We start from the raw sequence: 45,038 nt of genomic DNA, 5'->3' as shown, positions 1-45,038 counted from the left end.
TTGATCAAGCCCGTTTTGAAGGCCGCGCCGCGCCATCTCCATTTGATAACTTAGTCAAGATCCGCTCCGAAAATGTTCTCACAATAAATAAAACAAATGACGTCGCTCATTTGTCACTGACAAAAGATGCAGGCTTCATAAACCCAAAATCAAACAGCACTTTCAAAGAATTTTGGAAGGATGAAATGGGATTTGAAGAAGATGCAGATCCAATCATCTCTGCTCTTTCAAAAGAATTGCCTGATAAAACGTTTAAAAGCACACACAAAATACGCATGAATTACGCAGGCGGGCCGAATGCAGATATACCGGATGTCATCAGTATTTATGACGATAGCCAACATCTTATAACAATTGCACGCGCTGACAGCGGTGATTTTGTACCTACAAATGAACCGGCACTTGCTAACGAGCTTGAAGATCAACTGCAGCCAAGATTATTTGCAGCAGGAAATACGAGTGTCTACCAAGGGATTTATCAAACAGCCCTCAAACACAATATACCGACAGAACTCGCGCGCGAGCTTATCCGCATCTATGCCTTTGATGTCGACTTTAAGAGCTCCGTTAAACAAACTGACAAAATGGAAGTCTTTTATTCTCTCGATCCTGAGCAGGAAAAAGCGACAAAAGAGTCAGAGATTTTATACACATCACTCCAGCTGGGCGACTTAAAACGGCGCTATTATCGATTTAAAACCACGGATGATAATGAAGTCGATTATTATGATGAGAATGGTCGCAGTGCGAAAAAATTCTTGATGCGTCAGCCGGTTCCTCGTGCAAAATTTCGTTCAAGCTATGGCTGGCGCCGCCATCCTATTTTGCGCACATCTCGCCTACACAAGGGCGTTGACTGGTCTGCCCCACGCGGAACCCCTATTTTTGCAGCCGGCAACGGCGTCATAGAAGATGCCAAATGGTTTTCTGGTTATGGCCGCTGGATCAAAATTCGCCATGCAAACGGTTACAAAACCGGCTACGCTCATATGAGTCGATTTGCCAAAGGTATGAAATCCGGTGTTCGTGTGCGACAAGGCCAAATTATCGGCTATGTTGGCTCAACTGGTTTATCCACTGGTCCACACCTTCATTACGAAGTAATCGTCAATGGGCGCCACGTAGATCCAATGCGTATTCGCCTACCACGTGGGCGCATTTTATCAGGTGATCAGTTGGCCGCCTTTGAGCGTGAACGCAACCGTATCGACCAACTTTTAGATAAGCCGGACGCGCAAAAAGAGCAGGATTTTGCACTCAGCAATTAAAAGAAAAGGAAAACCAGATTGGCTTCCTCCCTTTTTATCGTTAAGCGGCAACCACGCGCAGTTTTGACTTGAATAATAGTCGATCACTTCCTGCCGTCACCTCAACCTGCGCCCCATCCAAAACATCCCCATTCAGAATTTGATCGGCCAATGGATCTTGGACATAGCGCTGAATAGCGCGCTTTAAAGGCCGTGCGCCGTAAATGGGATCATAGCCTTTATCGGCAAGCAACATTTTAGCATCATCATCGAGGTTCAGTGTAATCTTGCGATCAGACAAAAGCCTCATCAAACGCTCGAGTTGAATATCGATGATTTTAGCCATATGCACCCGCTTCAATCGCTCAAACAAAACGATATCATCAAGCCGGTTCAAAAATTCTGGCCTGAAATGCCCTCGCACGACGTTCATCACCTCATCACGCACGCCATCCACCTCATCGTCCTCGCTCTGATTAACAAGAAATTCAGCGCCAAGGTTCGAGGTCATAATGATCAGCGTATTTCTAAAATCGACAGTGCGGCCCTGCCCGTCGGTCAAACGACCCTCATCGAGAACCTGCAAGAGCACATTGAAAACATCTGGATGCGCTTTTTCAATCTCGTCAAACAAAATCACCTGATAAGGCCTGCGGCGCACAGCTTCTGTAATCACGCCGCCTTCCTCATAACCCACATAGCCTGGAGGCGCACCGATGAGACGAGCGACCGAGTGCTTTTCCATAAATTCAGACATATCAATGCGCACCATGGCCTGTTCATCATCAAACAGAAATCCGGCAAGCGATTTGGTAAGCTCGGTTTTACCAACACCTGTTGGGCCTAGAAACATAAAGGAGCCAATTGGACGATTAGGGTCTTGCAACCCTGCGCGTGCGCGGCGCACAGCTGTCGACACCGCATGGACCGCCTCACTCTGGCCAACAACCGTGCGACCAAGCTCGTCTTCCATCCGCAACAGTTTATCGCGTTCGCCTTCTAGCATTCGATCGATCGGAATACCCGTCCAGCGCGAAATCACATGCGCTATATTTTCTGGCGTAACAGCTTCATGCACCAGCTCATTCTCGCTCGCATCACCGGCCGCTTCAACATCTTCAAGCTTCTTTTCAAGCTCAGGAATAAGCCCATATGAAAGCTCGCCGGCTTTCGCAAGGTTCGCCTGCCGTTGCGCCTTTTCTAAATCAATGCGCGCCTGATCAAGCTCTTCCTTGATTTTTTGCGCATCAGAAAGAGAGGCTTTTTCCCTCTCCCACTTTGTGGTGATGGCGGCTGATTCTTCTTCCAAGCCGGTCAATTCATTTTCAAGCGATAAAAGCCGGTCTTGAGAGGCTGCATCGGTTTCTTTTTTCAACGCTTCGCGCTCGATTTTTAATTGAATGATTTTGCGGTCCAATTCATCCAGTACTTCAGGTTTAGAATCGACCTGCATACGCAGCCGCGAACCCGCCTCATCCATCAAATCAATCGCCTTATCAGGCAAAAACCGATCTGAAATATAACGATTCGATAAAGTTGCCGCCGCAACCAGCGCGCTATCGGTTATGCGCACACCATGATGCAGCTCATATTTTTCCTTGATGCCGCGCAAAATAGAAATTGTATCTTCCACGCTCGGCTCGGTCACAAAAACAGGCTGAAAACGCCGCGCAAGTGCTGCATCCTTCTCGACATATTTTTGATATTCATCAAGTGTCGTTGCGCCAACACAATGTAGTTCACCGCGCGCTAAAGCTGGCTTCAAAAGATTTGAGGCATCCATCGCACCGTCTGATTTGCCCGCGCCAACAAGCGTGTGCATTTCATCGATGAACAGCACAATTTCGCCATTGGCATCCATCACTTCATTGAGGACCGATTTCAAGCGCTCTTCAAATTCCCCGCGATATTTAGCGCCAGCAATCAGTGCGCCCATATCCAGCGCCTGCAATGTCTTATCGCGCAAGCTCTCCGGCACATCGCCATTAACAATGCGCAGCGCCAAGCCTTCCGCAATCGCGGTTTTACCCACACCAGGTTCACCAATAAGCACCGGATTATTTTTCGTGCGGCGTGATAAAACCTGAATAGCGCGGCGAATTTCTTCATCGCGCCCAATCACTGGATCAAGCTTGCCATCGCGCGCGTCTTGCGTCAGATCACGCGCATATTTCTTCAACGCCTCATAAGCATTTTCCGCCGTCGCACTGTCTGCCGTGCGACCTTTACGTAAATCATTGATGATCTGATTAATCGCCTTTGGCGATGTCCCACTATCTGAAATCATCTTTGATGTTGCAGCCGATTTTTCCATAGCAAGAGCCAGAAAAAGCCGCTCAACTGTTACAAAACTATCGCCCGTTTTTTTCGCAATATCTTCTGCCGTGGTAAAAACTTTAGCAAGCGGGGCTGCAAGATAAACCTGTCCGTTCCCACCGCTGACTTTCGGGTTTTTTTTCAAAGCCGCCTCAAGCGCCAACCGTAAAGCCTGCGCATCACCACCCGCTTTTTCAAGCAAGCTTGAAGCAAAGCCTTCTTTATCATCCAGCAAAACTTTTAGAATATGTTCCGGCAAAAATTGCTGATGGTCATTAGACACAGCATATGTCTGGGCTGATTGAATAAAGCCCCGTGCGCGTTCTGAATATTGTTCAATGTTCATTTTACTAACCTTCAAGCCTGTCGCTTCACCTCTCAAGTTGAGCAAATAAACCGGACCAAACCAACAGCCTCTTAAAAGACGACTGCATATCCTCCATCACGGCAGGATACTCCCCTTATATGGGAATAACACAAGCCCTATTCAATGCATTAAAAGACAGTTACTAAGCAGCGGAGCCGGCAATGAGTTTAATGAATACATGCGCTTCCTCATCCATCGCAATTGGCTCAAAAGCTCGCACAATATCTTGATCAAGCTTATCGCCCATAGCCACCAACGTGTCATATGCTTCGCGTGGCTCCATTGATAATTTGTAAGACCGAGCCTCCAGCAAGGCGGAATAGATATCAATGACCGTGATAAGTCGCACAATATCAGGGATTTCATCCGCTTTAAGTCCATCAGGGTATCCAGAACCATCAAGATATTCATGGTGACTGCGAGCAATCGCGATTAATTCTTTGCTCATCCGGCTGTCTTTAACCAAAATGGCCGCACCATCAGCAGGATGGCGCTGCATCTTTACAAGCTCTTCAGGGTCAAGCTTACCCGGTTTATCAAGAATTTTTTGTGGTACTTTTACCTTGCCAATATCATGAACAAGCGCACCAAGTGTCAGACGTTCTTTTTCAGCAGGAGCTAAATTATATTTATTACTGAATGCCGCTGCAAAACCGGCCACGATCATAGCATGACGATAAGTATATGAAGAATGAGAGCGTACAGCTTTCATCCAATTGTCCATATCCACATTCTGAATCGCATCAATGATTTGGCGGCTGCTCTCTTGCATTTCTTGAACAGGAAGTTTGCCGCCTTTACGAATTGAAATCGCAATACTATCCATTAAGTCAGAAACCGTAAGGCAGGCTTCAGAGGATTTTTTTATTTGGCTGCTGTCGTCATGCTTGATTGTTTTAGTGGCTATATTTTCATTACATAATTTGACAATAACATTAGTCAACTGGTCAGAATTTAGCGGCCGTGCAACACTAATATTAGCGCCTAGAGCATTTGCTTGCACGACAAGGGAACGGTTACCGCTATCAAAAGAGAAAACAGTTTCTTTAAGCTTTTCATTCTTACTTTGTATTGTCTTCAACCACGCAACATTCTTTGAAACCTGGATATCTATGTCAAAAACAGGAATGTCATATTTATTGACGTCGTCCGCCTTAAATGACTTCCAATTAAACAATTCAATAGACACGATACCCGCCATTTTTCTGGCGACCTTCGTAGCATTTGCCAGATCGTCGGTTATGATAACAACGGTCTGTGGAAAATGGTATGCTTGTGTCATGATTCTCAAACTGAATTAATTATATTCTCAAGCGGAATTAATTATTGAGTAACCTTAGACTGAAAATGGAAAAACTAAGTTAACGCTATAATTATGACACCCATCAACTCTAAGTGCCACGAGATATAGCCTCCCTAAAGTAATCGGATTGACGCATATGAGTAAATATACTCGAAAACATTAGCTTCTTGTATGGTTTAATCCGACATCAAAAATGCAGGTGGATTATCCATAATATTATCAGGTTTTTCCTTGATCGGATCAGGCTTCTCTTTCGCTGATGATTTATTTTCATCAGAGGCAACAGATGCATTAGCTTGAACTTCAGTTTGGCGCGATGGGCGATTTGATCCACGCCCTCTGCGAGGCTTAGGCTGTTCCTTATCCCGCGCATTATCAGCAGACTTTTCCGCCCTAGGACCTTCAGCAACAACAGGTTGCGGACCATCTTGTGCGACAGGCGTCGCGTCCTTATTCGATTGCTCTCTATTTTCTTGCGCTTGAGCTGCATTACGGCGCTCTTCTTCACGGGCCGCATTTTGCTGTGTTTGTGCTGTCATGATGATGCGATTGTAATGTTCTGCGTACTGATAATAAGCTTCAGCAGAAATGCCATCGCCAGCAGAAAGTGCATCCCGCGCAAGTGTTTGATATTTCTCAGCAACATGCTGTGCAGTGCCGCGCACCTTTACATCAGGTCCATTGCTTTCATAAGAACGGGTAAGTGGATTTGGTCCTTTACGACCACCACGACCGCGTGAACGGTTGTTATTATTGTTCTTATTATTATGTTGCCTCATTAATGGCTCTCTTCTATTCGCTTATCAAATTCGACTCACAACACCAGTGCGAGCACTTCATCGATATCGATTGCGGTCATTTAATTGTTAGAATTATGCTTTGATCACTATTTTCGTACCAAGGTGAAATTCACACTCAATGCTAAAATCATTTTTCACGATCGTTCAAATTTAGAACTGTTCAAGAAACTGATTTTTGAGCTGTGACGAAGATATCTTCTTAAATCCATTTTGATTTAGATGTAACTTCAATAGAGCAATGATAGACATTTATACCGTCATTTCCAAGTTATTTCTGTAAAATATATACATATTCATTGTTTTATCGGTTAATTTTTCACTATTTTCACAAAGCGTGGCAAATTAGCCATATCAAAAACACAACGACAGCCCTCAAATCCACAATCACCGGCAATCTCAATGACGGCTTCACTTTGCGTAGAGCCGTGTTCCATCATGCAAAACCCATCAAAAGCAAGATGGTCACGAGACCATGGCATGATCTGTCTAAATGCATCCAGCCCATCTTTACCCGCGAAAAGAGCAACGGATGGATCATAGTGCGTCACATCAACGACCAAATCGTCACACTCATGCAAAGCAATATAGGGAGGATTAGAAACCACCACATCAAATAGCCCATCCATTGCCGCGCCATAATTCGATAAAACGGGTTGAAATCGATCTGCCACACCATGTCTGACAGCATTTTGCGCAGCGATATCAAGCGCCGGTTTACTGATATCAATGCCAAAGCCAATTGCATGCGGCAACTCGCTCAAAAGAGAAACCAAAATAGCACCACTGCCCGTGCCAATATCCACAATGCGTAAAGCCTCATCTCGGCGACCAGAACTCATCGCCCAGTTGAGAACTTCTTCCACAATCCCTTCTGTTTCCGGTCGTGGCACAAGGGTGTGTTCACTGATGATAAAATCGAGACCCCAAAAGGCCTTCACACCCAAAATGCGCGCAACCGGCTCACCGGCGCAACGACGACTAATATAGCCGTCTATTTTTTTAGCTTGATCGCGCGTGATTCCTTCACCGCCCTCGGTAAGAGGCGCATGGTCAGCCACATCACAAGCTGCCCCCACCAAAAGGCGGGCATCAAGGTCTGGCGTTGCATAGGACTTTTCATGGAAAACTTCGCGCAGAGCGCCCTTCGCTTTAAGATAGGCGCCACCCAGTGTCTGATCTTCAGATGCCTTACCCAATAAGACTATTCCTCTTCGACCGCAGCAAGCAAAGTTGCTTGATGGTCTGTAATCAAGGCATCAAGCAATTCATCCACCGCCTCCCCCATCAGCACTTTATCCAATTTATAAAGAGTAAGGTTGATACGATGGTCAGAAACACGACCTTGAGGGAAATTATAAGTACGAATACGCTCAGAGCGATCACCCGATCCCACTTGCCCTTTTCGACTGTCGGCGCGTTCTTTATCTGCTTTCTGGCGCTCCATATCATAAAGTCGAGCCCGCAATTCTTTCATCGCATTAGCACGGTTTTGGTGCTGTGATTTTTCACTTGATGTTACCACAATACCTGATGGCTCATGGGTAATGCGCACAGCACTATCCGTGGTATTAACATGCTGCCCACCCGCACCAGATGCACGCATAGTATCAATACGAATATCTTCATTTCGAATTTCGATATCCACCTCTTCCGCTTCCGGCAACACGGCAACTGTGGCCGCAGATGTATGAACGCGCCCGCCCGATTCTGTCTCTGGTACGCGTTGCACCCGATGAACACCTGATTCAAACTTTAGCCGCGCAAAAACGCCTTCGCCTGAAATATTCGCAACAGCCTCTTTGAACCCACCGACGTCGCCCTCATTCATAGTCATGACATTAAACTTCCAGCCGCGCGTGGACGCATAGCGCTCATACATCCGAAACAAATCACCGGCGAATAACGCCGCCTCATCGCCGCCAGTGCCAGCGCGAACCTCAACAATCGCATTTTTATTGTCGGCAATATCTTTTGGCAAAAGCTGAATTTTAATTTCCGCTTCAAGCTCTTCAATTTTGACTTTCAAATCAGGCACTTCAGACTCAGCCATTTCCCGCATTTCATCATCGGTTTCAGGATCAGCTACCATGCCCAAAAGATCAGCCACTTCATTCTGCGCTTCTCTAAGAGCATTAATATTAGCAACCACAGGTTCCAAATCTGAAAACTCCCGCGCAAGCTTCACATAAGTCTCACGATCAGGATTCTCAGCCATTTGCGCCGTCACATCATCGGCTCGGGCGAGAATAGAATCAATTTTTGCATCAGAAAGCATAAGAAAGTTGGCCTTAAAGAAGAAGAGATGACGAATTCAGCGTCGTAAAAATGATATTGAGCATCGCTATAAAGGTATATTGTGAGCTTCTGCGAAAGACGTCAATCGTTCGCGTAATGATCGGCGATCACTGCTCGCAAGAAAGCCTTCCACTTCAGTGGTTAAAGCAGCAAGATCCGTCTCCAAGATCATCGCTTTAATAGGACCGATCGACGACGGGTTCATAGATAGTGAACGATAACCAATGCCAAGAAGAGCCAATACCTCAAGCGGTCGACCACCCATCTCACCACAAAGTGTCACAGAAGTATTCGATCGCTCGCCTGCATCAATAATCGATTTCAACGCATTGAGATTGGCCTTAGATAAAGCATCATAACGACCAGAAAGTTTGGTATTGCTGCGGTCACACGCGGTCATGAATTGGAATAAATCATTTGAGCCCACAGAAACAAAATCCACGGCTTGCATCAACTCATCAAGCTGCCACAAAAGGGCCGGCACCTCGACCATAACACCGTAGGAAATTTTTGACGGCAATCCTCGACCATGAAGCGATGCACGTTTAATTTCAAGCTGAATAAGTTCTTTTGCGGCATATGCCTCACTGACTTCGGTGACCATCGGAATCATGATCTGTAATTCGCGCCCCCTTGCGGCTCCCATCAGTGCTCGCACCTGAACCCGCAGCAGTCCTGGCCGATCAAGCCCCAGCCTGATCGCGCGCCAACCCATAGCAGGATTTTCTTCACTGCCCATGCGCATATAAGGCAGTATTTTATCGCCACCAATATCCAAAATACGGAAGGTTACGGGTTTATCATCTGCCTTCTTTAGTATTGCTTCATAAAAATCCTGCTGCTGTTTTAGACGAGGCAAAGATGAGGCAATCATGAATTGTAGTTCTGTTCGAAAAAGCCCGATACCATCAGCATTAGTTTTTTCAAGATTATCGACATCAATACCAAGACCGGCATTGAGTTTGAGCTGAATGCGGATGCCGTCTCTCGTAACTGGTTTAACATTAAGAAGTTCCAGATAGCGCTCTTGGCGCTTGGCACGCATGCGCACTTTATCCGCATAAGCCGCTTCCACATTTGGAGCAGGCCGCAAGTGCACTTCGCCGCTGTCACCATCAACAACAATCGCATCACCCACTTCAACATACATCAAAAAATCGGATAATTGCCCAACGGTCGCAATGCCCATAGCACGGGCAACAATTGTCACATGGCTAGTCGGCGCGCCTTCTTCCAATACGAGACCACGTATTTTGCTTGGATCATAATCCAAAAGATCGGCAGCACCCATTGTACGGGCAACAATGATCGCATCATTGATATCTTCTGTATTTTGGCCATCCGCCTTGCCCATTAATTGACGCAATAAACGATAAGCCAAATCGTCAAAGTCGTGCATACGCTCACGCAGATAGGGGTCTGATTGGCGCAACATACGCGCGCGCGTATCACTTTGAACTTTTTCTACTGCCGCCTCAGCCGTCAAACCATTATTGACTGCTTCTTCCATCTTGCGCACCCAGCCACGGTCATGGGCAAACATACGGTAAGCTTCAAGTATATCACGATGCTCTCCCTTTACTGCAATATCGCGGCGGGAAAGCATGTTGTCGACAGAGAGTCGTAATTCACTAATAGCCGCATCCAGACGGCTCAATTCCACATTAGGGTTGTCACTAATCAGATTTGTCACGACCACGCGCGGCTCATGCAAGACAACGTGACCAAGGCCAATGCCTTCTGCAAAAGAAAGTCCTTTAAGACTGGTTGCGCGTTGTCGATCGAGCTGTTTCTCTTTCGATAAAAGAGCCTTCAACTCATCGCCAACAATCATCTCGGCAAACACCATTGCGATGGTTTGAAGTGCTTCTACTTCTTCTTCGGAATAAACGCGCCGCGCTTTATTTTGAACCACAAGCACGCCAAGTGTGCGACCGGCACGCAAGATAGGCACACCCAAGAAAGCATTGTAAATTTCTTCCCCAGTCTCAGGAAGAAAAGCAAAAGCAGGATGAGCCTGCGCATCTGATAAATTAAGAGCACTGGCCGTAGAGGCAATCAAACCCACAAGCCCTTCGCCTACTTTCAAGCTGGTATTGTGAACCGCTTCCCGCTTCAATCCCTCAGTGGCGAAAAGTTCCAGAGCGTTATCAGAACGCAAGACATAGATAGAGCACACCTCGGCCACCATGTTCGAGGCAATCTGGCTTACTATTTTGTCAAGCCGGTCCTGTGGCCGTATTGGCTCTGCCATTACCTCACGAAGGCGGCGGAGCAAAATACGAGGACCAGCGGGTGCTGACCGCATGGGAAGTCCTCATTTTAAACGTAATCGCTAATCGGCGTCTAAACCATACACACTGTGCAAAGTGCGTACCGCAAGTTCGGTATAGGCTGCATCAATCAAAATAGAAATCTTAATCTCAGAAGTTGTGATCGCTCTTATATTGATGCCTTTTTCAGAAAGTGCTGCAAATGCCGTTGCAGCAACCCCCGCATGGGAGCGCATGCCAATGCCGATTACAGACACTTTCACAAGATTTTTGTCACCACCTACATCAGAAAAACCTGCGCCATTAAGCACTTCAATTGAGCGCTCAAACTCGCTGGATGGAACAGTAAATGTGATGTCTGTGGTATCGCCGCTTTCCGATACGATTTGAACAATCATATCAACATTGATACTCGCCTTAGCGAGAGGGCCGAAAATTTGAGCGGCAACGCCTGGCTTATCCGCCACACGCCTCAAAGACACCTGCGCTTCATCTTTAGCATAAGCAATACTGGTTACAATCTGCTGTTCCACAATTTCATCCTCATCACAAATCAACGTACCGGGCGGGTTCATCACATCTACAAGAGAGGGATCATCCGGATCCGTGAACGATGAACGCACAAAGGTGCGCACGTTATAAATATGGGCAAGTTCAACCGAACGTACTTGCAAAACCTTTGCGCCCGAAGAGGCCATCTCCAGCATCTCTTCAAACGACACTTTTTCCATCCGCTTTGCCTGCGGTACAATGCGCGGGTCGGTTGTGTAAACCCCGTCAACATCGGTATATATATCACACCGCTCAGCATCAATCGCCGCCGCGATAGCAACCGCCGTGGTATCAGAACCACCCCTGCCAAGGGTTGCGACGCGTCCTTCAGGTGAAATGCCTTGAAACCCTGCAATAACCGCAACTTGCCCTTGATCAAGCCGCTCAATCAACTTCTCGCCATCAATGTCAGCAATCCGCGCGGAGCCGTGCACACTGTCGGTTTTCAGGGCAATCTGCCAGCCAAGCCACGAGCGGGCTTCCACACCCATAGATTGAAGGGTGATCGCCAAAAGCCCCGAGGACACTTGCTCACCTGAGGCTACAATGGAGTCATATTCACGCGTATCATGCATGGGAGAAGCCTCACGGCACAAATCCACAAGGCGATTGGTTTCTCCCGCCATCGCCGATACAACAACAGCCACCTGATGTCCCGCATCAACCTCACGTTTAACGTGACGTGCAACACGACGAATCCGATCGAGATCGCCAACGGATGTCCCGCCGAACTTCATCACCAATCGTGCCATAGAATACTCTCGCTTAAGTCTTTTGAATTTCTTACAAAACCAGTGCGGTGTGTTCAAACACCTCGTTCACCTGATGTTGCAAGCCTCATACAGATAAACACGCCCCTGATCAACCATTCGTTGTTTTTTTGCAGCTATCCGCGTCTATTCATGTCGAGCAATTTGGCGATAGACCAACAAAGCGACGATTGAAAATAAAAGATTAAAGGCCAGCAAAAGATCCCAGTGCACCCCATAAGTAAAGGCAAGTTTAGCTAACAAGGACGGGATAAGCGTACCGCACAAAAGAGACGCAATAAGCGCCTTTTTCGGCGACATGACTTTGTAAAATATACAAAATAGAGCAACCAATAATATCGCAACACCGTAGCGTCCCCAAATGGTCACCAGCTGCTCAAAAGGAACCCCGAGGAATAAAGTAACGGCAACTGATTGGAGCAAAAGCCCTATAACAGCGCCAGCGACAACGCCAAGCACATCGTTTTTTAAAATTGATAATGACATCATTATACCTGAAATATTCCCAATGGCTCATAACCTATCAGCTCACAGTAACCAGCTCAATGGCCAAGATCATTGACCCTAAGATTATTTGCTCAATGCATATTTTAGGTGACAGCCCATTTATCCTTCGTGCTAAACTGGTATCGACCAAATAAGGAACCAACATTATGGCATTAAAACGCATGGCGCTTGAGCTTGGCATGGGAACCGATATTCAAGGCGGTGATTACACCAAAGCCGCCACCCGCGCCGTTCAAAACGCGCTTCGACAAAACGCCCTCGTGGTGGCTGATGCTTTTGATTTGCCGCGCGATGCGATGCAGGTCAACATACTCATCGGCGTACAGAAGCCCGATGAAGTCGACACCGAAGCCATTGCAGCCCTCCTCCCCTATGGCTCGGCCACGGTCAGCGTTGAAACAGGCGGCATGGATACGCCCAATGAAGCGGGAACCAACACCACGATTATGGCCAATGCAGCGCTTGTGGTCTATCTCGATCTGCCTGAGGGCAAAAGCTACGGAGTGCCAGCATGACCCCCTTGAAACGCATTATATTAGAGATGGGAACGGGCAATGATCTTTATGGCATGGACTACACCAAAGCCGCAAAACGCGCCGTCCAAGACGCCATCCACCATTCATCCTTGACCCTGTTTAAGAGCTTGGACATGGACCCCAACGCCATGCAAATAGAACTAAACCTAGCGGCCCAAGAGCCGGATAAAATCAATCTGGAAGAAGTGGCGAAAGAACTCCCCTTTGGGGCCGTCACACCCAAAGCCATTAAAGGCGGGTTGAATGTACCCGATGAGGTCACGGGTAGAATGAGTGTGATTGTCAATGCCGGCGTCGTCGTGCGCTACCCGCTTTAGGGGGGTGAGTTGAGCAGGGAACGCCCTAGGCAACACATATATTAGAAGAGGAGAGCAACATGCCCTCCTCTTCCATTCTTGTTTATTTACGTTTGCTCTTTTTGTCTGGCGCTTGCGTCAGTGCTGAACCAGCAACTGATCTTTGCGCCGCTGTAGACTTAGGGTTGCGTAGGATTTTAGCCGCTTGAGATGCAACTGATCTCGAAGTTTTCTCGTTTCGCGCCATATTTATGCACCTACAGATGGGCTAATATCGCTAAAACGAGCCCCAGAAATCACTTCACTAACCCGACCTTGATTGAGCCCGCCTAACTGAGCGGCAATCTGAGCCTGATTCATATCAGTGGTATTCCATAGATATTTAATTTCACCAGCTAGTTCTGGTGTCATTGCAGGGCTCTTTGCCCTTTTTGTATAAGCCATTGGCGTATACTCCTTAGAGACGTCTTGATTTGCCTTTCTCTAAGCCGTACACTCCATTTGCTAGTTGGAGGAGTGATGTGCTCGATGCGCGTCTCAACCACCAAACAGAAAAAGGATGCCACAATTATTGCGGCATCCTTTTTTTATATCTTAATTAAGAAAAAATCAATACTTTTTGATATCCACCTGCTCTGCTCATTATCATTCGCATTTCAGGTGAGCTGCTTGCTGTGCAATTTACAGCATTTTTCGCACCCGTCAAGTCTTATTTTTGGCAGGATTCCGTGCTTTTTAAGATTGCAAGGATGTTTGCCCTTTGTTCCCACACTCCCTGTGTATAAGTTTAAATTTACTCACAGAAACCAGCAGTCGAATACACCTTGAGTAGGTTTGAGCGTTTATTAGATTCTAAATTAGAAGGTTTTCCCAGTTCATTTTGGGCGCATGAGCGGACTTCACTTCGCCAGAATCATCTCGCTCGCTTTTTCTGCGATCATCATCACGGGGGCATGGGTGTTGCCTGATGTTATTGTCGGCATGATGGAGGCGTCGACCACGCACAGGCCTTTAATGCCGTGCACCCGCAATTGATCATCCACCACAGCCATGGAATCCGACCCCATTTTCGCGGTCCCCACGGGGTGCCGAGGCAGAGGGTGATGCCGTTGACGGTGGTGCATATGACGTAGAGATCGTAGACATTTAAAAACTCCATACAATAGAGCAAAGTATGGCGAAGGAAGCTTTAAAGCAGCGCCGATCGCTGCACTTTAAGATCTTAATTCGTGAAAGCGTCAGACAGAAGATTCATATGCGCGGCCAGTGGATTAATATCTTGCACCGCAACCTTAGTCGATGATGTGAGAGCTTCATCAAAGTGCAAGACTTGTTCTTGCAGCCGGATAGACCGCTCAATCAAATCTTTCAGCTCATCAGGTAACTGGTCCCATTTCTCACCATTTGTGAGAGTCCCTTGTTTTTTAAGTTTGACCTTCTGCTTTTCGTCTTGAGCTTGAGCAATCGTCATTTCACCTTCACTCACCGCGCGCTGAAGCAAAAGCCATGATGCAAGCTGCATCAGGCGTGTGGTCAAGCGCATCGATTCGGTTGCATAAGAAAGAGAAGCCTCACGCTCTAGTGTTTTCGCGGCGAGCCGACCTTCAACATCAAGATAATTCGCGGCTTCTTCAACCAGCGACATACCTCGTTCAAATAACTCAAAGAATGCAGGTGAGCTGATAAGGCGATTGCTAAACGAGACAACACCGTCGTTTCCGTTCAATTCGATCATATTGGTTTGATCTGTCATATTTTACGCTACCTACTACTTAACCCGGCGCCATTGGCGACCGTTACTGGAACTCTAAAATTCACACTAGGCGATCATCACCAAGATGTAAAAGAACAAGAGCGCAATACACACACTAACAAGAAATTAAGGTTAAAAAAAAGCCGCTTTCGGAAAAGCGGCTGAAGTCTAAACAGGGAGGTTTCAAACAAAGTGGTAGGGGCCACTAAGTCCAGAATTCCGCGAAATATCGCTTCATTCCTTAACGCTCAAAGTAATAATTTAGAAAGATTAACAAGGAGTAAATATTTACCATATTCTGTGTCAATAAGACCTACCCTCAACTCTTAAAAAAGCTCTCAGCAGACTTCTTTGAGGCGCGTTTGTTTTCAGCCTCAGTGTCCAAACGATCAATTTCCAGCTTCAAATCCGCAATTCTTTTTTCAAGTTCCTCAATCGAAAATGTTGATAAATCTTGACCAACCACATGCGCTGTTTCTTTTTTTAATGGCTCCTCATCAAACATCCAAAACTCCTCCAGCTCACACCGCAAATATTTAAATAACTTATACTCCCTCACTCGCGATATTCAAAACATCCAAAAATTCATGTGACACATTGGCCAAAGACCCCCCATGCCTATCAAACGAATAAGATATCAAAAGTGCCGCTTATCCCCGACTAACCCATAGCCAAATAAAATGATGATAAATCTTGGTTGCGAACGAAGCCTAAAGCAAGTATAGAACTTTCATCTCTCGTCATCGTCAAAGACATGACTGCCTCGTTTCCAGCCTGATTAAGCTGGCGAGCATACAAAAGGACTTTACCTATGGCCCAGACACTTTTGATGCCAAAAGCAACCGCGGTATGGCTGGTTGACAATACATCTCTCTCTTTCGATCAAATTGCGGATTTTTGTACATTACACCCGCTTGAGGTGAAGGCCATCGCCGATGGTGATTCTGCACAGGGCATCAAAGGACTAGATCCTGTCTCAACGGGTCAGCTCAGCCGCGACGAAATTGAAAAAGCACAAGACGATGTCAATCACAAATTGCAAATGGCAAAACCAAAAGTACTCGTTCCAGAAACTAAGAAAAAGGCTCCTCGCTACACACCAGTGTCGCGCCGACAGGACAGGCCAAACGCTATTTTGTGGCTCACACGCAATCATCCTGAATTGAAAGATTCGCAAATCATCAAGCTTGTCGGCACTACAAAGCCAACCATTCAGGCCATCCGTGATCGGTCGCACTGGAATTCTGCTAATCTAACACCAAGCGACCCAGTAATTCTCGGCCTGTGCACCCAGATTTCATTGGATGCAGAAGTGACAAAAGCTGCCAAGAATTTGCCGCCAAAACCAGATCAGCCTGAAGGCGACACCCTTCAACCCGTGTCTGAAACCGCGCCACTTTATCAAACAAGTGAGCCGAAGACAGTTGTTGACGATGCTGATGTTTTCAAATCATCTGACAAGCCGCTGGAGCCAGAAGAACCAGCGGAGCCTGAGTATGATGTCGATTCAGTTTTCTCAAAACTTACAGAACTGAAAAAAGACGAACCTTCAGACGAGTAAGCATGCTAAAATTGCGGCCTCCTGTTTGGTGGCCGCGATTCACCTCTATTCAGGCGGTTCAACCGTAAAATTGAGGCCCAATCGACCACCATCAGCATAGAGTGTCTGGCCTGTGATATAGCTTGCATCATTTGACGCGAGAAATGACACAATGGCAGCCATTTCATCAGGGTCACCAACGCGGCCCAGCGGTGTGCGTGATAAAATCCGTTTTTTGGCAGCCGGATCATCATTCAACGTTGAAAGCATCGGCGTCATGATAGAACCTGGCCCAACTGCGTTCACTCGAATACCATATTCCGCGAGGGCTAAAGCCGACACTTTTGTTAATTGGTTTAAGCCGCCTTTGGAAACCGAATAGGCTACCTGATCGGCAACAGCAAAAATCGCATTCACCGATGATATATTCACGATCGTTCCTGCAACAGCACCCTGATTAACTTTCTCAACCATATGCCGACCGACAGCTTGCGAGGTAAGAAAGGCACCCTTTAAGTTGACCGTCAAAACACGATCAAAGTCTTCTTCACTAAGTTCAAGAAAATTCGCATCTTGGATAATGCCGGCGTTATTGACCAGTATGTCGATATCGCCAAATTCTTCCAGTGTGCTGGCCACTAAATTATTAACGTCGAGCCGGTCCCCAACATCGCAATGAACATAGTCAACTGATCCATATTCACTTAAAACTTTAGCTGCACTAATACCGGCCTTATCGTTTATATCCGCAATGACAACCCGCGCGCCATCACGCAAAAGGCGCTCGGCAACAGCATAACCTATGCCTTGTGCCCCGCCCGTTACAATCGCAACTTTATTGTCGTGTTCGGGCATTTCAAGTCCTTCTTGTAATGTTCGCCTTCTTATTGTGTGCGTTTAAGCGCATCAGCAATTTCATCCAGTATAGCAGGATCGTCAATAGTTGCCGGCATTTTATAATCTTCACCATCTGCAATTGAGCGGATAGTTGCTCGCAATATTTTTCCCGAGCGAGTTTTAGGCAATCGCTTCACAGTACAAACCTGCTTGAAAGCAGCCACAGGTCCAATTTTTTCGCGTACCAATGTTACGACTTCTTTTTCAATCTCTTCTGATGGGCGGCTAACCCCTGAATTGATAACCACTAACCCAGCAGGCACCTGCCCTTTCAGCTTGTCCGCGATGCCTATAACAGCGCATTCGGCAACATCTGGATGGCTTGCAACAATTTCCTCCATGCCGCCAGTAGATAGCCTGTGACCGGCAACATTAATGATATCATCCGTGCGTGCCATGATGTAAACATAGCCGTTTTCATCCACATACCCCGCATCCGCCGTGTTATAATATCCTGGAAACCGCGTGAGATAACTTTCCATAAAGCGTTCTTCGTTCTGCCAAAGCGTCGGCAATGCACCTGGTGGAAGCGGCAGTTTAAGAACAATATTACCAAGCGTTCCAACTTCGACTTCATGACCGTCGTCATCGAGCACCTGCAAATCATAACCGGGCATCGTGACCGTTGGAGACCCAAGGACAACCGGTAACTGCCCAAGCCCCACAGGATTGCCTGCAATCGTCCAGCCCGTTTCTGTTTGCCACCAATGGTCAATCACCGGAACCTTAAGTTGATCCTGCGCCCAGATGATTGTATCAGGATCGGCGCGCTCTCCCGCAAGAAACAGCGTGCGAAAATGCGAAAGGTCGTATTTTTTAATCAATTCTCCGTTCGGGTCTTCTTTTTTGATAGCACGAAATGCTGTCGGTGCCGTGAACAGAGCCACCACTTTATGTTCTTCAATTACCCGCCAGAAAACACCAGCATCCGGTGTGCCAATCGGTTTGCCTTCGAACAAAATAGTCGTGCAACCATGCAGGAGCGGCGCATAGACAATATAGGCGTGACCCACAACCCAACCCACATCTGATGCGCCCCAATAAACTTCACCAGGCTTGACGTCATAAATCGCTGACATGGTCCATAAGAGCGAGACCATATGGCCACCATTATCGCGCACAACGCCCTTAGGCACACCCGTAGTACCCGATGTGTAAAGTACATAGAGAGGATCAGTTGATTTGACCGGCACACAATCGACCACACGTCCACGCGCATCGTCCATTGCAGTCTTCATATCAATATCACGCCCCTCAGTCAGCGGCGCGGTTAATTGTTCGCGTTGCAGAATAAGGCAGCATTTCACCTTATGCTCGGCAAGATCGATCGCTTCATCAAGCAGCGGCTTATATGAAACAACACGACCAGGTTCTATGCCGCAAGAGGCTGAAATAATCACATCAGGTTTTGCATCGTCGATACGGATAGCCAGTTCCCGGGATGCAAACCCCCCAAAAACAACAGAGTGGACCGCCCCCAATCGTGCACAAGCCAACATGGCAAAAGCAGCCTCAGGCACCATCGGCATGTAAATGATAACACGGTCCCCTTTTTTAACCCCGTTATCTGCAAGCACGGCAGCCATGGCCGAAACTTCTTCGAGCAATTGATTATAGGTAAATTTCTTTTGGGAATCGGTGATCGGGCTATCATAAATAATAGCGAGTTGGTCGCCACGACCTTCTGCAATTTGACGATCAACAGCATTGTGGCAATTATTACATTCACCACCAACGAACCACTGTCCATGAGGGCCTAAATCAGGGTCAAACACTTTTTCATAAGGCTTCGACCATTCGACCTGTTTTGCAGCTTCTGCCCAAAACGCCTCTGGCGCCCGCTTCCATGCTTCATAAACTGCTGGATATCTGCTCGTCATCTTCAACTTCCTCTCCCAAACCCCCCTCGCAGGGCATATTAGGAATAGTTATAAGCTTTTGTGATGGTCCGCAAAACATATAATTCCAGCAATTGGTTTTGCACAAATCCAAATACGACTTACTTGCTATGGAAAATTCTGTAATTAGCACATAAAAAACCGCGCTGATGGGCGCGGTTAGTTCACTCAATAATAAGTCGTTATAATTTAATTATTATGATCCATGAATGAATATCATTAAAATTAATGCGCTACGCGGTTAGCTGATATACGCTTAATTTGATCTTTTAAAGTTAGTTTTTTTCGCTTTAACGCGGCTACTTCTAGTGTGTTGGCGCTAGGATGTGCTGTTACAATAGCTATCTGTTTTTCCAAAACACTATGCCTTCTTTTGAGTTCGACAAGATGGGCTTCCATCGACATACTGTCTCCTTTCAAAGTTGGCGGGACAAATGATTTGTCCACGGAAGAAATTGTGACACAAACACTATTAAACGTCGATTATGATAAGCAACATTCAGGCGAAAATGGGGAAAAGTGAGAAATAATCAATAAAATCAATAAGTACGTTTTTATGAAAACAAGCATCAAATTTGCTATGTAATCCTCAGCAAAATTTACTAGATGCAAGAAAGACTTGAATTGATTCGTTTTTCAGGCAATGAGCATGCCTCGAGCAAACTTAAACGATAGGCATAAATAAAATGACTGAAGAGGAAATGCTCGCTACCCGTATTCAGATCGGTCACCTGCGCCAGAAGCACCGCGATCTTGACGCTGCGATTGAAGCGCTAGAAGGCGCAAGCCGGTCTGATCCTTTAAGAGTTCAGCGACTGAAAAAACAAAAACTACACCTTAAAGATGAAATCGCTGCGCTCGAAGACAGTCTTTTTCCGGATATCAGCGCTTGAACGAGAACCATCAACCGTTATAGTCGCGCCTTTCATTTGACAATGAGCGGAATGTTCAGACCATGGCAAATAACGAAGCAAAAGTAGCAATCATCATGGGCAGCCAATCAGACTGGCCTACGATGCATCACGCAGCTGATATCCTTAATGAACTGAAGATTGGCTTTGAGGCAAAAATTATTTCTGCCCACCGCACACCAGACAGACTCTACGATTTTTCAAAAGGCGCCAGAGATGCAGGCTTTCATGTTGTGATTGCCGGTGCTGGTGGCGCGGCCCATCTGCCCGGCATGTGCGCAGCCATGACACCTTTGCCTGTGTTTGGCGTTCCCGTGCAATCAAAAGCGCTTTCAGGCAAAGATAGCCTTTTATCCATTGTACAAATGCCCGCAGGCGTTCCTGTCGGCACCCTAGCTATTGGCAAAGCGGGAGCAATCAATGCCGCCCTTCTGGCCGCCAGCGTTCTAGCCCTTCATGACAAAGACCTTGCAACGCGGCTTGATGCGTGGCGTGCGGCACAAAGTGACCGCGTTGCTGAAATCCCTGTTGATGACGATAAGGCGTAATCTATGAGCGATACGCAATTAAAACTAGGATCAACAATCGGCATTTTGGGCAGCGGACAATTGGGTCGTATGCTCGCTCTTGCAGCAAGCCCGCTTGGGTTTCGTTGCCATGTCTATTGCCCAACGACAGGACCGGCTTTTGATGTCTGCGTCGAAGGCATGACAGCAAAATATGAAGACAGGGCAGCCCTTGCAGAATTTGCAAAAGGCGTTGATGTCATCACCTATGAATTTGAAAACATCCCCATAGAGACCGTTGAGTTTCTATCGCAGTTTTGCCCAGTACGACCAAATCCTAATGCATTACAAGTCTCGCAAGACCGGTTGAGTGAGAAGAAATTCATACAAAGCTGCGGCGCGCGTGTTGCGCGGTTCGCGCCTGTTGATAACGCGGGCGACCTTGAAACAGCTCTTCAAGCATTCGGCGGCAATGGCGTCTTGAAAACCCGTAGGTTTGGTTATGATGGCAAAGGGCAAATTATGCTTCGCGCCGATAACCCTATCAATGCTAGTGACGCAATAGACCAACTCGGCAATGTCCCCCTCATCCTTGAAGAATTAATCGGCTTTAGCAAAGAAGTCTCCGTCATTGGCGTGCGTGGTATTGATGGGGCAACATGCAGCTTTGATGTTGCCGAAAATGTCCACGAAAATCACATCCTAAAAACCTCAACCGTCCCTGCGAGCATTCCTGTCAACACCAACACACAAGCGGGACAAATAGCAGAGAAAATTTTGAGCGCTCTTGATTATATTGGCGCCATGGGTGTGGAATTTTTTATTCTCGAAGAAGATGGGGAAACCCAACTTATCGTCAATGAAATAGCCCCAAGGGTCCATAATTCCGGTCACTGGACGATGGACGCCTGTGCCTATTCTCAGTTTGAATTACATGTCAGAGCCATTTGCGGCTGGCCATTACAACCAACAGACCGACACTCAAATGTCATTATGACCAACTTGATCGGCGACAATATCAACGAATGGCCCGATTATGCAGCTGCTAAAAATGCTCATTTTCACGATTATGCAAAGCATGACGCCCGCAAGGGCCGAAAAATGGGTCATGTCAACACATTAACTGCGCGCAATGAATTGTAAAAACTCTTAAAAGCGTTCTTTAGCGCTACAATTTATGCCTATTTAATTTTTCGCATTCAGAACATAAATCATCATAGACAAACAGAACTCTATCTGTTACCTAGCGCATACTTTATAGTGCAATAGGGCTATGAAGCCTTTTATGTTTGCACTCCAGCAATTAAAACAACACAAGTTAGGATATAAAGCGTGCAAGTACTGGTCCGCGATAATAACGTCGATCAAGCGCTCCGAGCGCTGAAGAAAAAGATGCAGCGCGAAGGCATCTTCCGCGAAATGAAACTTCGTAATTTTTACGAGAAACCTTCTGAAAAGAGGGCTCGTGAAAAAGCTGAAGCGATTCGCAGATCTCGCAAACTTGCGCGCAAAAAATTGCAGCGTGAGGGTGTATTGCCGAGCAAAGCGCCGCCGCGTCGATAATTATCAGTTGGCTTGTTCCAACTTTGATATTCAAAATCCCATTAAGGCTGAGAATGTGTTACTTAACAGTCGCATCTTAGCCTTTTTTTAATCTTGTACTTTCGCCATAATTAAATCTATTACATAAACCTATTGTGCGCGTACCTGTTTGAAAAGCAGCTCTGAAGATACAGGCAAGGTCAAAACAATGGCATCACTCATTAAACAAATTAAAAAAATCGGACTTGTATGGCTTTGTGCCGCGGCGCTTTCTGCATGCGCAGGCGCGAACTCATTTGTGGACCTAGAAGCCGTTGACCCTACAGCCGCTTCAAAAGGCAACATTGCCTCGCTCACAAAGGTGATCAAAGAAAATCCTCAGGATGCTGCCGCTTATAACACGCGCGGCTCAGCCTACGGCACAGCCGGACAACCCCGACTGGCTCTTGCAGATTTCAATAAAGCAATCGCCATTGATTCTAACTTTTATCAAGCTTATGGCAATCGCGCAGTTATACAAAAAGCCTCGGGAAATACTGAAGAAGCCATTGCCGATTACTCGAAAGCACTACAAATAAATAGTCAATATGATGCTGCTTATATTGGTCTTGGCAACATTTATAGAGAAAAAGGCAACTCACCAAAGGCACTAGAAAACTACAACAAAGCAATTACTCTCGGCACCACCGACCCACGCGCATTTCATAATCGCGGGCTTTTATATCAAATAAATAATCGTAACAGCGAAGCCATAGAAGATTTCACAACAGCCATTTCACTGGCACCGCGCGAAGCTGCGCCATGGAATGGTCGCGGGGCAAGCTACCTAGCAATAGGTAATACAAAATCTGCTTTGGTTGATTTTAATGAATCATTGCGCCGTGACAGTCAATCTTTCAGAGCCTGGACCAACAACGGTTTTGCTAACGAGAAAGTCGGAAATATAAAGAAGGCAAATCGTGCTTATCGAAATGCCCTGAAGTTGCAACCCAATCATGCCCCAGCATTACAAGGCCTAGCTCGGCTCGAAGCGAATAAAGGCAAAACTACCAAACCATCTCCAGATTGAAAATAAATCAACCTGACATTGGCTAGAGCAAAAAGATGGCCATAAGTACTAAAATCACAATAACAGCAACTGTGCCGTACTTACTCATCGCAAGAAAAAGATTATATGTCTTTTCATGCTCCTGATAATTCATTGCAGATTTTTTTCCAGCCATAACTTTATCCCTTATTCCTATCTTAATCTGGCTATACCCAATGCCCACGACAAGCGCAAGCAAGTAAATTTTATGCTCTGCCTATTGCCTACTCTAAAGAAAGAGACAGTTCACACAAGCGCCACCTCATCCAACGCCCGCACTTGGCGTTTTGTCAAACCATCAATATCAAAATTTTCAATCTGTTCATTGAAAAGTTGATAAAAATTCAACTTCGCCCGCATATGTAAAAACACACTGCCAAGCCCAATGGCAGCGCGATCCATAAAGACAAATTCTTGCGGGATAGTTACAGGACCATTTTCACGAAGGGCTTTGTGAACAGTGAAAGCCTGCTTGCGTCCATATTCACCCGGTTTCACACCATCGGCGATTTCGCGCACTCTGTCTTCCAGCATTGGCCCGTAGATAAACTTCGCCCATACGCTCATAATGTCAACCAGCTCCTTGGTCAGACCTTTGAAGCCCCATGTCTCAAAAGCATGAACAACCCTTGCTCGATCATCAGTGCGCAAACCATGATACAGGTCGATAACACCTTGAGCAAAACTTGGTGGAAAAATACGAATACAACCATAATCCAGAAGATTAATACCGCCTGGCTGACCATCTTTCTCAAAAACTGTATAATTTCCAAGATGCGGGTCACCATGAATGATGCCGACCTGACAAAACGGATGCCACCACGCCTTGAACATCGCTTCACAAAGCCGATTGCGATCACTTTCACTATGCTCTTTATATTCCAACATTTTGTGACCTTGTAACCACTGCATCGTCAAAAGACGGTCAGTTGATAAATCGGCATAATATTGAGGCACACGCACCAAAGGCTCATCGCCCAGGATATTGCCATAAAGCCGCATGTGCTTACCTTCACGAAAATATTCCAGCTCTTCGCGCACACGCGCACCAATTTCCTTGGCTATTTCACGCGTATCAATGGCTTTTTCCATGCGCCGATAAAGCGAAAGAATCAATTGCAGTTGGCCAAGATCAGCCTCCACAGCACTCGACATATCAGGATACTGTAACTTGCAAGCAAGCTTTTCACCCTCAAGACTGATCGCTTGATGCACCTGACCTAATGATGCGGCGGCGGCTGGCTCTTTATCAAAGGACGAAAAGCGGCTTTGCCAATTGGGGCCCATCTCCGAGCGCATTCGACGCTTGACAAACACCCGCCCCATGGGCGGCGCATCTGACTGTAACTGAGATAATTCGGCCGCATATTCTGCAGGCACAGCTTCCGGTATTGTCGCCACCAGCTGCGCGATTTTCATGATCGGGCCTTTAAGGTTACCAAGCGCAACCGCAAGCTCGGCTGCGTTTTTATCTTTATCTAAATCACCACCAAAAAGGCGATTGCCCGCCATTTTTATGGCAATGCCACCAACGCCCGTTCCCACCTTCGCATAGCGCGAAAGTCGTCCCCCTAAACGATTGTCTTCGCGTGAATAATCATCTTCCACCATAAATTGGCCTTACTGATAACAAGAGAAGATTTCGATCATGTAGACGCCGCATCAAGTGCTTCCAACTCATCAATAAACCCTTCAAGTAAAGACAACCCTTTTTGCCAAAAAGCAGGATCGCTCGCATCAAGACCAAAGGGTGCAAGAAGCTGTGAATGATGCTTTGTGCCGCCAGCTTTCAAAAGCTCAAAATATTTCTCTTGGAACCCTTCTTCAGCATCTTCATAAACCGCATAGAGCGAATTCACGAGACAGTCGCCAAACGCATAAGCGTAAACATAAAAGGGCGAATGAATGAAATGCGGGATATAGGTCCAAAAGGTCTCATATCCTTCGCCAAATTTAACAGCGTCCCCTAGACTTTCTCTCTGCACGCCCATCCATATTTCATTGATCTGATCAGAGGTCAGCTCCCCCTCTCGTCGCGCTGTGTGAATACGGCGCTCAAACGTATAAAACGCAATTTGCCGCACCACCGTATTGAGCATATCCTCGACTTTGGAGGCGAGCATGATTTTACGCTCAGCTGCATTTTCTTTTTGTGCAAGCAGCGCGCGGAAAGTCAACATTTCACCAAACACACTGGCCGTCTCCGCCAAGGTCAGCGGTGTCGGTGCCATGAGCGCCCCTTGAGGGCCGGCTAGCACCTGATGCACCCCATGGCCAAGTTCATGTGCCAAGGTCATCACATCGCGGGTTTTGCCTTGATAATTCATCAATACATAAGGATGAGCGCTCGGCACGGTCGGGTGTGAAAAGGCGCCAGGCGCCTTGCCTTCACGCACGGGTGCATCAATCCAGCCTTTATCAAAAAAATCTTTCGCAATATCGCGCATTTCATGGGAAAAACCGCCGTAAGCTGAAAGCACCGTATCGCGCGCCTCATCCCATGAAATTACAGAATGGTCTTCACGCGGCAAAGGCGCATTGCGGTCCCAGTGATTGAGTTTTTCCATCCCTAACCATTTGGCTTTCATCGCATAATAGCGGTGCGACAAGCGCGGATAGGCGTCTGAAACTGCCTTTTCTAATGCATCCACCACATCGCGCTCCACACGGTTTGCAAGATGCCGACTGTCCGCAACATCTTCAAAACCACGCCAGCGATCAGAAATTTCCTTATCTTTAGAAAGCGTATTTGTAATTAAGGTGAAAAGCCGAATATTCGCTTTAAATACCTTACCCAATGCATCAGCCGCTTTTTTACGGATCTCCCCATCAGGGCTGACCAATTTGTTCAACGTTTGCTCAAGCGCCAGTTCTTCACCATCAACATCAAAGCGAAGACCGGCCATTGTCTCATCAAACAGTCGATTAAAAGCACCGCGCCCTGTTATTGATTTCTCATGAAATAACTCTTCAATTTTCTCACTCAATTGATAAGGCTTATCAAGTCTCAAGTCTTCAAACCAAGGCCGGTAATGCGCAAGACCCGAATGAGTGAGCGCCGCCTCAATAAGCTCATCATCAATGATGTTGAGTTCAAGACCAAAGAATAAAAGATTAGAGCTGATAGCCGTAAGCTTTTCATTCATGTCGCCGTAAAACTTAGCAATTTCTGGATCGGTCGTATTACTCGCATATGAAAGACCGGCGAAAGAACCAATGCGCCCGAGCTTATCTTGTATTTCCTCAAAACTGCGCACAGCTGTTAAAAGCCCATCCGGGTCATTTTTTGCAAGACCAGAAAGCGCCCCGCGATAACTATTCGCAAAACTCTCAGCCCCCGCTGTTACCCCTTCGAGATCGCGTAAAATCGTATCAGAACCGATTGAATCATAAAGATCGCTTAAGTTCCATTCCGGCAGATCCCCAAGGGCATCCAAAGTACCAGCTCCTTGTGTTGGGGCTTTTGTAGCAGCAGCAATATTGAGGTAAAATTCAGTCACATACATCTCCGGTCAATAGATAAGATTCGATCATTCCACCCTTAATAGATAGGCGGCATTGGGCAATCTGGCAATCATCTTGATTATCATGTGCAGATCACCATTGTGTGTCGAAATGATGCGCCTTAGTTAACAATCCCTTTACCTCTTACCTGCACTCTGAATAGACGATTCGAGTGCGGTTTTCATCGCGTAGTAGAGTGCCGCTGCATGCGGCTAAGTGGTAGCAAAGGTGTTCCGCAACAATGAAGATTAACATTCTGATTGTCGATGATGATCCTGTACAACGTCGTCTTCTCGAAGCTGCAATCGAAAAATTTGGCTATCAATCAGTGAGCGCTGAAGGTGGCCAAGAAGCGCTTGATCTTTTAGATGAGCAAGATTTTTCCCTAATCATACTCGATCTCGTGATGCCAGACCTTGATGGCATGGCCGTTCTCGAGCGTCTTCGCAAAGCTAAATCAAATCTACCGGTTATAGTGCAAACCAGCCAAGGTGGTATTGACACAGTGGTCAGCGCTATGCGCGCAGGCGCCTATGACTTTGCAGTCAAACCTGTCTCTCCAGAGCGCCTTCACGTCTCCATACAAAACGCCCTCACCCGAAATACCCTTGAAAACGAATTACAGCGTGTCAAAAGATCTGTTTCAGGCGAGTTGACATTCAAAGATGTCATCACCAGCAGCCCGCGCATGCAAAAGGTAATTGACCTTGGCGAACGCGCTGCCCATTCCACAATTCCCATCTTGCTTGAAGGTGAATCAGGTGTTGGCAAGGAGATGATCGCACGCGCGATCCAAGGCACATCGAACCGCCGAGCCAAACCCTTTATCACGGTCAATTGTGGGGCGATTCCTGAAAATTTGGTTGAATCTATTTTGTTCGGCCATGAAAAAGGAGCTTTTACAGGTGCAACCGAGAAACAAATCGGTAAGTTTCAAGAAGCCGATGGCGGCACATTATTTCTCGATGAGATAGGCGAATTACCTCTCGATGTGCAGGTAAAACTTCTACGCGCTGTTCAAGAAGGTGAAGTTGATCCCGTTGGCGGCCGCAAACCTGTGAAGGTAGATATTCGCATCATATCAGCTACCAACCGCAGCCTGATTGATATGGTGAAAGAAGGCACATTTAGAGAAGACCTCTATTATCGACTGAATGTTTTTCCCATCACAATACCGGCGCTGCGAGATCACCGAGAAGATGTTCCACAACTCGCCTTCCATTTCACCGCGCGCTTTGCCGCAGAAGAAGGCAGACGTCACATAAAAGGCATCACGAAACACGCGCTTGATATGCTAGGTGCATTCAACTGGCCCGGCAACATCCGACAGCTGGAAAATGCCGTTTTCCGCGCAGTTGTACTTTGCGATGGCACTGAATTAACGCCCGCTGAATTTCCACAAATCACTTCAGCTATGAGTGAGCTTGGCTATAGCAAAACCCCAATGCCAACTTATTCCCCTACCCAGAATATGTGGCCTGAATTCAGCTCCGATGATCCCAATATTATCGGAGCAAACGAAGGGCAGCATGTTCCAAGTGAAACTGAGCTCGATGAAGCCATGCTGCTGATGGATCGAACAGATAATATTCGCACTCTAGAAGAGCTTGAAGCTGATATCATCAAGACCGCTTATAACCATTACAATGGTCAAATGTCAGAAATTGCCCGCCGCCTCGGTATTGGTCGCTCTACGCTTTATCGCAAGATGCGAGAATATAATATTGGTGAGAACGACGAAAATGCGGCATAGGCCGCAATGCGTTATTATCACAAGCAATAAGAGTAATTGTAACAACTGCGTCAGAATACAGACAAAGCCAAATTTAAACACCATGAATTTACGTTTTCGCGGTAAACCATGAAACATAATCGCAACACATCAAGATTATCAACCTCACAGCATAAGCTAATATCTTGCAGTATTCTTAAAAATCTGGCTTAACAATGCCAAATAATTTTACAGGTAAAAATTATGAATTCGCGCTCTAAATTCATCCTCAGCACTGCAGTAGCGCTTGCTTGGTCAACGCTTGGCATAGCAAATGAAATTCAATTTGCTGACAAAAATGGCACAATCAAAACTCAGATTCAGGCACAAACCTCTGAAACAGATCAGATCACAACCGCATCTCTGGCAACCCCGCTGCCTTCAGTAACCAAAGTTTTTGGACCAAAACGGCCAGCCCCAAAAACGCAAGATCATTCTATAAACCGTGATGAAGAACCTGATTCATCCCTTGCCGAGAACCAACAAAAACCTAATAATCCATTTGTGTATGGCCCACAGAAAGAGCCTCAAACAGCGCAAGAAGCTCCTGCAGGGTTGGACGCTCCAGCAACCAATGAACTAGCAGAAGCGCCTATTGTCAAAACACCAGTTTCAAATCTGGAACTATCTAAAGCGATTGAAGAAGCTGTCGGCCAAAAAATAACATCAAAAATCAAACTTGAGCGCAAAGATATCGCAGCAGTCAATGGATATTACACTGACCACAGCTTTGAGCCGCTATGGATTAATGAAGGCGCGCTAACTCCACAAGCAAAGTCCTTGATGCAACACCTTTCTAAAGCTGGTGAAGACGGTCTGGACTCTCGTGATTATGCTGTTGAAACGCCCCTCGACACAAAAGATGCTGCCACTTTAGCTTCTTTTGAAATTTCTTTGAGCAAAGCTCTCCTGCATTACGCCCGTGATGCGCAAGCGGGTCGGGTCGTGCCGAGTTCTCTTAGCCGCGATTTCAAGCTGCGTCCTGTTTACCCTGATCCAAGTGCGGTTATGTTAAAATTAGCGACCAGCACAGACAAAGTGACTGCAATCGCAAGCTATAACCCAACCCATGATGGCTATAAAGCGCTACGACAAGAACTGATTAAACTGAGCTCACTAAATGAAGTGAGCGATAATGTCATCGTTCCTTCAGGTGAACCAATGTATGAAGGTTTCCGTGGCGAGCGCGTCAAAGCCCTGCGTGAGAGACTGAATATTCCGGTTCTTGCCGATGAAGAGTCTGAACATTTTGACGCAACAGTCAAAAGAGCCGTCAAAGCCTTTCAGACAGAAAATAATCTAATTGCAGACGGTATCACGGGCCCTAAAACACTGCGTGCCATGAACGGTGCACAACTTAACCGTATCCCTGATATTATAGCCAATATGGAGCGCTGGCGCTGGATGCCGCGCGATCTTGGTGAGCTACATGTTGTGGCAAATGTGCCCTCTTACAATGTAACCATCATGAAAAACGGTGAGAAAATTCATCGCACCCGTACCGTTGTTGGCAAAACCAAACACAAGACGCCAATTTTTTCTGATGAGATGGAGTTTGTCGTCGTTAACCCCTATTGGAATGTACCCTATTCCATTGCCTCAAAAGAACTTCTGCCAAATATCCGCGCTAACCCTGGCTATGTGCGCAGCAGAAATTATGAAATCTTGTCTGGCGGGCGCGTCATCAATCCAACATCTGTGAATTGGAATGAAAACAGTTTCAAACGTCTCCGCATTCGCCAGCGCCCCGGTGGCCGCAATGCGCTAGGTAACGTCAAATTTCTATTCCCAAATGACTACGCAATCTACTTTCATGACACCCCATCAAAAAGTCTGTTTCAGCGGGCAAGTCGTGCTTTCAGCCATGGTTGCGTGCGAATTCACAACCCATTCGAGTTTGGCGACGTGCTCTTGAAACAATCCAAAGGATGGAAAAACGGGTCTTTGAAAAAAATGGTTGGCGGCAAAGAAAAATGGATAAAGCTCAAAAAAGATGAGCGTATTCCAGTCCACATCACTTATTTCACTGCTGTTTCCGATGCTGGTGGTGATATCTCATACAAATCGGATGTTTACGGTCATAACACGCGCCTAAAACGTGCTTTAGGGCTCATTTAAACGCGCCCAAAACTCCTATTAGGTAAAGCAACCCATGGGCTACATTAACTTTGTGTAAACCTAGTTGCTTGAAATCTATATTCTCGCCTTATTACATACACAGTTCCTCCACATAAAGACTGGAAATAAGATGTCTTTTTTGGTAGGATAATATTAAGGCTAAATAGCGATACTGAAATAGTCAGTCATTTTGTTATGTGCTTAGTATTAGGTGTCGGGATAACGCGTTGAAAAATAATATGATATCATTCATGAGCCGTTTTTCTATGAATCCATTTCATTTTTGTGGCAAAGCAATACGGAAAGCAGCTCACGTAGCACTTGTTTCCGTGATTAGTGCTGCTTTCATCATTGCGCCTTTTCCACAATCAGGACCAACCGAAGCTCATGCTGGCAGAGGTGACCGCACCTTGTGGCTACATTTCACCCATACAGGTGAAGAAAAGAAAATTACATTCCGCCGCAACGGAAAATACGACCCTGCAGGCATCAAAGCACTACAGTGGATCGTTCGTGACTGGCGTCGCAATGAAGCGACCAAAATGGACCCTCGCCTTTTTGACCTAGTCTGGTCTATTTATCAGGAAGCAGGTGCAACAAAGGCCATCCGTGTCGTCTCTGGATTTCGCTCAAAGAAAACTAATGATAAACTTCGCCGTCGCTCGCGCGGTGTTGCTAAAACCAGCCAACATACGGCTGGACGCGCAATGGATTTCTATATTCCCGGCGTCCCTGTTAAAAGACTGCGTGAAATTGGTTTAAAAATGCAGGTCGGCGGTGTTGGATATTATCCAGGTTCCAAAACACCTTTCGTTCACATGGATACTGGCAACGTACGTCATTGGCCGCGCATGACACCTAAACAAGTGGCAAGGCTCTTCCCAGACGGCAAAACGCTCCATAAGGACACAAGAGGTCGCCACGCCAAAGGATATGCTGCAGCACTGAATGACTATAAAAAGCGTCAAACAAAAGTTATTCAGCCGCTTTCAAAATCCAAACGCACACGTATTGCGTCTAATGAAAAGAAACAAAAGAAAAATGGCGGCCTTTTGGCTGGACTATTTAATGGTAATAAAAAGCCTAAAAAGCCAAAAGTTATCGCTTCATCAGTTGCAAAGCCAACTGTTACCAAAACCAGACCAGCCGTTGCCGCAGCAAGCAAAGCGTCAGCTATAACACCGACAATTATATCCAATAAACCCGCCCAACCGGATACGACACCAATACCATCGCGTATTGGCCGACCTGATCCTGTGGTGCCTGATCCTGTGGTGGTTGCACAAATACCAGCGCCCCGCGCTGTACCAAGTGAACTACGCGAACAATTTGCACCAGCGCAATCAATTGTTATTGCCGAAGCGCCATCGCCTATCGTTCGCCCAGCAAGCACACAGGACGTGCCGGTCGCAGATCAACCACAAGTTATCGTAGCAAAAGCAAATATCCCTCCGGAAAGCTTACCTCGCCCCCGCGCGATTGACACAACAAAAACCGCAGCTCTTACACGCAAAGATTTTGATGTTCCAACCCCACAAGTCGTCAAAAATCGCCTTGCAAATACGCCTGATCCAACACGCTTGGTATTGAACGATAAACTTACAAACCCAGTTGAATCAGCCCCGACATCAAGGTCGAACACAACGCTGGCCTACGCTAATGAAACGACGCCAGAAGATAATCTGCCACAACTTGATGCAAGAGAATTCAATAGTCGCTTTGGTCAAGTTCAAGCAAAAAATTCAGACGTGAATCAGGTCCCAACAAAGGTCATCAAAGATCTAACAGCATCTGAGCGCTTCGCAGCATTGGAAATACAGGAAGAAAAATCAACATTTTCTTTGGACGATATTGGCATCAAGTCGAATGAACGCAAACTAGCATTACGCAAGTCGCTTGGCTTTTTGAAAAGTGACGACGTGACAACAAATAATCAACCGGTTGAAGTTGCCTCTATTGAGCCTAATACGCCGCCAATCGTATCATCAGCCCTCGCTGATGCAGCAATCAGAAAAACGCCTCAATTGCAAAAACAAGCGGTTACAAACAAATCCGCATCCAAACCAAAACAAAAAGCCCGCTCACTCACTAATGCAACAGGAGCTTTTGCATTTGATGGAGAACGCAAACAAGTTGTCAGGACATTGCTAACAGACGCATCTATGTTTGATGTGACGGTCGGAAATTTGGAGCTACCAAAACCGAACCATATGCCAAGTCTCTTTGTACAGCCTATCCGTGCCTTCGCCGGTTCATTCTCAACAGCAAATATAAGAGTAGAGACAAACGGCTTCACGGGTGATGCAATCACAATCACACCTACATTGGATTTTGAACGCGCATCAAAAGTACGCCTTGGCTGGTTATCTCGCTAGTATAAAATCAAGCCAAATGCGCTTGGGCATATATTAAGCCCTGCGCTTTTCCCTTAGGTTTAGCTCAAAATTTTGACTGAAAATTATTTTCTATTTTATGGAGCTTAATAGCTCGGCTATTCGTCATCCATTGAGGATGGAACCATACCGAGAGCTGCCATATAGAGATCAAGTATTGCTTCTTGTTCCTGACGCTCGGCTGCTTCAACTTTTCGCAAGCTGACAACTTTGCGTAGTATCTTGGTATCAAAGCCATTGGCTTTCGCCTCGGCATAGACTTCCTTAATGTCCTCGGCAATCGTCTTCTTTTCTTCTTCAAGCCGCTCAACGCGCTCAACAATCGTTCGTAGTTGATCGCCCGCAACACCGCCAATATCTGACATCACTCACCTCATCACAAAACACCAATAAGCATGTGAGGTGCCAGAAGACAGATTGCGGGTCAAGCAGCTATTCACCACACACCCTTAATGCTGTGGAGGATTCTTGCTAAATGCCGCTTTTTGCTCGTCACTTGCTTCGGTCTGATATTTATCACGCCATTGACTGTAGGGCATACCGTAAACGATTTCGCGAGCCTCATCCTTAGAAAGAGTAATACCAACGCTCTCCGCCGCCTCACCATACCAACGAGACAAACAGTTGCGGCAAAACCCGCTCAAGTTCATCATATCAATATTTTGTACATCAGTGCGTTCTTGCAAATGATCCCGCAAACGCCTGAACGCGGCAGCCTCAAGTTCAGTGCGGGTTTTATCATCAATATTACTCATAAGTTGCACCTGTTCTCTAGTTTGGTCTCATCTCAACTTTAGCCATCTTGTTTAAGGTGTAACCTTAGCAAGAACAGCCCCTATTCTGAAAGGGCAAAATTGGAAAATATCCAATGACATTCCATAATTATAATAGCTGCTCCCTATCAGAGAGGGTGCTTGGCTATAACTAGTTACTATGGTGCATCACTTATGTTAAAGTGGAACAAATGGCGGGTATGGCCTCATCAACGTTGACAAGGCGGCGGCATCAAAGCATTAGAATCCCAACAGTATCGAAAACAATTCTTTCGGCTCATGAAAAAAATAACTTGCACTTTCTTATCTTTCTGCCAATACACCACAATGGTGATTGCAGCTGCACTCGGCATGACAGCTTTTTCATTCGACGAAGCTAGAGCCGACTTGAGGCTTTGCAATAAGACAGATAGTAAGATTAGTGTAGCTATTGGCTACAAAGGCGAAGAAGGATGGCGAACCGAAGGCTGGTGGAATTTCACACCAGGTGTAGGCGCCAATTCATGCAAAGTGTTGTTAGCAGGCCCACTGCGCTCCCGCTTTTATTATGTCTATGCCTTAGACATAACCAACGGTGGAGAATGGGGCGGCGAAGCAAAGCTTTGCACACACAAAAAAGAATTTACTATTGATGGGATCAAAGAATGCATCCCACGTGGTTATGAACAAACAGGCTTTTTTGAAGTCGATACAGGCAAGCAGGAAATCTGGACAATCCAGTTGACTGACCCAGACAAAGACGGGAAATAAAATGAGACGTGAACGCAAGGTCAAGATTATAGCAACACTTGGACCCGCGTCTTCTTCATCGGAAAGACTCCGTGAATTGTTTGATGCCGGTGTTGATACATTTCGTATCAATATGAGCCATTCCAGCCATGACATGCTCAATGAACTTGTCGCCAAAATCAGAACTGTCGAAACGCAGTGCAAGCGCCCCATCGGTATACTTGCTGACTTGCAAGGCCCCAAGTTGCGCCTTGCAAAATTTGCGGATGAGAAAATTAAGCTGAAGGTCGGAGATGAATTCGTTCTCGATAGCACTGATACTCCAGGCGATAAATCACGCGTTTATCTACCGCATCAAGAAATTTTTGCAGCCGTAGAAGAAGGCCATGCACTCTTGCTTGATGACGGTAAGGTGCGGCTACGCTGTTTGAGTAATGACGGCAAACGAATTGTCACGAAAGTCGAAGTTGGCATCGCCTTATCAAGCAGAAAAGGTATCTCATTGCCAGACACCGAACTGCCCGTTGGTGCTTTGACCGAAAAAGACTTGAACGACCTCAATGCTGCCCTTGCTGCGAAAGTGGACTGGATTGCGCTTTCCTTTGTACAGCGCCCTGAAGATATCGCTGAAGCCCGCAAAATAGCGCGTGGTCGCGTGGGTATAATGACCAAGGTTGAAAAACCACAGGCCGTTAAACGCCTTACCGAAATTATCGAATTATCAGACGCCATCATGGTAGCACGTGGTGACCTTGGCGTTGAAATGCCTCTCGAGTCGGTGCCCGGCATTCAAAAACGTATGGTTCGCGCAGCGCGACGAGCCGGCAAACCTGTTGTTGTCGCAACGCAAATGCTTGAATCCATGATTACAGCACCCGTACCAACACGCGCTGAAATTTCCGACGTTGCAACAGCTGTCTTTGAAGGTGCTGACGCTGTCATGCTTTCGGCTGAATCCGCTATGGGTGATTTTCCTGTAGAGGCAGTGCAAACTATGGACCGCGTTGCTAAGCAAGTCGAGAAAGATGCTAATTACGAAACCACCGTTCATGCCCAACGCGCCGAGCCAGAAGCAACGGGTGCTGATGCCATTTCAGCAGCAGCCCGCCAAATTGCAAATACCCTTAATCTTGCGGCTATTTGTTGTTTCACCTCATCTGGCTCCACCGGTCTGCGCGCCTCTCGTGAACGCCCATCAACGCCTATCATTGCGTTATCACCCATTCCAGAAACCGCCCGTCGTCTCGCCCTTGTATGGGGCTTGCACTGTGTGATCAGCGAAGAAGCACAAAATCTCGATGACATGGTTGACAAAGCTTGCAGCGTTGCTCTCAGTGAGGGTCTTGCGCGAGTTGGGCAACGCGTGATTATTTCAGCCGGTGTTCCGCTTGGCACACCAGGAGCAACAAACATGCTGCGTGTTGCCTTTGTCGGCGCTGACGGAATGGCTGCTATATAAGCGATAACTTCAAGAGTGCTCTTCTAATTCAAGAGCATTCTCGTTTTGATCGGCGCACACCTGCTTTGCTAGCAAGAGTATTTCTTCAACAAAAACATCCGGTGCCGCATGGTGCGGCATATGGCCTGTATTCTTTAAATCAATACGTTTGATATGAGCCACCGCTTTCTGCAGGCCATCAGAATGAACCCACGGTAAAACCACTTGATCCTTATCATTGGTGATCAGTGTCACGGGCGCCTTCACCTCTGCGTAGCGCGGAGACAATAAGACTACAAAATCGCGTAATCGCGCTATATCACAAGCATTAGCGATAAATCTGCTTGGTACCAAAACCATACCAGCACCCACATCATCATAATAATAGTTTGGCACCTTGTTAGGCCAAAATACTTTTTGTGTTGCGCACATAAGCTGGCGTTCACCAATTGGAATACTAAATAGATGGGCAAACACACGTCCAATCACTGGTAAGGCTGTAATATTATAATACCAATTAATCCCCCCTGGCCAAGGATGACTAACTGGAGCGTTTAATACCAGAGCACTCACGCGGGCTGGGAACATAATTCCCAAAGTCATCGCAAGAACAGCACTCCATGAATGCCCTACAAAAATGGCCCGCTCCACACCAAGCCCATCAAGAAAACTCAAAATGTGGCGCGCTTGTAGAAGCGGTGTCGAAAAATCACCTTTTCCGCGTTCACTCCAGCCATGTCCCGGGCGGTCAATAAAAATTTGCCGCACCTTACCATCAAGCCGCTCACCAAAAGCAAAATAGGGGTCACGCAAATTACCGCTAGCACCGTGCAAAAAAACGACAACAGGAGCATCTACGTTCGCTGCAGGTTTATCGACATAATGCACCGATAAATCATTTGTTTTTTGAAACTGACCAAGAGGTGGAAAGAGAGTATTGATCTCTCTCGCGCGGCGGCGGCTATAAAGCACCAACATCACGAGAAAGGCAGCGAACACCACCAATGGAATAAGAAAATATATCAAAACCAAATAATCCGATTATCAGACGCCACACACTAAATGCCGCTACCATTCACTTTTTTCTCAAGCTCTTTAATCACATCATTTATCTGAGTCATAGAAGGATTGATTTCAAGGGCTTCTTTGAAAGCAAAGAGCGCTTGTTCATCATTCCCAAGTTCACGCAGCATCGTAGCAAGACCAGCCAACGCATTATATTGGCGAGGTTCCAGCTCTAATGTGCGCTCGACATCAGCTATGGAGAGGCCAAATTTTTTCTGCATAAAATATACCGTTGCTCGCCTATTCCAGCCTTCAACAAAATCTGGTTTAAGCCGAATAATATTATCTAGATAATCGAGGGCTTTGCCAAATTGACGATTTTCCATCGCGACATTTGCCCAATTAAGCAACAGATCAATCGTGTCACTTCCTGACATCTGCCATATGCGCTCAATTTCCACTTGCGCCCGCCCCGCTAATGTTGGGTTCTCTGTCACCTTCAAAATCTCAAACAATTGCGCCAGACGTTCATCACGCTCTGCACTCAAACTTGGCAATGAATTATTGCGTGCCGCCCGTTGCGCCTCTTCTGCCGCGCGCGCATTCGATTCAAGCTCCTCACGCAAGCGTTGGCGTTCTTCAGCTTCCTCAAGCGGTGATACTCCATCAGGCAACAAAATAGGGTCATCAATCTGCGAGCGTGCATCTGGCTGAAGCTCATGGTGCTCCGGCGGCTCGATAAAGAGATCAAAAGGCTCAACAGGCTGATGATCAGCCAATGCTGAGATGGCCATTACTGAAAAGACAGCTGCTAATAGAAATTTAGATGGATAAATTTTCAACATATTGAAATCGTAGCCGCCTCACTCGTTGGGTCAAGCAAACTTTTAATTTCAATTGATCACAAATCAGCCAACGCACAAATAAAAGGCCTGAACCGTTAGGAACAGACCTTTATATAATAATATCATGGGATGCTTATCCCAATAAACAAACTCAAGACTAAATCCAGATAAGGATTAGCCTTGGCGTGCTTTAAACCTGCGGTTCGTCTTGTTGATGACGTAAAGGCGGCCTTTACGGCGCACAATCCGATTTTCCCGGTGACGACCCCGCAACGATTTCAGAGAATTTCTAACTTTCATAACGCTGCGTCCATTCGTTTTTATTAATTTGCCAACTATTCAATCAGGTCACGTTTATCTTACGCATGGTGGGCGTAACTGGGATTGAACCAGTGACCCCTTCGATGTCAACGAAGTGCTCTCCCGCTGAGCTATACGCCCATTCCATGTGCGATCATTGCCCGTCGAAGTCGTCGAGACAATCGTGTTTGTGGCGTATACCCCCAAAGCCACAATGAATCAAGGCAATACCCGTAATCAATTGGATATTTTTAGTGCAATGCCACAGTCAATGGATCGCAAAACTTCCATAATTCTCGTTTTAGTTTCAAAAATCAGAAAGAAGCCATTCAAGATACCGCAATTCTTGCGCTAGCATTGAGCCGCGTAAAGCTTCAAGCGCATGTTAAATACGCCCCTTGCCGTTGCCGGCTTCAACTTATCATATACGGTGAGAAAGTGTCTGCGGTTCTCCGGCGCCAAAATCAACTTCCAAGGCTGAGCATTCAAAAAAGCTTCCAATGTATCGCGCTGAATCCCCCGCGCTCGAAAAGCTAAAATAGCAGGCTCAAATTGATGATTCGAGAAGAATTCCAACGCATTTTTAAGTGGTATCCCTGTTATATGAGAAAAAACACAGACGATCTTGTTGAAGTCCCCCTCCTCAATAATGGATAGAAAGTCACGCTCACTTAGTTTTTTATTTGGCTTTCCTTGTCGTAATTTCTGAGTTATCGCCCTTAGATCATCCAAGCTTGGATGCATTTGTTTTTTTCTAGTCTGCCGCTCAATCTTATCATCCAAAATGGCAGCCAGATGCATCAACCCACCGGACATCAAAAAAGGCCTTGCCGCTTCACCGGCATCAATGACTATTTTACGCAAAATATATTCAGGAATATCAGAGCGCGACAAAAGAGTAACGAGAATAATCTCACTGTTTTTTACATAGCCGCTCAACTGATGAAACGTCTTCGGTGAAATCTTCGCGCCGGTATTTTCAACCAACGATACCCATACTGTTTCATCACCATATTTCACCAGTTCAGACGAGACTTTGGCACTTAGGTTTTCACGAGTGGAGATCGCAATCATATGTCCAAATCCGCGAATACGAATAACAACCAAAAGGTCATTATCTGTCAAAACGGGTGAATGGGTCAGTACGGCCTCAGCAATTTCAATCGGCTCAAGAGCCAAATAACGCACAACTTTAATCGGCACAACATCGCAAACTGCTATTTGATCTGCTATTTCAATTTTCTTTGAGGTATCCAGACTTTGCAAAAGGCGCGCAAGTATATCGCCTAATAGCTCACCATCGTTATCGCTATAATTTTGATGTTCATCCAAACAAAATTTCATAACTAAATCAAAAAGCAAGCTATCTCGCTCGCCTTTGTCTTCTATTTTCTTTAAAGCTTCGATTTGCTGAATACTGTGCTCACAGAACATACCAACAGGACCATCATAGTTAAAAAAATATAAGGTTGTATATAAATAAATTACACGTATAAAGTGTATATTGTAAATAATAATGAACCGTAAATTCGCCGTTGAACTTAAGGCAGCCGCAAGCAGCAAGACATGCTTCAGAGGCGAAAAAGCAACCCGAGCAAGCCAACAAAGCATTAAATCAGAATAACGGAAGAGCCATTTTCAAAAAAGGAACAGCATCATTTAACGCTATAACCAAAAGTAGTCAGCGCTTGAAAGTTATAAAATAAATGAGGGGCTTTACGTTAAGCAGCCATCAGTTTTTCAACTTCATCAACCAGTTCGCGCAAATGGAAAGGCTTAGAGAGCACTTTGGCATCTTTTGGTGCGTTGGAATCTGGATTGAGAGCAACTGCGGCAAAACCAGTGATAAACATGACCTTCAAATCAGGATCAAGCTCTGTTGCCCGGCGGGCCAGCTCGATGCCGTCCATTTCAGGCATAACAATATCTGTAAGAAGCAGAGTAAAAGGCTCCTCACAAAGGCGTTCATAGGCACTTTTACCATTATCAAATGATAAAACATCATAGCCAGCGTTCTCAAGCGCCTTCGTTAAGAAGCGGCGCATATCGTTATCATCTTCAGCCAGCAAAATGCGTGATATCATAGTTATCTCTTTATCATCCAAATTTATAATTTAATCACTTTGTCAGCTGAGCGTAAATATCGGGTGAATAAGTGCAAGTTATGGCAAATAAATATCCGCGAGGGTAAATTAGCCTCACACCCAGTTAGCACAATTTGACATTAAACCATTTTAACTATCCAATATACAAAGCTAATAATACAATAAACACTAATATATCAAGGCAATCAGTCTGCTATGGTAAAGGACGTAGATCTTCTGGAAATGAGCCCTTTCAAGGTCATAAGACCCCTGCAACAAAGCTTGCCCTTTATTTTCAACTCACCACATTCTGGCAGACATTACCCACAAGCCTTTCTTGATAGCGCTCGCCTTGACCCAAAGACAATTCGCCGCTCGGAAGATTTATTTGTCGATGAACTTTTTTCATGCATGCCTGACAAAGGCGCACCGCTATTTCATGCCTGCTTCCCCCGCGCTTATCTAGACGTCAATCGCGAGCCTTATGAACTTGATCCAAAAATGTTCAAAGGAAGCCTGCCCTCTTATGCAAATATCCGTTCCATCCGCGTCGCAGGTGGGTTGGGTACAATCGCACGTGTGGTCGCCGAAGCTCAGGAAATTTACCGCCACCCCATACCTGTAGAAGAAGCCCTTCATCGCATTGAGACACTCTATAAACCTTACCACACGCAGTTGCGAAAGCTGGTTGCCCAAACCTATCAGCAGTTTCAAAATGCCTTTCTGATTGATTGCCACTCAATGCCATCAGGCGATAATCGCGGCAACAAAGATGTGCGCCCCGATTTTGTGCTTGGTGACCGCTATGGCACAAGCTGCACTACTGAACTCACAGATATAATTGCAGCAAGTTTGAGCGATCTTGGTTACACCGTGAACCGCAATAAGCCCTATGCAGGTGGTTTTATCACGGAGCATTATGGCCGCCCGAACACAGGCCTTCATGCACTCCAAATCGAAATAAACCGTGGCCTTTATACCAATGAAGCCGAACTCACGAAGAACGATCATTTTACAATTTTGAAAAATGACTTGAACACGGTATTCCAGCAAGCATTCGATATGGTAGAATCATTTGATATTAAATCGGACGACCGCTCGCCGCTCGCCGCAGAATAAGCAAAGCGAAATGATCCCTTTAAAGTTCCTCGACACATTAGCCGATGCCGCCTCCGCTGCTATCATGCCGCATTTTCGTGCGCTCAATCATATTGAGAACAAATACAAGGTAGGCTTCGATCCGGTAACTATTGCGGACAAGGAAGGTGAGGCCGCAATGCGCGCCCTGATCGAACAACATTATCCAGACCATGGTATTTTAGGCGAAGAATTTGATGACAAAACAGCCGATGCTGAAAGCGTGTGGATATTGGACCCGATAGACGGCACCAGATCCTTTATCGCAGGCGTGCCAGTCTGGGGCATATTAATCGGCCATAAAATAAACCAAAAAGCCAGTATGGGCATGATGTGCCAGCCCTTCACCAATGAACGGTTTTCCGGTGATAGCCAAACTGCATGGCACCAACTCGGCAAAGATGCTGGAACAAAGAAGCCCATAAAGACCCGCGCCTGCTCACAGCTTGCACAAGCTACCATGTTCACGACATCACCAGACCTTTTCAAAGCCGATGAACTCCAAGCCTATAAGGCTGTTGAAGATCAGGTACGCCTCGCCCGCTATGGCATAGATTGCTATGCCTATTGCATGGTGGCAAGTGGGCACGCGGATCTTGTCATCGAATCAGGCCTCAATGCTTATGATATCGCCGCTCTCATACCCATTATTGAGGGGGCTGGTGGGCGCGTCACAACATGGGATGGTGGCAATCCTGTTTTCGGTGGCTCTATCATCGCCAGCGGCGACCCTGCCCTTCATGACAGCGCATTAGAAATTTTAAACCAGGCCTAATCTTCAGAATAGTCACCTGGAATAAATGCATCAAACGCTGCCCAAAATTGTTCGCGCAGTTCATCACGCTCCAGCATGATTTCATGACGCGCATTGCGAATAACAATATGATGACCAGCACGCATTTTGGGAGTAATTTTTTCAATCGACGGTGTCGAGACAATTTGGTCAGAACCAGATGCAATAATCAACATTGGCACATCAATCGCGCGGATAAACTTAAATTTGAGAACCCTTTTCATGCTACGACAGGCAGAATTAGTCCACGAATTTGTCGCCGATCCGATACCAAGCTCTGGATGGGCTGCAAGCAATTCGTTAAATCGATCAAAACGCGTTTCATCGGAAGTTATCAAATTACCTTTGAACGGATAAATGATCTCATCGCTTCCGCCATAAACATAAGATCTGCCAAGCCCGAAAAGACGCGCAAGCCCAGTCACAATTCGAGTGGATCGTTGTGAAATCACCTTGTTACTTATAACATTGCGGCCAGGACGAATCCAATGAAACCCTAAGAGCATACGAGGCGCGAGATGCAACATGGGAGCCGTTAATATCATCCGATCGAAAAACCGCGACACCCCCCCTTTTGCCTGTGAAAATAGAACATGCCCACCCATGGAATGGCCCAAGGCAAAATAAGGCCGAGGGCAATGAGCCGACACAAATTTCAACAAAAAGGCGTCAAGATCGCGCTTATAGTGATTAAAATGGCGGATATGGCCACGAAAAGGTTTTTTCAACAAGCGGTCCGAAAGTCCCTGTCCACGCCAATCAAAAGTAGCCACAACAAAACCACGCCGGCGTAGATCCTCGATAACCTCATAATATTTTTCAATAAACTCAGTACGCCCATTAATAAGGCACACCGTGCCGCGTGGTTTATCGGCAATATCCATACCTCCGGTCGGGTGCCAAAACGCGGCGCGCAAGTGCACACCATCGCGTGTTGTGACCCATTGCACATGAGCATCATCAGGCACGCTATTATTAGGTGTTGATTTGAGTTCCGGTTTTTCCATCAGGCATTTGTCACAGGATAAAATAATTATCCAAACAAATGCAGGAAAAGTAACAAGACTGCAAGGGTGAACTTAACAACCTGCAGCCTTGCTGAACGGACAGTTGGAGGCAAGCAAACCATCCATCGTCTAATCCAGCAAACAACTCCTATAAAACGGGTAAAAAGAGCCTATGCTGGCTTAGAATTCAGTATCTAGTGATACCGAATTACATGACCATCAATAATACGGGCGTTATATGCATTCACCTTATACTCACCCAAATAGCCTCTACGGTTATCCGCGATCAATTTTACGACGCTATGACCGCGCTTAATAAAGTGAATATTATAAAGGCCTTGGGCGCGTAGATAGTGGCGAAGTTTTTTGTTGGATAGCGCGTGATGCTTCTTGATATAAATGGGCTTATGCACGTGATTTTTTTTAGAAACATATGCTTTTTTGTGCACTTTTTTCCCAATATGGGCCTTCTTATGCTTCGTCGATTTATGAACAACGCTTTTTTTCTTCACCTTTTTATGGGCAAAACTTTTCTTCTCATTCTTATGGGAAAAGCTTTTTTTCTTAACCCCGCCTTGAGCAAAGCCTTTGCGTTTTAATCGGTTTTGATTGAAGCCTTTACGCTTTGCACCGTGAAAACCAGTGCCTTTATGCTTAACTGTGTGAACACCAAATTTCGCATTCGCAGCATTTGCAGAAGATTGAAATGAAATCGAAGCCGCAATAACGCTGAGTGCAGTACCAGCAGCAATAAGAATTTTCTTGAACATTAAATTTTCCTCTTCATCCTTTGCCGCGCCTCAGCCAGCTTTATTTCAATGATCACAAACTACAACCAACGCACTGAATACCATCCAAACCAGATATTCATATTTCATTCACAAATTCATAAGCTAATAAAAATTAGCTTTTTCAATAAGTTACCTTCATAAAAAATTCTTGAAGTCCTAATTTTGAATACACATATATAGAATGTAGCCGCCAATCGGGGCTATGCAAAAGCAATCCGCATGCCCATCAGGGATGCATTCATTGCTTTAAATTTAAATCAGTCGCTTATGAAAGGACTCATACATGAATCATGTTGATTATACCCCCCTATACCGCACATCTGTTGGCTTCGATCGCCTCTTCTCTTTGTTAGATAATGTCACAACAGAGACGAACGCGAATGCTTACCCTCCATATAATATCGAACGCACCAGTGATGATACCTATCGCATCACTATGGCAGTCGCGGGTTTTGCCGAGACGGATCTCGATATTGAAACCAAAGATACGGTTTTAACCGTCAAGGGTGGCAAGGCAGAAGATAGCCGTGAGAATGTAGAAATTTTGCACCAAGGCATCGCCGCGCGCGCATTTGAGCGCCGTTTTCAGCTCGCAGACCACGTTGAAGTTAAAAATGCGGCACTGGAACATGGTCTGTTACACATCGATCTCGTGCGTGAAGTGCCAGAAGCCATGAAACCGCGCAAGGTCGCGATCGCAACCAATGGTACGACGCAGAAAAAAATTGAAGGCACGAAAATAAACTAACACTCTGTGCCCTGCCTTTTAAAATGAACCCGGCCTGTCAATTGGCCGGGTTTTCATATAAAAACCAACCAACTACGCTTGCACTTCACAAATAAATCTGGCAGATTGCAGCCAGATTTAGGTCAGCAATGCTGACTGAGTTTGAAATTTGTCCTTTGTCAATGCAGGCTTCATCCGCTATGCATCTCTAGGGCACACGCTTAAAG

42 protein-coding genes, 1 tRNA gene and 2 pseudogenes (1 of these 45 only partly in view) are annotated in these 45,038 nt (G+C 46.1%); 17 read left to right on the top strand and 28 right to left on the bottom strand.

Annotated elements, in window-relative coordinates:
• Positions 1-1,268, top strand: the 3' portion of a protein-coding gene (locus ABJ081_02350) for a M23 family metallopeptidase (protein MEP6355505.1). It extends 730 nt beyond the left edge of the window; only the last 1,268 of its 1,998 coding nucleotides appear in the window; the start codon falls outside the window, past its left edge; it ends in the stop codon at positions 1,266-1,268.
• 40 nt (positions 1,269-1,308) lie between these two features.
• Here the strand turns inward: ABJ081_02350 and clpB are convergent, their stop codons facing one another.
• From clpB to ABJ081_02310, 8 genes and pseudogenes are all read right to left on the bottom strand, one after another.
• Positions 1,309-3,909, bottom strand: a complete 2,601-nt coding sequence (clpB, locus tag ABJ081_02345) for an ATP-dependent chaperone ClpB (GenBank protein MEP6355504.1) — start codon at positions 3,907-3,909, stop codon at positions 1,309-1,311.
• A gap of 163 nt (positions 3,910-4,072) precedes the next feature.
• Positions 4,073-5,212 (bottom strand): HD domain-containing phosphohydrolase, encoded by a 1,140-nt coding sequence (locus tag ABJ081_02340; GenBank protein ID MEP6355503.1) that lies wholly within the window; start codon positions 5,210-5,212, stop codon positions 4,073-4,075.
• A 536-nt stretch (positions 5,213-5,748) separates the two neighbouring features.
• A pseudogene (locus ABJ081_02335) lies at positions 5,749-6,012 on the bottom strand (DUF4167 domain-containing protein).
• Positions 6,013-6,341: 329 nt separating this feature from the next.
• Entirely contained in the window at positions 6,342-7,229 is an 888-nt protein-coding gene (gene prmC / locus ABJ081_02330; GenBank protein ID MEP6355502.1) for a peptide chain release factor N(5)-glutamine methyltransferase, read from the bottom strand.
• Positions 7,230-7,234: 5 nt separating this feature from the next.
• Complete coding sequence (gene prfA / locus ABJ081_02325; GenBank protein ID MEP6355501.1) at positions 7,235-8,308, bottom strand: peptide chain release factor 1; 1,074 nt, start codon at positions 8,306-8,308, stop codon at positions 7,235-7,237.
• 66 nt (positions 8,309-8,374) lie between these two features.
• Positions 8,375-10,636, bottom strand: coding sequence for a phosphoenolpyruvate--protein phosphotransferase (gene ptsP / locus ABJ081_02320; GenBank protein ID MEP6355500.1), 2,262 nt, complete (start codon positions 10,634-10,636; stop codon positions 8,375-8,377).
• A gap of 27 nt (positions 10,637-10,663) precedes the next feature.
• Positions 10,664-11,905 (bottom strand): aspartate kinase, encoded by a 1,242-nt coding sequence (locus tag ABJ081_02315; GenBank protein ID MEP6355499.1) that lies wholly within the window; start codon positions 11,903-11,905, stop codon positions 10,664-10,666.
• Positions 11,906-12,049: 144 nt separating this feature from the next.
• Positions 12,050-12,412 carry a hypothetical protein gene (locus ABJ081_02310; GenBank protein ID MEP6355498.1) on the bottom strand — a complete coding sequence of 121 codons (363 nt, stop codon included), beginning with the start codon at positions 12,410-12,412 and terminating at the stop codon, positions 12,050-12,052.
• 164 nt (positions 12,413-12,576) lie between these two features.
• Here ABJ081_02310 and ABJ081_02305 point away from each other — a divergent pair, with 164 nt between their 5' ends.
• Positions 12,577-12,945, top strand: a complete 369-nt coding sequence (locus ABJ081_02305; protein MEP6355497.1) for a Lin0512 family protein — start codon at positions 12,577-12,579, stop codon at positions 12,943-12,945.
• Complete coding sequence (locus tag ABJ081_02300) at positions 12,942-13,283, top strand: Lin0512 family protein (protein ID MEP6355496.1); 342 nt, start codon at positions 12,942-12,944, stop codon at positions 13,281-13,283. The genes ABJ081_02305 and ABJ081_02300 overlap by 4 nt, the downstream gene beginning before the upstream one ends.
• 228 nt (positions 13,284-13,511) lie before the next feature.
• Here ABJ081_02300 and ABJ081_02295 read toward each other — a convergent pair whose 3' ends face one another.
• The 4 genes and pseudogenes from ABJ081_02295 to ABJ081_02280 all read right to left on the bottom strand — a co-directional run bounded on the left by ABJ081_02295 (position 13,512) and on the right by ABJ081_02280 (position 15,520).
• Positions 13,512-13,706: a hypothetical protein gene (locus ABJ081_02295; GenBank protein ID MEP6355495.1), complete on the bottom strand. Its 195-nt coding sequence runs from the start codon at positions 13,704-13,706 to the stop codon at positions 13,512-13,514.
• A 455-nt stretch (positions 13,707-14,161) separates the two neighbouring features.
• Positions 14,162-14,350 (bottom strand): annotated as a pseudogene (locus ABJ081_02290) (GMC oxidoreductase).
• 134 nt (positions 14,351-14,484) lie between these two features.
• A complete protein-coding gene (locus ABJ081_02285; protein MEP6355494.1) occupies positions 14,485-15,015 on the bottom strand; it encodes a DUF1465 family protein in 531 nt (176 codons plus the stop codon).
• Positions 15,016-15,334: 319 nt separating this feature from the next.
• Complete coding sequence (locus tag ABJ081_02280; protein ID MEP6355493.1) at positions 15,335-15,520, bottom strand: DUF1192 domain-containing protein; 186 nt, start codon at positions 15,518-15,520, stop codon at positions 15,335-15,337.
• Between the two features lie 306 nt (positions 15,521-15,826).
• Here ABJ081_02280 and ABJ081_02275 point away from each other — a divergent pair, with 306 nt between their 5' ends.
• Positions 15,827-16,576, top strand: a complete 750-nt coding sequence (locus ABJ081_02275) for a cell cycle transcriptional regulator TrcR (GenBank protein MEP6355492.1) — start codon at positions 15,827-15,829, stop codon at positions 16,574-16,576.
• Between the two features lie 45 nt (positions 16,577-16,621).
• Here the strand turns inward: ABJ081_02275 and ABJ081_02270 are convergent, their stop codons facing one another.
• The 3 genes from ABJ081_02270 to ABJ081_02260 form a co-directional block, all read right to left on the bottom strand.
• The gene (locus ABJ081_02270; GenBank protein ID MEP6355491.1) at positions 16,622-17,410 is read right to left on the bottom strand and encodes a glucose 1-dehydrogenase; all 789 of its coding nucleotides are present in this window, start codon (positions 17,408-17,410) and stop codon (positions 16,622-16,624) included.
• Between the two features lie 29 nt (positions 17,411-17,439).
• Entirely contained in the window at positions 17,440-19,332 is a 1,893-nt protein-coding gene (locus ABJ081_02265; GenBank protein MEP6355490.1) for a propionyl-CoA synthetase, read from the bottom strand.
• Between the two features lie 243 nt (positions 19,333-19,575).
• The gene (locus ABJ081_02260) at positions 19,576-19,755 is read right to left on the bottom strand and encodes a DUF465 domain-containing protein (GenBank protein MEP6355489.1); all 180 of its coding nucleotides are present in this window, start codon (positions 19,753-19,755) and stop codon (positions 19,576-19,578) included.
• A 281-nt stretch (positions 19,756-20,036) separates the two neighbouring features.
• Here ABJ081_02260 and ABJ081_02255 point away from each other — a divergent pair, with 281 nt between their 5' ends.
• From ABJ081_02255 to ABJ081_02235, 5 genes are all read left to right on the top strand, one after another.
• Positions 20,037-20,243: a DUF465 domain-containing protein gene (locus ABJ081_02255; GenBank protein ID MEP6355488.1), complete on the top strand. Its 207-nt coding sequence runs from the start codon at positions 20,037-20,039 to the stop codon at positions 20,241-20,243.
• A 62-nt stretch (positions 20,244-20,305) separates the two neighbouring features.
• Positions 20,306-20,809: a 5-(carboxyamino)imidazole ribonucleotide mutase gene (purE, locus tag ABJ081_02250; protein MEP6355487.1), complete on the top strand. Its 504-nt coding sequence runs from the start codon at positions 20,306-20,308 to the stop codon at positions 20,807-20,809.
• 3 nt (positions 20,810-20,812) lie between these two features.
• Positions 20,813-21,910: a 5-(carboxyamino)imidazole ribonucleotide synthase gene (locus ABJ081_02245; GenBank protein MEP6355486.1), complete on the top strand. Its 1,098-nt coding sequence runs from the start codon at positions 20,813-20,815 to the stop codon at positions 21,908-21,910.
• 189 nt (positions 21,911-22,099) lie between these two features.
• On the top strand, positions 22,100-22,330 hold the full coding sequence (rpsU, locus tag ABJ081_02240; GenBank protein ID MEP6355485.1) for a 30S ribosomal protein S21: 231 nt from the start codon (positions 22,100-22,102) through the stop codon (positions 22,328-22,330).
• A gap of 187 nt (positions 22,331-22,517) precedes the next feature.
• A complete protein-coding gene (locus tag ABJ081_02235) occupies positions 22,518-23,378 on the top strand; it encodes a tetratricopeptide repeat protein (protein ID MEP6355484.1) in 861 nt (286 codons plus the stop codon).
• 22 nt (positions 23,379-23,400) lie between these two features.
• Here the strand turns inward: ABJ081_02235 and ABJ081_02230 are convergent, their stop codons facing one another.
• The 3 genes from ABJ081_02230 to ABJ081_02220 form a co-directional block, all read right to left on the bottom strand.
• The gene (locus ABJ081_02230) at positions 23,401-23,532 is read right to left on the bottom strand and encodes an aa3-type cytochrome c oxidase subunit IV (GenBank protein ID MEP6355483.1); all 132 of its coding nucleotides are present in this window, start codon (positions 23,530-23,532) and stop codon (positions 23,401-23,403) included.
• Positions 23,533-23,642: 110 nt separating this feature from the next.
• Complete coding sequence (locus ABJ081_02225) at positions 23,643-25,007, bottom strand: AarF/UbiB family protein (protein MEP6355482.1); 1,365 nt, start codon at positions 25,005-25,007, stop codon at positions 23,643-23,645.
• 35 nt (positions 25,008-25,042) lie between these two features.
• Entirely contained in the window at positions 25,043-26,875 is a 1,833-nt protein-coding gene (locus ABJ081_02220) for a M3 family oligoendopeptidase (protein ID MEP6355481.1), read from the bottom strand.
• Positions 26,876-27,141: 266 nt separating this feature from the next.
• Between ABJ081_02220 and ABJ081_02215 the strand changes: the two genes are divergently transcribed.
• The 3 genes from ABJ081_02215 (at position 27,142) to ABJ081_02205 (ending at position 33,164) form a co-directional block, all read left to right on the top strand.
• Positions 27,142-28,653, top strand: a complete 1,512-nt coding sequence (locus ABJ081_02215) for a sigma-54 dependent transcriptional regulator (GenBank protein ID MEP6355480.1) — start codon at positions 27,142-27,144, stop codon at positions 28,651-28,653.
• A gap of 222 nt (positions 28,654-28,875) precedes the next feature.
• Entirely contained in the window at positions 28,876-30,789 is a 1,914-nt protein-coding gene (locus ABJ081_02210; GenBank protein MEP6355479.1) for a L,D-transpeptidase family protein, read from the top strand.
• A gap of 251 nt (positions 30,790-31,040) precedes the next feature.
• Positions 31,041-33,164: a DUF882 domain-containing protein gene (locus ABJ081_02205; protein ID MEP6355478.1), complete on the top strand. Its 2,124-nt coding sequence runs from the start codon at positions 31,041-31,043 to the stop codon at positions 33,162-33,164.
• A gap of 116 nt (positions 33,165-33,280) precedes the next feature.
• On the opposite strand, the gene ABJ081_02200 is transcribed toward ABJ081_02205, so the two are convergent.
• Together ABJ081_02200 and ABJ081_02195 are read right to left on the bottom strand one after the other, a co-directional pair.
• Positions 33,281-33,547 (bottom strand): DUF2312 domain-containing protein, encoded by a 267-nt coding sequence (locus ABJ081_02200; protein ID MEP6355477.1) that lies wholly within the window; start codon positions 33,545-33,547, stop codon positions 33,281-33,283.
• Positions 33,548-33,631: 84 nt separating this feature from the next.
• On the bottom strand, positions 33,632-33,937 hold the full coding sequence (locus ABJ081_02195) for a DUF1244 domain-containing protein (GenBank protein MEP6355476.1): 306 nt from the start codon (positions 33,935-33,937) through the stop codon (positions 33,632-33,634).
• A gap of 345 nt (positions 33,938-34,282) precedes the next feature.
• Here ABJ081_02195 and ABJ081_02190 point away from each other — a divergent pair, with 345 nt between their 5' ends.
• Together ABJ081_02190 and pyk are read left to right on the top strand one after the other, a co-directional pair.
• Positions 34,283-34,705, top strand: a complete 423-nt coding sequence (locus tag ABJ081_02190) for a DUF1036 domain-containing protein (protein ID MEP6355475.1) — start codon at positions 34,283-34,285, stop codon at positions 34,703-34,705.
• Position 34,706: 1 nt separating this feature from the next.
• Complete coding sequence (pyk, locus tag ABJ081_02185; GenBank protein ID MEP6355474.1) at positions 34,707-36,143, top strand: pyruvate kinase; 1,437 nt, start codon at positions 34,707-34,709, stop codon at positions 36,141-36,143.
• Positions 36,144-36,152: 9 nt separating this feature from the next.
• On the opposite strand, the gene ABJ081_02180 is transcribed toward pyk, so the two are convergent.
• From ABJ081_02180 to ABJ081_02155, 6 genes are all read right to left on the bottom strand, one after another.
• Positions 36,153-37,148: an alpha/beta hydrolase gene (locus ABJ081_02180; GenBank protein MEP6355473.1), complete on the bottom strand. Its 996-nt coding sequence runs from the start codon at positions 37,146-37,148 to the stop codon at positions 36,153-36,155.
• Between the two features lie 32 nt (positions 37,149-37,180).
• Positions 37,181-37,972: a tetratricopeptide repeat protein gene (locus ABJ081_02175; GenBank protein MEP6355472.1), complete on the bottom strand. Its 792-nt coding sequence runs from the start codon at positions 37,970-37,972 to the stop codon at positions 37,181-37,183.
• Between the two features lie 174 nt (positions 37,973-38,146).
• The gene (gene ykgO, locus ABJ081_02170; protein MEP6355471.1) at positions 38,147-38,272 is read right to left on the bottom strand and encodes a type B 50S ribosomal protein L36; all 126 of its coding nucleotides are present in this window, start codon (positions 38,270-38,272) and stop codon (positions 38,147-38,149) included.
• 66 nt (positions 38,273-38,338) lie between these two features.
• A tRNA-Val gene (locus ABJ081_02165) sits at positions 38,339-38,413 on the bottom strand.
• A gap of 210 nt (positions 38,414-38,623) precedes the next feature.
• The gene (locus ABJ081_02160) at positions 38,624-39,616 is read right to left on the bottom strand and encodes a DUF2336 domain-containing protein (GenBank protein ID MEP6355470.1); all 993 of its coding nucleotides are present in this window, start codon (positions 39,614-39,616) and stop codon (positions 38,624-38,626) included.
• A gap of 377 nt (positions 39,617-39,993) precedes the next feature.
• Positions 39,994-40,356 (bottom strand): response regulator, encoded by a 363-nt coding sequence (locus ABJ081_02155; GenBank protein ID MEP6355469.1) that lies wholly within the window; start codon positions 40,354-40,356, stop codon positions 39,994-39,996.
• A 216-nt stretch (positions 40,357-40,572) separates the two neighbouring features.
• Here ABJ081_02155 and ABJ081_02150 point away from each other — a divergent pair, with 216 nt between their 5' ends.
• On the top strand, positions 40,573-41,475 hold the full coding sequence (locus ABJ081_02150) for an N-formylglutamate amidohydrolase (GenBank protein MEP6355468.1): 903 nt from the start codon (positions 40,573-40,575) through the stop codon (positions 41,473-41,475).
• Positions 41,476-41,485: 10 nt separating this feature from the next.
• Complete coding sequence (gene hisN, locus ABJ081_02145) at positions 41,486-42,268, top strand: histidinol-phosphatase (GenBank protein ID MEP6355467.1); 783 nt, start codon at positions 41,486-41,488, stop codon at positions 42,266-42,268.
• Here hisN and ABJ081_02140 read toward each other — a convergent pair.
• Positions 42,265-43,293 (bottom strand): alpha/beta hydrolase, encoded by a 1,029-nt coding sequence (locus ABJ081_02140; GenBank protein MEP6355466.1) that lies wholly within the window; start codon positions 43,291-43,293, stop codon positions 42,265-42,267. The genes hisN and ABJ081_02140 overlap by 4 nt on opposite strands.
• A gap of 194 nt (positions 43,294-43,487) precedes the next feature.
• Complete coding sequence (locus ABJ081_02135; protein MEP6355465.1) at positions 43,488-44,063, bottom strand: hypothetical protein; 576 nt, start codon at positions 44,061-44,063, stop codon at positions 43,488-43,490.
• Between the two features lie 304 nt (positions 44,064-44,367).
• Here ABJ081_02135 and ABJ081_02130 point away from each other — a divergent pair, with 304 nt between their 5' ends.
• Positions 44,368-44,832, top strand: coding sequence for an Hsp20 family protein (locus ABJ081_02130; GenBank protein MEP6355464.1), 465 nt, complete (start codon positions 44,368-44,370; stop codon positions 44,830-44,832).
• Positions 44,833-45,038: the final 206 nt, after the last annotated feature.

The organism is Hyphomicrobiales bacterium (assembly GCA_039989895.1).
Taxonomy (GTDB): Bacteria; Pseudomonadota; Alphaproteobacteria; order Rhizobiales; family JACESI01; genus JACESI01.
The sequence above is the reverse complement of the archived record's forward strand: the minus strand, read 5'-3'. Positions and strand labels throughout refer to the sequence as shown.

Coding starts and splice junctions, on each gene's coding strand:
- ABJ081_02295 (MEP6355495.1), bottom strand. CDS start 13,706: ATGGCTTATACAAAAAGGGCAAAGAGCCCTGCAATGACACCAGAACTA.
- ABJ081_02270 (MEP6355491.1), bottom strand. CDS start 17,410: ATGCCCGAACACGACAATAAAGTTGCGATTGTAACGGGCGGGGCACAA.
- ABJ081_02215 (MEP6355480.1), top strand. CDS start 27,142: ATGAAGATTAACATTCTGATTGTCGATGATGATCCTGTACAACGTCGT.
- ABJ081_02150 (MEP6355468.1), top strand. CDS start 40,573: ATGGTAAAGGACGTAGATCTTCTGGAAATGAGCCCTTTCAAGGTCATA.
- hisN (MEP6355467.1), top strand. CDS start 41,486: ATGATCCCTTTAAAGTTCCTCGACACATTAGCCGATGCCGCCTCCGCT.
- purE (MEP6355487.1), top strand. CDS start 20,306: ATGGCAAATAACGAAGCAAAAGTAGCAATCATCATGGGCAGCCAATCA.
- ABJ081_02140 (MEP6355466.1), bottom strand. CDS start 43,293: ATGGAAAAACCGGAACTCAAATCAACACCTAATAATAGCGTGCCTGAT.
- ABJ081_02160 (MEP6355470.1), bottom strand. CDS start 39,616: ATGAAATTTTGTTTGGATGAACATCAAAATTATAGCGATAACGATGGT.
- ptsP (MEP6355500.1), bottom strand. CDS start 10,636: ATGCGGTCAGCACCCGCTGGTCCTCGTATTTTGCTCCGCCGCCTTCGT.
- ABJ081_02305 (MEP6355497.1), top strand. CDS start 12,577: ATGGCATTAAAACGCATGGCGCTTGAGCTTGGCATGGGAACCGATATT.
- ABJ081_02190 (MEP6355475.1), top strand. CDS start 34,283: ATGGTGATTGCAGCTGCACTCGGCATGACAGCTTTTTCATTCGACGAA.
- ABJ081_02210 (MEP6355479.1), top strand. CDS start 28,876: ATGAATTCGCGCTCTAAATTCATCCTCAGCACTGCAGTAGCGCTTGCT.
- ABJ081_02260 (MEP6355489.1), bottom strand. CDS start 19,755: ATGTCGATGGAAGCCCATCTTGTCGAACTCAAAAGAAGGCATAGTGTT.
- ABJ081_02280 (MEP6355493.1), bottom strand. CDS start 15,520: ATGTTTGATGAGGAGCCATTAAAAAAAGAAACAGCGCATGTGGTTGGT.
- ABJ081_02300 (MEP6355496.1), top strand. CDS start 12,942: ATGACCCCCTTGAAACGCATTATATTAGAGATGGGAACGGGCAATGAT.
- ABJ081_02205 (MEP6355478.1), top strand. CDS start 31,041: ATGAGCCGTTTTTCTATGAATCCATTTCATTTTTGTGGCAAAGCAATA.
- ABJ081_02235 (MEP6355484.1), top strand. CDS start 22,518: ATGGCATCACTCATTAAACAAATTAAAAAAATCGGACTTGTATGGCTT.
- ABJ081_02135 (MEP6355465.1), bottom strand. CDS start 44,063: ATGTTCAAGAAAATTCTTATTGCTGCTGGTACTGCACTCAGCGTTATT.
- ABJ081_02285 (MEP6355494.1), bottom strand. CDS start 15,015: ATGACAGATCAAACCAATATGATCGAATTGAACGGAAACGACGGTGTT.
- ABJ081_02245 (MEP6355486.1), top strand. CDS start 20,813: ATGAGCGATACGCAATTAAAACTAGGATCAACAATCGGCATTTTGGGC.
- ABJ081_02155 (MEP6355469.1), bottom strand. CDS start 40,356: ATGATATCACGCATTTTGCTGGCTGAAGATGATAACGATATGCGCCGC.
- ABJ081_02310 (MEP6355498.1), bottom strand. CDS start 12,412: ATGATGTCATTATCAATTTTAAAAAACGATGTGCTTGGCGTTGTCGCT.
- ABJ081_02275 (MEP6355492.1), top strand. CDS start 15,827: ATGGCCCAGACACTTTTGATGCCAAAAGCAACCGCGGTATGGCTGGTT.
- ABJ081_02315 (MEP6355499.1), bottom strand. CDS start 11,905: ATGGCACGATTGGTGATGAAGTTCGGCGGGACATCCGTTGGCGATCTC.
- ABJ081_02340 (MEP6355503.1), bottom strand. CDS start 5,212: ATGACACAAGCATACCATTTTCCACAGACCGTTGTTATCATAACCGAC.
- prfA (MEP6355501.1), bottom strand. CDS start 8,308: ATGCTTTCTGATGCAAAAATTGATTCTATTCTCGCCCGAGCCGATGAT.
- ABJ081_02195 (MEP6355476.1), bottom strand. CDS start 33,937: ATGAGTAATATTGATGATAAAACCCGCACTGAACTTGAGGCTGCCGCG.
- ykgO (MEP6355471.1), bottom strand. CDS start 38,272: ATGAAAGTTAGAAATTCTCTGAAATCGTTGCGGGGTCGTCACCGGGAA.
- ABJ081_02230 (MEP6355483.1), bottom strand. CDS start 23,532: ATGGCTGGAAAAAAATCTGCAATGAATTATCAGGAGCATGAAAAGACA.
- ABJ081_02225 (MEP6355482.1), bottom strand. CDS start 25,007: ATGGTGGAAGATGATTATTCACGCGAAGACAATCGTTTAGGGGGACGA.
- pyk (MEP6355474.1), top strand. CDS start 34,707: ATGAGACGTGAACGCAAGGTCAAGATTATAGCAACACTTGGACCCGCG.
- clpB (MEP6355504.1), bottom strand. CDS start 3,909: ATGAACATTGAACAATATTCAGAACGCGCACGGGGCTTTATTCAATCA.
- ABJ081_02200 (MEP6355477.1), bottom strand. CDS start 33,547: ATGTCAGATATTGGCGGTGTTGCGGGCGATCAACTACGAACGATTGTT.
- ABJ081_02255 (MEP6355488.1), top strand. CDS start 20,037: ATGACTGAAGAGGAAATGCTCGCTACCCGTATTCAGATCGGTCACCTG.
- ABJ081_02265 (MEP6355490.1), bottom strand. CDS start 19,332: ATGACGAGCAGATATCCAGCAGTTTATGAAGCATGGAAGCGGGCGCCA.
- ABJ081_02130 (MEP6355464.1), top strand. CDS start 44,368: ATGAATCATGTTGATTATACCCCCCTATACCGCACATCTGTTGGCTTC.
- ABJ081_02175 (MEP6355472.1), bottom strand. CDS start 37,972: ATGTTGAAAATTTATCCATCTAAATTTCTATTAGCAGCTGTCTTTTCA.